Source organism: Iodobacter fluviatilis (assembly GCF_004194535.1).
Lineage (GTDB): Bacteria > Pseudomonadota > Gammaproteobacteria > Burkholderiales > Chitinibacteraceae > Iodobacter > Iodobacter fluviatilis_A.
In genome coordinates this window covers 3,513,917-3,571,587 of sequence record NZ_CP025781.1, presented here as the reverse complement: position 1 = coordinate 3,571,587, position 57,671 = coordinate 3,513,917, and the positions used below count along the sequence as shown (strand labels likewise).

The following is a 57,671-nucleotide window of genomic DNA, read 5'->3' as shown; positions in this document are numbered from 1 at the left end:
TGTTTCCCTCTTGACCATGGACGTTAGCACCCACAGTCTGTCTCCCATGCTCGCACTTGACGGTATTCAGAGTTTGCCATGGTTTGGTAAGTCGCGATGACCCCCTAGCCATAACAGTGCTTTACCCCCGTCAGTGATACATGAGGCACTACCTAAATAGTTTTCGAGGAGAACCAGCTATTTCCAAGTTTGTTTAGCCTTTCACCCCTATCCACAGCTCATCCCCTAATTTTGCAACATTAGTGGGTTCGGACCTCCACTGCGTTTTACCGCAGCTTCATCCTGGCCATGGATAGATCACTTGGTTTCGGGTCTACGCCCAGCAACTATGCGCCCTATTCGGACTCGGTTTCCCTACGCCTCCCCTACTCGGTTAAGCTTGCTACTGAACGTAAGTCGCTGACCCATTATACAAAAGGTACGCAGTCACCCCATTTTGCAAGGGCTCCCACTGTTTGTATGCATCCGGTTTCAGGTTCTATTTCACTCCCCTCCCGGGGTTCTTTTCGCCTTTCCCTCACGGTACTGGTTCACTATCGGTCGATGATGAGTATTTAGCCTTGGAGGATGGTCCCCCCATCTTCAAACAGGATTTCTCGTGTCCCGCCCTACTTGTCGCATGCTTAGTACCAACCAATCTCTTTCGTGTACGGGGCTATCACCCACTGTCGCCAGACTTTCCAGACTGTTCCACTAAAGTTTGATTTATCACATGCAGGCTCTTCCCATTTCGCTCGCCACTACTTTGGGAATCTCGGTTGATTTCTTTTCCTTCGGCTACTTAGATGTTTCAGTTCGCCGAGTTCGCTCTACATCACCTATGTATTCAGTGATGAGTGACCCAAAAGGGCCGGGTTTCCCCATTCGGATATCACGGGATCAATGCTTATTTGCCAGCTCCCCCGTGCTTTTCGCAGGCTAACGCGTCCTTCTTCGCCTATCATCGCCAAGGCATCCACCAGATGCACTTAGTCGCTTGATCCTATAACCTCAAACACGTGTTCAGTCGCTTGTAAAGCGGCTACGAAACCCGATGACTGCGTTAAAAAACGACTCGAAATCCTCATTTACATACGTAAACTCCGGTTCCTCGTCCTTTCTTGCCTTGCCCTCGACTTTCTCGCTCGCTTTCCAATGCGCTGAATCGCCGAAACGATCCACACATTCAAAGTATCTGATTTCGCTTTGTTTGCGACATCGATTATTCATTTCTGACTTCGAACAATCGATTTTGATACAATCTACCCTTATTTATTTCTAAATTTGAGTATTACTTCTTCTATTTTTTTAAAGATCAATGTACTGGCTTGCTGTGAAGCAATCAGAACTAATGTGACTTTTTAATCGCATGAGTTCTAAATCCTTCAATCACAATCCTTAAACTTACAGTCGATGAGTGTGAGTACTCAATCCAAAAGACTTTCTCTTGAAAGGAGGTGATCCAGCCGCAGGTTCCCCTACGGCTACCTTGTTACGACTTCACCCCAGTCATGAATCCCACCGTGGTAAGCGGCCTCCTTACGGTTAGCCTACCTACTTCTGGTGAAACCCATTCCCATGGTGTGACGGGCGGTGTGTACAAGGCCCGGGAACGTATTCACCGCGACATGCTGATCCGCGATTACTAGCGATTCCGACTTCATGGAGTCGAGTTGCAGACTCCAATCCGGACTACGATCGGTTTTATGAGATTAGCTCCACCTCGCGGCTTGGCAACCCTCTGTACCGACCATTGTATGACGTGTGAAGCCCTAGCCATAAGGGCCATGAGGACTTGACGTCATCCCCACCTTCCTCCGGTTTGTCACCGGCAGTCTCCTTAAAGTGCCCAACTAAATGGTAGCAACTAAGGACAAGGGTTGCGCTCGTTGCGGGACTTAACCCAACATCTCACGACACGAGCTGACGACAGCCATGCAGCACCTGTGTTCAAGTTCCTTGCGGCACTCCCCGATCTCTCAGGGATTCTTGACATGTCAAGGCTAGGTAAGGTTTTTCGCGTTGCATCGAATTAATCCACATCATCCACCGCTTGTGCGGGCCCCCGTCAATTCCTTTGAGTTTTAGCCTTGCGGCCGTACTCCCCAGGCGGTCTACTTCACGCGTTAGCTGCGTTACTAAGGAACGAATTCCCCAACAACTAGTAGACATCGTTTAGGGCGTGGACTACCAGGGTATCTAATCCTGTTTGCTCCCCACGCTTTCGTGCATGAGTGTCAGTATTAGCCCAGGGGGTTGCCTTCGCCATCGGTGTTCCTCCGCATCTCTACGCATTTCACTGCTACACGCGGAATTCCACCCCCCTCTGCCATACTCTAGTTGACCAGTTTGCAATGCAATTCCCAGGTTGAGCCCAGGGCTTTCACATCACACTTAATCAACCACCTGCGCACCCTTTACGCCCAGTAATTCCGATTAACGCTTGGACCCTACGTATTACCGCGGCTGCTGGCACGTAGTTAGCCGGTCCTTATTCTTCCGGTACTGTCATCCCCAATGGATATTAGCCACTAGGATTTCCTCCCGAACAAAAGCGCTTTACAACCCGAAGGCCTTCTTCACGCACGCGGCATTGCTGGATCAGGCTTGCGCCCATTGTCCAAGATTCCCCACTGCTGCCTCCCGTAGGAGTCTGGACCGTGTCTCAGTTCCAGTGTGGCGGATCGTCCTCTAAGACCCGCTACAGATCGTCGCCTTGGTGAGCCTTTACCTCACCAACTAGCTAATCTGATATCGGCCGCTCTAATAACGAGAGGTCTTGCGATCCCCCTCTTTCCCCCTCAGGGCGTATGCGGTATTAGCTATCCTTTCGGATAGTTATCCCCCATTACTAGGTACGTTCCGATATATTACTCACCCGTTCGCCACTCGTCAGCGGTGCAAGCACCCTGTTACCGTTCGACTTGCATGTGTAAAGCATGCCGCCAGCGTTCAATCTGAGCCAGGATCAAACTCTTTAGTTTAATCGCTAAGCTAGTACTTACTGGCTTACTTTATTCAGAGCAACCATCGCTGGTCACTCCTTACTAATGCAAGCACTTGTTCGCTTCCGAATCAAGCACTCACACTCATCGACTGTATTTTTTTAAAGATCATTCGCTACTGCTAGAGCACCGTGTTGCTGTGTGCGCTGCAGCGAGAGGCCGAAATATACGGGCCTTGCCGGACTAGGTCAACCACTATTACGCACTTAAAACCAACAAAACACCTAAGTCTTTGTTTTTTTAAAAAAATGAAACATCCAAAAGTTGGCATCTTGTAGAATAGCCATTTGCCCTCATCTGTACTTGTATTACAAAATGATGATTAAAGGACCCACAAAATGGCCCATGTTTTAATGTATAGCACTGGGGTCTGCCCTTACTGCGTGATGGCTGAGCGTTTATTAAGCAAAAAAGGCGTTACGGAGATTGAGAAAGTACGGATTGATCTAAATCCTGAGCGCCGTGATGAGATGATGACCCGTACTAATCGTCGCACTGTGCCGCAGATTTATATAGGCGAGCGCCATATTGGTGGTTTTGATGATTTAGCTGCGCTAGATCATGCTGGCGAGCTGGATGCTTTATTAGCTGCGTAATACAATCAAACCGAGACAGACGGTAGTAATCTACATACAAATCGTGCGATGATTTCGCCTCACGTTTTACCCCACCTATATAAATATAAGATAAGGATTTGCCATGAGCGAACAACAACAAGAGCTTCAGCCCGTTTTTGCTATTCAAAAACTTTATGTAAAAGACATTTCACTTGAATCCCCCAATTCACCACAAGCCTTTTTAGAACAAGCTGAGCCTGAATTTAATATTCAGTTCCGTAATCAAGCTCGCAGCTTTGACAATGGCTTTTTTGAAGTGTCACTGACTGTCACTGCACAAGCAACAGTGGAAGACCGCACGATTTTCTTAGTTGAAGTAACCCAAAACGGTTTATTTAATATTGAAAATGTTCCTGAAGGTGAAATGGATCCGCTATTAGGCATTGGCTGCCCAAGTATTCTGTTCCCTTACCTTCGCGAAGCGGTATCTGACTTAACAACGCGCGCTGGCTTTCCACCACTGATGTTGCAACCGATTAATTTTGAAGCAATCTACTTGCAACAACGTCAGCAAGCAGAAGAGCAGGCCGCGAATGCACAAACCACTCATTAAACTGAGTGTGATCGCTGCGTTGGTTTTATCGGCCAACGCGGCCTTTGCGCTTGAGTATCGTTCTGTGGCTCGCCATGGCACTGTGTTATCTGAAGCCCCAAGCAATGAAGCAAAAAAGCTTTTTCTAGTCAGCAAAGGCATGCCACTTGAGCTACTTGCTGAGCAAGGTGACTGGGCAAGGGTGCGGGATAAAGCGGGCGGCCTAGCTTGGCTGAAGAAAAGCGAGTTATCGGCTAAGCATACGGTGCAAGTTTTGCGCGAAGCCAATATCTATAAAATGGCTGATGCTAAATCACCGTTACTTTATCGAGCAGGTAAAGATCTACTCTTAGATTTACAAGACAACACCCGCACTGGCTGGCTAAAAGTTCGGCATCGTGACGGTGTTATTGGCTTTATTCGTATTGAGGAAGTGTGGGGCGTATGAAATTAGCAGTATTGGGTGCAGGCTCTTGGGGGACTGCACTGGCAATTCGTTTTGCCGATCAACACCAAGTAACGCTTTGGTCACGCGATGCGGACCAAGTGACTGAAATGCAAGCATCTGGTGCTAATTCTCGCTATTTAGCTAATGCAGCCTTCCCAAGCACCTTATCGGTAACGCATGATTTAAGCAGCGCCGTTAAAGAAGCCGAGATGGTACTGATTGTAACGCCGATGTCTGGTCTGCGCAGCTCGCTAAAAGCTTTGCATGGTATGGACTGCAAAGCTGCCGTACTCTGGGCATGTAAAGGCTTAGAAGCAGGCACGATGCTGTTGCCCCATCAAGTTGCAGCGCAAGAAATGTCTGATGATGTGCCACGCGGGATGTTATCTGGGCCGAGTTTTGCTCAAGAAGTTGCCCAAGGGTTACCTGCCGCCGTTACGATCGCCTCAAATAATGCGCAATTTGCCCGCCTCACCGTGACCGAGCTCAACACCTCAGTATTACGCCTCTATGCCAGCGATGATTTAATTGGTGTAGAAATTGGTGCAGCGGTTAAAAACGTCATTGCGATTGCAGCTGGAGTTTGTGATGGGTTAAAGCTAGGGCTAAATGCCCGTGCAGCCCTGCTCACCCGTGGCCTTGCTGAAATGGCTCGTTTTGCCAGTGCGCTAGGTGGCAAAACCGAGACCATGATGGGCTTAGCAGGAATTGGCGATTTAATGCTCACAGCCACTGGTGATTTATCCCGTAATCGCCGAGTAGGCTTGCTGCTGGCACAAGGCTTAAACCTTGACGATATTCTCAAGAATTTAGGCCATGTTGCAGAAGGCGTACCTACCGCACGTGAAGTACTGCGCCAAGCTGCGGAGCTGGGTATCGAAATGCCGATTACCGCCGCGGTCTGCAAGATGCTATTTGATAATATGCCAGTACACGATATCTTGGCTGATTTAATGGGCAGAAGCCCAAAGATGGAATCAGATATTTAATAGCTATTCGGTCATATCCATAAATATTTAATCCACGAAAAAACAAAAAACACGAACAGAGTAAATAATCTTGCGTGAGTTTTGTTCTTTTCCTGGATGAGATAAAGTATTTTCTTAGGCTAACTCGAACAGAAAAAAAACGAAGTCTGTAATCACAATCAACGCATGATTTGCAGCGCATCTGCATCAAAGCGCGCCAAAGTGGGCAAGACTAAATAACGGTCTGAGTCTGGCACGCCAAACCACTTGGCTAGGGGCCACGCTAACTGCTCAACCGATAGATCTGGAATATAACGCCCCTGCCCAACATCATCAGCACCGCCAATAATAGGCTCGGGTACTCGACCATAAATTTTACCGCCTGCAACAGCACCACCCATCACAAAATGATGACTCCCCCAGCCGTGGTCGGAGCCATCACCGTTGCTGCTTAATGTGCGGCCAAATTCAGACCCGGTAAAGGTAGTAACTTGATCTTGCAAGCCAAGCTCAATCATTGCGCTATCAAAGGCCATTAACGCATCATTCACCATTTTGAGCTGAGGAGGATGCTTTGCAAGCAAACTATCGTGCATATCAAACCCTCCCAACTGCACCATAAACACCTGACGGTTATTTCCTAATTGAGCACGGGTACTAATCAGCTTTGCCACCATTTTTAAGGAATCTGCCAAGCTATTGCCTGCGGGAAAACTGGTGCTTAAAGCTGGCGCAGCTTTGAGTGCGGCATCAAGCTGCACCGAGGTATTTAATCCTCGCTGCGTGACTTTAACGTACTCGTTTTCTAAGTAATTGGTTTTATTGGTACTCATCAAAACTTTTAATTCATTGATATAGCTAGGGCTAAATAAATTAGTTGAGCCCCACAGTAACTGCGGATTACCCGTAACGCCCACAGTAAAGCTACTCGCCTGCTTGCCGCTTAAATATAAGCCAATCCCCCCTACTGAAATACAGCTCAACGCGGCATTACTATTACCCGCAAGAAATAGATCTCCGATCCGCCCGCCCCAGCCGGAGCTTGCCCCTTCTGCCATAGAGGACATCCAAAAACTTTGCTGATCATTATGTGAAAACAATTTAGGTGGCAGCGCCACGCTACGGCTTAAATATTGTGCCTTGGTGGTGGGCTGGACCAGCGGCCCCATATTGGCAACAACGGCCAAGCGGCCTTGGCCAAACAAAGAGGCTAATCCCGCTAGCTGCGGGGCGAGTGCCATTTGCCTACCATCCGCCAGCAACCCTGGCAATGGCAAGAGCTTATCGCGTGGTGTGGCGATAGATTGACGAATCGTGGCATAGGCTTGATAGTTTTTTAAATCATAAGGGACCATGGTGTTTTGGTGATCATTGCCGCCAGAAAAAAACACGCAGACCAACGCCTTATAATCACTCGGCGCTGTTGCAGCAGCAGCCTCGCTCATTAACGATAAATTAAATGCCATCGGTGCAGCAGCACCAGAGGCGGCCAGCATACCTGCGCGACGTAAGAACTCGCGACGAGAGAGCGTATTATCCATCGGAGTTCCTTACTTTAAAACCAGATATTCTGGATTACTCAACACCATTAGCAACATGGCGACCACACGATTTTTCTTGAAGGATTCTACTTTGGCAGGATTTGTATCCACGATATTGATTTTGTTAATGCTACTCATAATGGCAGCCTTAAGCCCCTCACTGAGCTGACCGCAGGCAAATAAAAGGTTAAACCGCTCAAGCAATATGGCAGGCTGCTCCGCCAACATTTTTTCCTCAAGCAAAAACAACGACAAGCCCGTTTCCTTCTTGTCATTTGCGTTATTGCCATTAGCATCGTTATAAGTACGTAAGGTACTACTTTGCGGATCCATCAGTAGGCTGTACCAATAATTAACCTGCACCAGCGTTGATGTTTCAGAAACGATTTGCATCTCAGGTGCAACCAAGCCCTGCTTGGCCAGCTCGGACCCCGGAGGGGTATAACCTGGCCGAAAAAAATTAAACACGCTCACCGCCCCCAATGGACCTTGACCTAAGCGCCAGCTTGGATCAGTGGTGTTTCCCAATCGCCAAGCCCCGTCTGGGCTGCGGTAATCTAAGGTACGGATCAGCTGTACCAAACGAATCATGGGTTCTCTGTGTTTGCCTACCGCTTGCCCAGTTAAATCAGCAGCAAGCCTAGCTTCTGGATCAAGCAGCACAGCCTTGATGACGGCAGTTAAATCACCTCGAACAGATTGGCCATTATTATTAAACACACTGGCCACACGAAAGATATAAGCCGGAGAAGGATTGCTACATACAAAACGTTGAATCAGCTGCCTGCCAATAAATGGCCCCACATTGGGATGATTAAACAAGGTATCAAGGGCAATTTTGAGCGAGGCTGGACCTGCCGTACCTGCAGGGATAGACGTCCCCAGAAAGTTTTTTTCCAGCAACGAGTGGTTAGCAGCCGCATGGGTCATGGGCTGGTGAGAGACTTCATAATCAGGGCTTGGCACGTTAAATTGCAAGGGGGCTGTCCAACCTGTAAATACCCTAGCTAGATTGCTAACCGTATCCAAAGTATAGGTTTCGATAGGCTGGCCATTACTATCTTTTTTGAGCGAACCATCTAGGTTTAACTCATAAAGGCCAATGGTAAATAGCTGCATGACTTCACGCGCGTAGTTTTCGTCAGGGCGACGACCTTTATTGTCTTCTTTTAAATTACCCAAAGTGCCCAGCATTCTGCCCATTGCTATACTCAGCGTCACATCCTCTAACAACTGCCTAAAATTTCCGAAGGCGTTTTTTTGTAGCAGATCCATAAAATGCGCCATGACCAATGCCTTAACCGGCCCCGCCACATCTACGCCAGAGTAGCTAATCACAAATATTTCAGACAAAGCAAGAGTCATACGCTGCTGTAATGCATCTTTACCAGTAAAAATACTCTGCCAAAGAATATTGGGTAAGACTTGCCAATTTTGAAAAGCAGGCAAATCATTGCTTTTAAGCTGCATGCCGTAAGCCCAACGAGAAGGCGCAGGGGCTTCATTGATTTGTTGGGCCAACCAGCCCTCATACCCCATCGACTTCAGCCTATCAATGTCCTCGTATTTTCCACCAAACCCTGCCTGCGCCAAAAATCGTGACGCCTCAATATCACTCAGTGGATTGGGTACAGGGACAAGAGCGGGGCGACTTGGATCTGACTCAGAGCCACCGCAAGCGGCTAATGCTAAGCTCGCTGTAAGCGCAAGCCCTAGCTCAGCACTCAGCGGTTTTTCTGTTGCTTCAACTAAATCTGCTTCCACGGTATCTCTCACTTTTTTAAATATAAGTCTTTCCTTATGTTAACTCGTGATCAAAAAAATGCGCGATAAATATCTATGAACGGACACCTCAACATCATTTTAAATATTCCTTACGGCATTTATTTTCTAAAAACGATCAAAACCCTTTAAAACAATAAATAAAAGAAAAAACACTTCATTTCACAATATGCCACTCACTTTAATAACGTTTTCATGACAAAATTATTAATAAGCATTGACCGCTTTATCTGCCGCTCTTTGCACAAACACACTACCAAGCCTTATTAACATTGAATTAGCGCATAAAGCAGCCAGCTGGCCCACTAACAGCCAGCCTAATTTCAGTTACAATCAATACTCAATACTTACTCACAAATACTTTGGGCAGGAGTTTGCAATATGTCGATGTCTGATCGCGATGGGCTTATCTGGTATGACGGTAAATTAGTTGAATGGCGCAACGCAACCACACACGTTTTAACCCATACCCTGCATTACGGCATGGGCGTATTTGAAGGCGTACGCGCCTACGAAACCCCCAAGGGCACTGCGATCTTTCGCCTGCACGACCACACTGAGCGCTTGTTTAACTCGGCCAAAATTTTTCAAATGAACATCCCGTTCAGCTTTGAAGAACTGTTCGAAGCACAAAAAACGGTGGTGCGCGAAAACAAACTCTCCTCCTGCTACCTACGGCCACTCGCTTTTGTGGGCTCAGAAAAACTTGGCATTGCGGCCACCGGCAACAGCATCAATGTAATTGTGGCTGCGTGGCCTTGGGGCGCTTACCTTGGCACGGAAGGCTTAGAAAAAGGTATTCGCGTTAAGGTATCTAGCTTTACCCGCCACCATGTCAATGTATCAATGGTGCGTGCTAAAGCCAGTGGTTATTATGTAAATTCGATCTTGGCACACCAAGAAGCCGCAGCAGATGGTTACGACGAAGCCATGCTGCTCGACACTGAAGGCTATGTATCTGAAGGGGCTGGCGAGAATTTATTTATCGTCAAAAAAGGCAAACTGTATACCCCTGATGTTTCTAGCTGTTTGGACGGCATCACCCGCAGCACGGTGATTACGTTGGCAAAAGAAGAAGGCATTGAAGTCATCGAAAAACGCATCACCCGCGATGAAGTCTATACCGCAGATGAAGCCTTCTTTACCGGCACGGCTGCGGAAGTCACCCCGATTCGTGAGCTGGACAATCGCCCAATTGGCATTGGTAGCCGTGGACCAATTACTGAACGCCTGCAAAAACGCTATTTTGATTGTGTGAAGGGTTTAGACCCTAAGCACGAAGACTGGCTAACACTGGTTTAATATTGATGAGGGGGTGGAGTATCCATCCCCGTGAACTATGGTGATGTCATCACCAAGCATGAAAGAGAAAACCCATGGAACTCAAAGAAAACACCCAACGCGAAATCGAAGTACTGGCTAGCGATTTACCCCTACATTGCCCTATGCCAGATATGCTGAGTTGGAACTCCCATCCGCGCGTCTTTTTGCCAGTAGCCAAAAATGGCGAAGCACTTTGCCCATACTGTGGTACGCATTACCGCCTTAAAGCAGGTGAAGTCGTTAAAGGCCACTAAGCCCTTAAAGCGATATGGACGGGGCTCGCGTATTCGACACCCGTCATCCCCTTCCTAAAGCCTGCTAAGCAAGCCATGAACTCATCCTTGGCCTGCTCGTTTCACCTTCAGAGCATATGAAAAAAATCCTGATTATTGCCCCAGCATGGGTAGGCGACGCCATTATGGCGCAGCCTCTTTATCGTCGACTGCATCAGCGCTATCCCGGCCTTACTTTAGATGTACTGGCTCCAGCATGGACGCGCCCCTTGCACGCCCGCATGCCCGAAATCAATGAATCGTTTGATACGCCCTTCGGCCACGGCGAACTCAAGCTGGGTGTGCGCTGGAGCTTAGCGCGGCAAATGAAAAAACGCGGTTACGATCAAGTTATTGTGTTGCCAAACTCGCTTAAATCGGCGCTCCTACCCTTGTTTAGTGGCATCAAAACCCGTACTGGCTGGGTGGGCGAATCTCGTTACGGCTTACTCAATGACACACGGATGCTCGATCCGCTGGCTTTACCTAAGATGGTCGAACGCTTTGCCGCCTTAGCCGAAGACGCGAACCAGCCCCTGCAGCGCCCCGTGCCCTTCCCACACTTGGCGGTCAGCGAGCAAGAACGCAATGCCAGCAGCGCTAAGCTTGGCTTTGATACCCAAAAACCGATGATTGCACTGTGCCCTGGTGCTGAATACGGCCCCGCTAAACGCTGGCCAGGCAGCCATATGGCCGCACTTGCACAAACCTTAATTGACCGCGGTTTTCAAGTCTGTATCTTTGGCTCAAACAAAGACCGCGAGATTGCCGATGAGATTCTAGCCGGCGCACCCGAGGTGATTGATTACTGTGGCAAAACATCGCTTGCAGAAGCGATTGACATGATGTCCTTTGCCCAAGTGGTGGTCAGCAACGACTCTGGTTTAATGCATGTCGCTGCGGCGCTAGAGCGGCCGTTGGTTGCTCTTTATGGCTCCAGCTCGCCAGAATTTACCCCGCCCTTATCTAGCAACGCCACGATTGTGACCTTAGACTTAGAATGCAGCCCTTGTTTTGAAAGGATTTGCCCACTCAAGCATATGAACTGCCTGAATCAGCTGGAGCCGAACAGGGTATTAACAGCAGTGGATTCATTCCTGTCCTAAGCGTATGTTAATTGAACTACTCATTGCGCACTTAGGTACATCATGAACAAATATATTAGTAAAGTAGGCATCGCCTTGGCTTTGCTGATTTCTTCCAACGCTTGGGCTACCGATGGCGTTTCTGTGCAATTTGGACAAGCGGGATTTTATGGGCGCTTAGATATTGGCAACTATCCGCAGCCACAACTGATCTACCGTGAGCCTAGAATTATCCAGCGAGTCTCCGTCGTGCAGCCCCCTTTGTATTTAGTAGTACCACCTGGGCATGCAAAAAAATGGTCTAAGCACTGCGGCAGATACAACGCCTGTTCTAGGCCCGTCTATTTTGTGCAAGAAAGCTGGTACAACCATGAAGTCGTGCCTCGCTACCATGATGCACGTTATCGAGGCAAAGATGATCACGGCCACAAAGGCCACAAACAGCATGGTCATGGGCACGATCGAAAGTAAATCATTTCACGCAGATCATGTCGACAGTCACTGCAGCCATGATCTGTATCACTGTTTATTTTTACCCGCATCTTCACGCACCCGCGTTCTCCCCATAAAATGTGCCTGAATCAAGACGTTGCCCCACCTAAAATAATCATTCAACCGACCTTCAATACGGAATGCCCCATGGAACACAACCTAGACCTAGCCCCTATCGCCCGTGTCAACGGCACCGTTGCTCTGCCTGGCTCCAAAAGCATTTCCAACCGCACGCTCTTGCTTGCCGCTCTAGCCAAGGGCTCCACCACGGTTAAAGGCCTACTGGCTGCAGATGATATCCACTATATGTTGGAGGCACTGAAAGCCTTAGGGATTCAATGGGAGCAACAGGGTGATAGCCGCGATTTCATCGTGCATGGCGCAGCAGGCGTGTTTCCGGTTAAAGCGGCGGAACTCTTTTTAGGCAATGCTGGAACTGCTTTTCGTCCGCTCACTGCAGCCTTGGCACTCAGCCAAGGCCACTATACCTTGAGCGGCGTAGCCCGCATGCACGAGCGCCCAATAGGTGATTTAGTCAATGCGCTACGTGAAGCTGGGGCCTTAATTGAATGCACAGGTGTGGAAGGCTACCCGCCACTGGCCATTAAGCCTGCCAGCTACAACGGCCAAACGATTAAAGTAAAAGGAAATGTATCTAGCCAATTTTTAACTGCTTTACTGATGGCCCTACCCCTCACTGGTGAGGCGGTCACCATTGACGTCATTGGCGAGCTAATCTCTAAGCCCTATATCGACATCACTCTTAAACTAATGGCTAAATTTGGAGTGCAGGTTGAGCAAAATGGCTGGAGTCGCTTCACGATTGCCGCCAAGCAAAGCTACCAAAGCCCAGGCGAGATTGATGTAGAGGGTGATGCCTCATCTGCATCTTACTTTTTAGCCGCTGGGGCCATCGGTGGGGGTAAAGTACGCGTTACCGGCATGGGCGCAGATAGCATTCAAGGCGATAAACACTTTGCCGAAGCGCTGGCCTTAATGGGTGCAGAAATCACCTGGGGCAGCAATTATATTGAGGCGGCACCGCCGGCCAGCGGTCAATTGATGGGGATTGATGCAGATATGAACCATATCCCCGATGCCGCCATGACCCTAGCTATTGCTGCCCTTTTTGCCCAAGGCCCCACTACCTTAAGGAATATTGCTAGCTGGCGCGTCAAAGAAACCGACCGCCTAAGCGCCATGGCCACAGAGCTGCGTAAAGTTGGTGCAATAGTCGTTGAGGGAGAGGATTTTATTACCATTACCCCGCCAGATGCGCTGATTGCCAATGCAGAGATTGATACTTACGATGATCACCGCATGGCCATGTGTTTCTCGTTAGTGGCCGTGACGGGCGTGGCGGTGCGGATTAATGATCCACAATGTACCGCCAAGACTTTCCCAACTTACTTTACCGAACTAGCTAAGATCTCTGTCTAAAAAAACGCCCCCTTGCTTGGTTAAATATCCAAAGCACGGGGGGCAATCAATTTTAGCGATATTTGCCCATGATTTACGCCAGCTCTTGGCTACTTTCCCAAAGGGCAATCGCCCGATTCACCTCCACCACACTGACTTGCCCTGATTTAGAAACCCCACATTACCCTTTTGTTAAAAACTATTGAAAGTATTTGAAAATATATAAGCAAGCTTTAGCCTGAGTAGCCGTAAAAATGGCAGCGTCATCGCTGCCATTTTTTATACCATCGCTTAATACTTAATTAATGCTTTTTATGTACGACCGCTTTACGTTTAGTTGTGTGTTTTGCGCGAGCAGCTTTATGCTGCCCCTTTACAGACTGAGTGTGCCGCGAAGCGCTCCCCACCTTGCCTTTATGCTTCTTTGCCCCCGCTACCGAGCTTCGTTTCTTGGCCGAAGACCTATGTTTCTTACCCGCTCGATGTGATTTAGCTGACATTTTAGTGCTATTTGCCTGCCGTTCTACTGATCTAGACGCAGGTTTACTCACTGCCGTACGTTGAATCACGGGTGCCGCAGAAGGCACATCAAACGGCAAGGGAGCGTCTTCTGCATAAGCAGTAAAACTAATAAATAGAGCGCAGAACAGGGCAAAAACACGCATAAACATCTCAGCAGCAAGTAAATCAACGCTGCAGTATACCGGATTAAAACCCACTATTAACGCCGCCTTAGCCAAAATTAATTGTTCATAGATACCAAAATTATCATAATAGTAATACCACTTATCGCCTAATTAGCCCTAGACCATGCCATCCGCTTGCTAGAAAGCCTTGCCTTATCAATACTCAGCTTTGTGCTGTAATTTAGCGCATCATCCTTAAGCACCCCTAAATAGAAAATTACTAAATACATAATGAATTCGTCATTATTAACATAAAATTGTGCAAAATTAATGTTCCTTATCAAAACCCACTTTTTGCTAAAAAAGCTTCAATACTTATGCTTTAATCATTGACAGTGCAAGTACAAGTGCCAACACAACAAAACCTTACAAAATAATTAAAGATACCACTTAAAATAAACCAGATTGGCGTATAGCCAGCAAATTTTTAAACCTGAGCTTGCACTGAGGCTTAGCCTTAGCGATGCAGCTTAGCATTGCCTGGATGGAGCGAGACCCAATGCAAACCAAGCTACACCTCATGACCCTACTTGCCGCAATGCTGATCAGCGCATCCGTCATAGCCGCAGACTGGAGCGCCAGCAGTACCTACACTGCAGGCAATACGGCCACTTATAAAAGTCAAACATGGAAAGCCAGGACACAAGGCAATCTGCCAGGTGCAGCGCAATGGGGGCAGTGGGAATTAGCCAGTGATAGCACGCCTGTTCCAACACCTGTATTTAGTGAGACCGCTTGTAAAACAGACTGGGTATCCAGCAGTAGCTATATCGGTGGCAGCATCGTTGGCTATCTAGGCCACAATTACACCGCCAAATGGTGGGTTAATGCCGGTGAAGAGCCAGATAAAAGCAGTAATTGGAACGATAGTGGTGCATGCACCGGCTCATCAGGTGGCAGCACCACTCCTTATCCCCCTACCGGTGGCATTCCCACGATGGCGCAAGCTTTGGCACGTGAAGCCGACCTCACTAACAACGATTTTTTCCGCAAAGTAAAAGCATCAGTACGCACCGCCAGCAACACCATTGTGGATGCCGTTGCCCCAGGCAAAAGCGATAACCCGCTGAATGTAAAACGGGTTGAAAGTCTCGTGCCTGAGCAAAAGTTTCAATACTATTTCTCAGTGCGCCATCCTAGTTATACCTATCAGCGCTTCTTGCAAGCCATCGCCAAATTCCCAGGCATTTGCGATGACTACAGCGATGGCCGCAATGCAGACCAAATCTGCCGCCGCTCGCTAGCCACCATGTTTGCTCACTTTGCCCAAGAAACCGGCGGCCATAGCGTCACCCAATACGGCATCGATGAATGGCGTCAGGCGCTGGTGCATGTGCGTGAAATGGGTTGCAACGAAACCGGCACAGGCTGCGGCTACAACACCGAATGCACAGACCCAGTCTTTAACGGCGTATGGACCTGCGGTAAGAATGCGGACGGCAGCTTTAAAAAGTACTTTGGCCGTGGCGCTAAGCAGCTTTCTTACAACTACAACTATGGCCCGTTCTCGCAAGTGATGTTTAGTGGCGACCAAACCAAGCTACTTAATGAGCCAGATTTGATTGCTGAAAGCTGGTTGAATATGGCTTCTGCCACCTTCTTCTTTGTGTATCCACAGCCACCAAAACCATCGATGCTGCACGTGATCGACGGCACTTGGGTGCCGAATGCTCAGGATAAGGCGCGCGGCTTGAGTAATGACTTCCCAACCACGATTCAAATTATTAACGCCGAATGCCAAGATGCAACACTCAAACCAGCTGCTAAAAATCGCATCGACTACTACACCGAGTTTGCGCGTGATTTAGGCTGGGATATCAAGCAAGAATCAATGAACTGCACCAATATGCAGCGCTTCGAAAAAGGCAGCTCCGCCGCCTACCCTATTTTCTGGGAAAAAACTTGGAGTGCGGGGCAAGATAATCAGTGCCAACTGGTCGATTACCAAACGCCATACAACGCACTGATCGAAGGTAATTATGTGAAGTGTGTGGAAAAGAACTGGAATGTGAAGCTGAAATAAAGCACTTTTATTCAGTCATCACAGGCCAATAGCCTACGAAGCCCCCGCTGTAATAAAAGCGGGGGCTTTTTTTATTAAATTATTTCAGCTCCAAATCGATGATGTACAGGCTATGCCTAGCAATGTTCGCCGATTTGATTTTCAGCCACCTCACACTTGCTGGTGCGCGATATTCATGCACTGGCGAGTGTGAGGTGGGCTTTTACAAAGGCTTGTTGATAGTCACGGTGTTTTAGAGAAAATTGCAGATTCTTATCAATTTATCCACCCGCGCTTTCGCATTTATCCACAGGGGCTTGAGTGGCAGCACCCGACTCACTGCCGATACTCAGCTAGCTTTGTCATGAGTAGCAGGTAACAAAAGTGAAGCTGTCGCACAGTGTCCTATGCTGAGCTTCTGCACCTCGGCCAAAGCAGACAAAAAACGTCAACGAAACTGGGATCGACTCAGATCCTCTTAATACTGTTGCCAAACTGAATTCAAAGATGGATCGTATGGGTTTAATTGAGGGCATCTAGAAATTCCTGATCATGAGATACCACCATCAAAGCACCTTGAAATTGATTCAGCATTGTTTCTAACGCAGTAAGGCTTTCCAAATCCAGATGGTTACTTGGCTCATCCAGCAGCAAAAATTGCGGCAGGGGATCATTGATCAATTTGGCAAGTAGTGCAATTTTTAGCCCTTCTCCCCCACTTAAATGTCCAGTTTTGATTTGCGTTCGCTGAGCATCAATACCGATCTGAGCCAATCTAGTTCGGGCTTCTGTTTCACTCATGTTGGGATTGCTTGATTGTAAGCACTGCACTGGCGTTTGATCAGAATATTCCGAGCCTGCATGTTGATCCAGCCAGGCGATATTTAATTGAGTCAAAGCCAGCCCTGAGCTGGGTTTGATTTTCCCAGCAATCACCCTTAGCAGCGTTGACTTTCCACTGCCATTTTCGCCATGAACCTCTATTCGGCATGGACCGGGAAAAATTGCATTGAGTGGCACACTAAGACCAAATGGCAACACCAAATCCACTAACTGCAAAACTTGCGTTCCAGTTGCAATGGTGCTTTCAGGCGGCAAGAGCAGATGGTGAATAACCGGCGCACAGCGACCTTGCGCCGAAGCAATTCGCGCCAGTGAATCTGCGCGTCTCGCCTGTTGTTGCTCCAACATCTTTCCGGTCGTATTTTGGCTACGCTCCTGATGCGCACCAAGAATAATCTTGGCCTGATTACCTTCTTTCGCTTTTCGGCCCCCTGTGAACAGCGCCTTTGCTGGCGCTCAAGCTGCACAATCATCGCTTTGTGTTCGCGTTTCGCTTGAGTGCGCTCGGCGTATAAATCAACTTGCAATGCTTGCTGCTGCATCGAATTGATCTGCAAAAAATCACTGTAACCACCACCATAGCTAGCGATACCATCGGTGCGCAACTCTACAATTTCGTCGACCAACTCCAGCAATTCACGATCGTGGCTAATCAGCAGCAATCCTTTTTTGCTCGCTTTAATCCGGTTGGCTAGCTCCTGTTTTTGCCTACGATCAAGGTGGTTACTAGGCTCATCTAAAATCAGGTAGTCATGATTTGAATTAAATGCACCAAGCAGCATCACGCGCTGACGCTCACCCCCGCTAAGCTGCGCTGTCGGGGTACGGCTATTTAAATACCCCAAGCCGATTTGCTCGAGCTGAAAAGCAAACTCTTTTTCGCAATCCCAATGATGGCCGACAATCTGGTAATCCCGCTCATCAATGCTGCCATTGGAAACTCGTTCCAGTGCGCGCAATATGGGCTCAACACCTGCCAATACCGCAACCGTTGTTTGCTGCGCAGGGTCAACTAACTGACGCATGTAATAGATCGACGTTTTGTGATGGATGGCGCCAGAAGTAGGTAATACTTCGCCAGCCATCATCACTCCAAGTAGTGATTTGCCAATGCCATTATTTCCAACCAACCCTGTGCGTTGTGCTGAAAATGAATAATTCAAATTTGAGAAAAGACGACGCCCATCAGGCAAGATGTGAGAAAGCTGATTTAAATTTAGATATGTAGACATACGAATACTCCTGTTAGCAAGGCTTGGAAACCCAATAGTTCGGGGTATTTCAAGGCCGTGCGTTGCACGGCAGTATCAATGGCGCATGTCGAAAATTCCTTGAGAATATTTGAATATCTTATTCAATAATAATGACTTGTAACTACGTAAATAGTACCTCATTAAAAATGGATGGAGTTCTACATTCACTTTTTCAGGCCATATGGAAAAACTACAGAGCTCGTCTGAGTTAGGGTAACTGTCTGCTTTGGCCGAAGTGATGAAGTTTGCGTAAAAACTCTGAGTGTCGGCAATAGGTGCTACTGCAGACGTTCAGTTAAGACAAAAAGTCTGTTGTTGACCGATAGCGGCCTGTCGCTCAGTCTAACCCAGTCGTTTCAACCGAGCATTAACTCTCGTTTAATGGTGACTAAATTAAATTACCTCCGGCAAAGCCGGAGGTTTATTGCTGGGGCGCCTCGAAAGCGCTGGTAAATCAGGAGCCGCCTAAAGGCGGCTAGAGGCCTAGCTTCATTTGATCGTAACGATCATCCTCTTTTTCCTGATTACGAATGTAGGATCGAAGAGCCTGTAAATCTTTCTGTGTAAATGCCTTTGGAATTATTGGTGGCCGTTCAGCCGGTCACCAAATTCTATAACGAAACGATTCAGCGCCATCTGCCAGTTTTGAATCGGCATCGTCCATTTCTTTGAAGCCTGTTCGATCGCAAGGTAAATCACTTTCTTGGCCGATTCATCGCTGGAAAATACTTTGCGCCGCTTCGTCGCCGAACGAATCACGCTGTTGAGTGACTCGATGGCATTGGTCGTATAAATCGCTTTGCGAATTTCTGGTGGGTACTCGAAGATCGTGCGCAAATTGACCCAGTTCGCCGTCCACGACTTGGCAATCAAAGGATAGTTGGCTTGCCAAGTCTGCGTAAAGCGATCCAACTCCAGCAACGCTTGCTCTTCAGTGGCGGATTCCGTGGTGGATTGGTAAATCCGTTTCAGATCGGCTGTGACGGCTTTGTAGTCCTTCCAAGACACATATTTAAGGCTGTTGCGCAGCAGATGCACGATACAAAGCTGAACGCGCGTCTGGGGAAACTCCACCGCAATGGCATCGGGAAATCCTTTGAGGCCATCAACGCACGCAATCAAAATATCCTGTACCCCGCGTGCTTTGAGCTCAGTCAGCACGGAGAGCCAGAATTTAGCACCTTCATTCTCGGACATCCACAACCCCAGTAATTCCTTGTGGCCGTCCATATTCACGCCCAATGCCAAGTAAATTGCCTTGTTGATGACGCGCAGATTGTCACGAATTTTGATGACGATGCAGTCGAGGTAAACGATGGGATAAATGGCATCGAGCGGGCGCGATTGCCATTGGGTGATTTGCTCTAGTACGCGATCGGTGACGCGGGAAATCAAGGTGGCCGACACCTCTGCATCGACCATTTCCTTGAAGGCCGCCACAATTTCGCGCGTGCTCAGCGCTTTGGCGTACAGCGTGAGAATTTGATCATCCATCTGCGTCAGGCAGGTTTGACCCTTCTTGAGGAATTGTGGCTCGAATGAGCCATCGCGGTCGCGCTGCGTATGGATGTCCACCTCACCATGCTGGCTTTTAAGGCGCTTTGGCGTGCTGCCATTGCGCGAGTTGCCACGTTCACCCACCGTGCTAGCATGTTTCTCGTAACCAAGATGGTCAGTTAATTCCGCATTCAGAGCGGTTTCGACGGTGAGTTTGAGTAGCTCACGCGAGAGCGCATTTAAATCCGCTTCAGTTTTGATGTCTTTAGCGAGTTCAGCGGCAAGAGCCTGTCATTTTTGACGATCCATTGTGATGCCTGACATGAATTTTCTCCGGAAAGAGATTAATCGGCCAAGGGCATTTACACAATTTTAGTTACAGGCTCCATACTTTGTGCTGTTCGGCCTTAGCCGACATCAAAGTATTGATTGCACGACTATTCAAACATTGGCTCTGTATCACATAGCCTACAAGCCCAGCTCACTTAAACTCGGGTGATCATCAGGTCGATTACCTTGTGGCCAATGAAATAGTCGCTCGGATTCTGCTATCGCTAAATCATTGATACTGGCTAAGCGATGATGCATCAAACCTTGCGCATCAAATTCCCAGTTTTCATTCCCATAAGAGCGATACCACTGTCCAAGGTGGTCGAGCCATTCATACGCAAACCGCACTGCGATTCGATTGTTATCATGCGCCCAGAGTTCCTTAATCAGACGATATTCGACTTCGCGCTCCCACTTGCGTGAGAGAAATTCAATGACTTGTTCGCGGCCGTGTAGAAACTCATGGCGATTGCGCCAAATGGTATCGGGCGTATAAGCCAATGCGACACGTTGTGGGTCGAGTGAATTCCAGCCATTTTCAGCCATGCGTACTTTTTGCACCGCCGTTTCACGGGTGAATGGCGGTAATGGTGGACGTACTTCGAGGTTCATCGTGCATCCTTTATTGAGATTAATAACTTTCGATGCCATCCATACCGACGTAAGCACGCAAGCTTTGAATTTGCTTCATCCATGCCACAACGGCCGGATAGGCGTGTAGGTCAACTTTACCTTCGCTGGCCAGTGCGATGTAGGGGTAGATGGCAAGATCCGCGATGGTGATGTGCGGTGCCGCCAACCATAGTGATAACATTAAGTGTTGATTTAGCATTGTGAGCAGTTGCGTCGTGATTGATTCAGCTTCGCTTGCATTAATGGCACGGCCCCATTTGTAATACAAACGCAGTGCATTGGGACCGCGAGTGACTTCATTGGCAGCGGTAGCAAGCCATGCGACAACTTGTGCTAAGGCTGTAGGCTCAGTGGGCAACCAAAAATCTGCTTGTTCCGCGCCATATTGCCGCGCTAAATACACCAAAATCGCTTGGCTATCTCGCAGTATCACATCACCATCGACTAAGACCGGTACTTGTCCGAGTGGATTCATCGCCAAATATTGGGCTGATTTATGCTCGCGCACAGCCCCGTTTACCATAATGGATTCATAGGGTATATCTAGCAAAGACAGCATCAATCGGACTTTGTGGCAATTGCCCGATGCAGCAAATTCGTAGAGTTTGATCATGCTTTTTCCTTCACTGAAAGAGTCGTCATTACAAGTTGAGTTCAAGTCGTGCCGATTTGGCACGCGACACACAAATACACATCAGTCTGGTGCGCTCGTTCTGATTCAGTACATTATCGCGATGCTCCACTTCGCCACTAAGCACTTTAACCGCGCAGGTCCCGCAGTTGCCGACGCCACAATCAGACAGGGTATCAATGCCCGCCGCCTGCATCGCAGCCAACACCGACTGATCAGCAGCAATTGGAATAATGCGCTGCGAGCGGCGCAGAACGACTTCAAATGCGGTGTTTTCACCGTGAGGTGCTGAGGTGAAGCGTTCAAAGTGAATTCGCTCCGTGGCAATTTGTAATTGCTTGGCAATACCTTGTACGGCGCTAATTAAACCGGTGGGTCCACACACATACACTGGGGATGCATTTGCTGCCATTTTCAACACGTGTTCAATATCGAGAACTTGGTCTTCGTCTTGAAAATACACCGTGATTTGCCCTGCTAAATCGCGTTGCAAGCGATCGCCATACGCCATGTCACGGCGGCTACGAGCGGCATAATGCAGATGAAACGCTTTGCTTTGCGCTTTAAGCGTTTGCGCCATCGCTTTGATTGGCGTAATGCCAATGCCACCCGCAATCAGCACCGTCGGCGCGTCACTATCAACCAAGAAAAAGTCGTTCTGCGGCAAGCCGCAATGCAGCATCATGCCAAGTTGATAATGTTGATGCACAAAGCTCGAGCCACCATCGCCATCATCCTGTCGCAACACGGCGATTTCGTAAATATCACGGCGCGCTGGATTCGACGCTATCGAATAATTGCGCACGCTGGCTTGACCATTTTTCAGAGTGACTGGCACATTGATGTGCGAGCCTGCCGCCACTACTGGCAAATCTGCGCCAGCCGGATGGCGCAATTCAAACGCGCGCACTTGAGGCGTGAGTTGGCGAATGCCGCTAATCACCAGTTCTAGTGCTCCTTTACCTAATGCCGTGATTGGCGCAGTTGCTATCGGTTTAGCCTGCAACGCTTTCAGTTCGGCTTGTAATGGCGCAATCAGTTGTTCAATGTCGGCATCGGTATAGCGCGGCGTGATGTGCTGTGGGCAATTCCAATCCCACGCCTCGACGGCAATCACCATCGCGCGTTCGATCCGAGCACGGTAGCTTGGATCTTCCAGCGCGGCGATCAATTCGGGGTTTTCCAACTCATGAACGATGCGCACCCGCCCCCAGATTTTGAGGCGACGACGATTGGCATAGTCCATCAGGATGATCGAAACTTTATCGTTAGCATTCAGATTGCCCACCGACAAATATTGCACATTTCCACGAAAATCGGCAAAGCCCAGCGTATTGGAATCGAGCACTTTAAGAAAACCCGCAGGGCCTCCGCGATGTTGAACATACGGCCAGCCATTTTCACCGACGGTCGCCATATAAAAACTATCACGCGCTTCGATAAACTCAGCTTCGCGTTCAGTCATATCACTGCGCGTATCTTCGGCCAACTCAAAGCCTCGGTTGCTATCACGACTGTGATAACGGGTTTGTGCCGCTTTGACGCTGTCGGTAAATGTAATGGTGGAAAAAGCGCGGGGCATGATGCACTCCCTTAGAGCTGAGTAAATATACAACTGGTTTGGTTTATACGCTGCCCCTGCAAAATTAACGCATAGTCCGTGGCGATTTTGCAGGCTTATTTATTTCTAAACCAAAGTAACTTTAGGAAAGTCAATTTCAATTCGCGAGGCTTTGCCCAAAATATTCGTCAGGATATTCATGCCAACATGAGTAATGATTTCAACAATATCGGCGTCAGAAAAGCCGGCATTGCGCGCTTCGATCAGTTCGGCGGTTGTAATGTCACCATTGTGCTCGGCCAGTGAACGGGCCAGTTTAACGGCAATGGCCGCTTTCGCATCTTGGCTGGTGCCGGCGCGATTGGCGGCGATTTCATCATCATTCAAACCGGCTTTGCTACCAATCGCTGCGTGGGCTGATAGGCAATATTCGCAAGCATTCTGCTGGGCTAAAGCCAACGCTATCCGTTCCCGTGTTTGCAAATCCAAACTGCCACCGTTGGCGATACCGTGCAGGCCAAGGAATGAACTCAGTGCAACCGGTGAATTAGCAAACACTTTTAAGAAGTTCGGCACAATGCCTAGTTGGGCGTGAATTGCGTCAAACAAAGTTTGTTGTTCAGCAGTGGCCGTTTCAGGTGTAACGACGTTAATGCGGCTCATGACATTTATTCCTGTTTAGTTGAAGTGGTTCGCTGTGTTGCCAGCGAATGAGTGCATTGTGCCAAGCACCAGTTGAAAGAAGAATGCTCATACATCACAATAGATTGTTGCTAAATTTGGAATAAAAGCCATGGATCGATTTCATCAAATGAGCGTGTATGTGGCGGTGGCAGAAACGGAGAGTTTTGCTGCTGGTGCGCGCAAACTCGGCATGTCCCCACCGGCAGTGACGCGGGCTGTGGCAGCGCTAGAAGAAGAATTGGGCGTGAAATTGCTCAATCGAACCACGCGCTATGTGCGCGCAACGGATGCGGGTCTGCGTTATTTGGACGATGCGCGGCGCATTTTGGCTGAAGTACAAGAGGCAGATGAAGTCGCCGCTGGCGTGAATGCGGAGCCACGCGGGCATTTGGTGGTGACGGCACCTGTGCTGTTTGGTCAACTATTTGTGATGCCCAGTGTGGTCGGCTTCTTGCAGCGCTATCCCGATGTGGATGTGTCTGCGTTGTTTCTGGATCGAGTCGTGAATATGCTACAAGAAGGCGTTGATGTGGGTATACGCATCGGCGCATTGCCAGATAGCTCAATGCGGGCGATACGGGTTGGACAAGTTCGCAGGATCTTGTGTGCATCCCCTGATTATTTAGCGCAATTTGGCATTCCCAATACGCCGAACGATTTGCTCCAGCACCAAATTGTTGCTGCTAGGAATGTGAGTCCAACCATCGAATGGAAATTTGGCGATGATGAGACTAGCAAGGCCATTCGCATCAAGCCGCGCCTGACGGTGACGAGTAATGATGGTGCGATTGCCGCAGTACGTCACGGCGCAGGGATTACTCGATTATTGTCATATCAAGTGGCCGGCTTATTGCAGACTGGCGAATTAAAAACCATGCTGGGCGAGTTTGAGGCCAAGCCGTTACCGATTCATATTGTGCATCGTGAGGGTCGGCATGGTTCAGTCAAGATTCGCACCTTTGTTGATTTTATGGCGCAAGCCTTGAAAGAAAATAGCGCACTGAATTGACAACATCTCATCAATTGCCCACGCCTGAAAAAACCACCAGATCCTAGTGGCTTTTTCATTTCGAACATTAAACCTTCGCGTAAGCCGTTACAACCGGAAAATCAATTTCTGTTTGTGCTACTGAGTTCACATAGTTGGTCAATGTATTGAGTGACACATGCAAGACGATTTCAATGATTTCGGCATCGTTAAACCCTGCAGCTTTCACTGCATTGACTGCCTCAGTAGATACATGACCACGCTCTAGGGCCACACTGGCAGCAAAACGAACTGCTGCATCTGCTTTCAGATCCATTGATTGGCCGCGACGATTGGCCGCAATCTCGGCGGTGTCGAGTTTAGCCACATTGCTGGCCAAATAAGTATGCGCCGATAAGCAATAATCGCAGCGGTTAATTTCAGCGATCGCCAAGGCAATTCGCTCACCGGTTTTTGTGCCTAAGCTGCCTTTGCCCAAAGCACCATTCAGGCTTAGGTAGCCTTCTAAAGCGGCAGGGCTGTTGCCGACTAATTTCATTAAATTTGGCACGACGCCTAGTTGATGTTTGACTGCATCTAGCAAAGGCAAAGAAGCAACAGGAGATTGTTCGATAGTTGGGATAGCTAGGCGGCTCATAATGTATTCCTCCAAGTGGTGTGGGCTCTGCTCGCTGTGGAAAGAGTGAATGCAGTATGCTGCCAATCAAAATTCTGAAGAATACTCAAGCAGTGCAATTGATTATTTCAATTTTTGAATCAATTATGTTGGTAAGTTTTTACAGCCGGTGAGACTGGGTGAAAGATTAATGCACTAAATTCGAGACAAATGGTAATCCCCCCATTTTTAAGCTCACTTAAAAGTAGAGGCTAGGCATGTAATGCCAGTTTTTGTTTCGGGGTGATGCCGCCCAATCCCATGTGCGGACGCTCGTTATTGTAAGTCCAAAGCCATTGCGTTGCGGTTTCTTGTACTTCAGCAAGACTTTCAAAGTCATCGCAGGCCAGCCATTCATAACGCACAGTCCGATTATAACGCTCAATATATGCATTTTGCTACGGGTTACCGGGCTGAATATAGGCCAATTCAATCGATTGTTGCTCTGCCCAATTTTTTAATAGGTGACTAATATATTCAGGGCCATTATCGGACCTGATTCGTTTTGGCTTGCCGCGCCATTCAATAATTTGATTCAGGCTGCGTATGACGCGCTCTGCTGGCAAAGAGAAATCGACTTCAATGCCCAATCCTTCCCGATTAAAATCATCAATCACATTAAATAAGCGAATGCTGCGGCCATCGGCTAATTGACCGTGCATAAAATCCATCGACCATGTTTCATTTTTTGCCGCTGGCACTGCTAATGGCGCTGGCGTTTCGCGTTCTAAGCGCTTTTTAGGCTTAATCCGCAGATTTAACTCTAAATCGCAGTAAATTCTGTAGACGCGTTTATGATTCCAGTGCTTTTTCCTGACGTTGCGCAGATGCAAAAAGCAGAGGCCAAAGCCCCAGCTTCGATTCGTTTCTGTGAGCTGAATCAGCGATTCCGCAATTTTTGCGTTTTCTGCATCCAACTTACGAATATAGCGATAGCAAGTCGTGCTAATTGCAAAACTGGCGCAAGCCACGCGAATAGAAACGGCCTTGCTTTCAACGGCCCAGTGAGCCATCTCGCGGCGCTGAGATGGCTTCACCACTTTTTTGACATGGCCTCCTTGATGATATCCGCTTGCATCTGGGCTTCGATATACATCTTTTTAAGGCGCTTATTTTCGTCCTCCAGCTCTTTCATCCGCGTCATCATGGAAACGTCCATGCCGCCAAACTTAGCGCGCCATTTGTAGAAAGAGGCAGAACTCATGCCGTGCTCGCGGCACAGATCGGGGACGGTTGAACCGGCTTCCGCTTGCTTTAAAATCGCCATAATCTGGCTGTCAGAATAACGTGCTGCTTTCATGTAGAGCTCCTCAAAGACTACGAGAAAATTCTACTTAAAAATGAGCTGGTTTTGTGGGGGGATTACCATGGCTTGCTTAGCAGCATATCTTCCAGCTAAAAATTCAGCTTGTCTTTTTTTGACGGCCTGAGCCAGCTCACAAGGAAAGTAGATCGACAACTCTTTGAAGAGTTCTTTTAGAAAATGCTTTTTGTCAAAATCACACGAAAATATCAAAATCTCAGGATTTTCAATAAGCCAGCAGCATTCATTAGAAATGAAACTATTTATCACACCGTGACAAAATGCCTTATCAGTAACGTTACTGATAGACATAGGCTGCTCTTTAATGAAGGGAAGTAAAGTGCTATTAATAATAGTTACCCATATTGATGCCTTTCTATTGGCTAAGTTCACATTTATCAATATGCTGTATTTCATTACAAGTCAAAACAAGATTTACCACAAAATCAACTTGCGCTATCACTGCACTTTGATGTTCATTAATAAAAAAATGACCTCCTGGTATAAGTATTATCTGGGTTCCACGTTGAGAAAGTTCCGTCCACGCTAGAAGTTCAAGGTGCGTAACATCAATATCATCCTCCCCACCCAATACCAGAATAGGGCTTACTATCGGTATTTTTTTTGCCCTATAATCGTGGGCGACTTTAAAGTCAGCACGAAGAGCAGGAATAAAAAAATCAATCAATTCACTATTAGATAACACTTCTTTAGGCGTGCCATTGAGCTCGCCTAATTTTTGAAGAAACTCTGCTTTAGGGAGGTGGTGAATACTTTCACGGCGGGACTCTAAATGAGGGGCTCTACTGCCTGAAGCGATAAAATACTGTGGCGCTGTGATACCTAAAGATTGTAGATTCACTGCTAATTCAAAAGCAACTCGACTACCTAGGCTATGTCCAAAGAAAATATATGGGACATGAGCAAAGATAGATTTCTGCCCCAGTAATTCACTTATAATTGACTCCATCTGTTCATGTGAAGGTTCGCTCACTCTAGAGGCTCGCCCAGGGAGAGTAATTAATACCAATTCTACGTCGTCATTAAGGCAATGAACCCAAGGAATATAAGTGGTGAACGAGCCGCCAGCAAAAGGAAAGCAAAATACACGAAGCTTTGGCGCTATTCTAGGTTTTGGTATAGTAAATATTTTAGCTTTTACCACAGTAAGTACTCGGGTAATCCCCCCATTTTTAAGCTCACTTAAAAGTAGAGGCTAGGCATGTAATGCCAGTTTTTGTTTCGGGGTGATGCCGCCCAATCCCATATGCGAGCGTTCGTTATTGTATGTCCAAAGCCATTGTGTCGCAGTTTCTTGTACTTCAGCAAGGCTTTCAAAATCATCGCAAGTTAGCCATTCATAACGCACAGTTCGATTATAACGCTCGATGTATGCATTTTGCTGCGGGTTACCGGGCTGAATATAGGCCAATTCAATCGATTGTTGCTCTGCCCAATTTTTTAATAGGTGACTAATATATTCAGGGCCATTATCGGACCTGATTCGTTTTGGCTTGCCGCGCCATTCAATGATTTGATTCAAGCTGCATATTACGCGTTCTGCTGGCAAAGAGAAATCGACTTCAATGCCTAATCCTTCCCGATTAAAATCATCGATCACATTGAATAAGCGAATGCTGCGGCCATCGGCTAATTGATCGTGCATAAAATCCATCGACCACGTTTCATTTTTTGCTGCCGGTACTGCTAATGGCTCTGGTGTTTCGCGTTCTAAGCGCTTTTTAGGCTTAGTCCGTAGATTTAACTCTAAATCGCAGTAAATCCTGTAGACGCGTTTATGATTCCAGCGCTTTTTCTTTACATTTCGCAGATGCAAAAAGCAGAAGCCAAAGCCCCAGTTTCGATTGGTTTCAGTGAGTTGAATCAGCGAATCCGCAATTTTTGCGTTTTCCACATCTAGCTTACGAACATAGCGATAGAAAGTCGTGCTAATTGCAAAACTGGCGCAAGCCACGCGAATAGAAACGGCCTTGCTTTCAACGGCCCAGTTATAAGATTGCACCCACCTTCAACTAATTTACGTTTTTTGCAAGATTTAACTTTTCTCGCCAGTAAGTGCTGCCATTGCTCTCTTTTCACAAGCGTGTAAATTGTATTACAAGACAGATAGTTAGACACAGTTTCAATGTTCATCCGTCCAGCTATCTGCTCGGGGCTTAATCCAAGTACAAGTAAAGGCCGGATAACCTCTTTTAGGATAGCGGAACATTTATGGTATTTGGCCGCATCTCGGCGTCTCAAATGGACTTGTTGATGAGACATCTCGGCACAATATTTATCGTCAGGACATAGTGCTAACTCTCGAGAAATCGTTTTATTACTGCGTCCAAGCTCAGTGGCCATTTTCCTTGCTGAAAACCCGAGTGTACAAAACGCTTCAATCTGGTATCTTTCTTTGATTGTCAGTTGCTTATACTGGTTGCCCATTGGGTACCTTGGTGGATTGTGTGAGAACCTGAAGCTTATAAGCAACTGACTCTCTTATCTATACCAAAGTGTGTCGGTTATCCTTGAGATCTAAGCATTAGATCTCACCATCAGCACGTTCGGTGTTTTTCAAGATAATTGTCACTCTTTGCTTATATATTAAGCTGCGTTTCATACGGAGGGAGGACGTATTTATACAGCATTTAATAATAGGATATGAAGGTGTTGCCTTACATGTGCTCGAAGAGCATGTTTCTGCAGAATTCAACCCCTATTTGAGGTATGACGATGTGGGTTTTCATTCTGCTGAGGGCCAGATGATAAAGGTTCTAGGCAGGACTACCGCATGAGAGGGTGTTTTTTATACAAGGTGGCATGTATGTCCAATACTTCATATTACAGCCATGAAATTGGTTATTGACTGAACTTGGTATGATTGTTATTTGCACGCATTTAGGTTGAAAAACGTTCATGCACTCGCCCTGAGGTTCTAGGTCTCTAAATTATCAAAAATTAAAATTGAAATATTTAAATTGTAATCTATGTGAATCATGACCCTTTATCTATCAGTTATCAGCTCAGTTAAATAATATAGGATATTAATCTTGACTAACAAGAACGGTAAGGCCTCACTTAATAAAATTACGACTTTAGTCGATACCCTGCTTGCCCATAAGAGTAGCAAACAGCAATTAATATACTGCAACAATAGTAATGATGAAGTCACTTCTGATTACCGACAACTCTATAGCCAGTCATTGCAATTATTATCACACCTTAATCATCTAGGTTTACGAAAAGGGGATCAGTTAGTTTTCCAGTTAGAAGGCCTTCAACATTTTACGACAACCTTTTGGGCGTGCATTCTGGGGGGGATAATCCCTGTGCCAATTTCTGTTGGCACCAAAGATGACAGTTTAAAAAAAGTGTTTTCCGTATGGGCACTTCTTAATAATCCCACCTTATGTTTTGACTCTCCCATATTATTGGAAAATCTTGAAAAATATTCTCAGCGTACAGGCTCACAAAGCGACTTTGCTAAAATAAGAGATAAAGCACTTGATCTGTCTTTGCTACCTTCGAATTCCGATAAAAATCTTGCTAGCCTTATCTGCGATGTCAACCCCGATGATACCGCTTTTATTCAATTCTCCTCAGGCTCTACTGGTCAACCTAAAGGTGTGGTATTAACCCACAAGAATTTGGTAGCCAATATCAAAGCTCTTGCAAACTGTTCAGAGATAACAATCAACGATGTCATGATCAGCTGGATGCCATTAACCCATGACATGGGACTGATTGCGGTTCATTTAACCGCGACCTTACTGGCCATCAAACAAGTGCTGATTGATACCCGCACATTTATCAGAAGACCTTTATTATGGCTGGATAAAACATCACAGCATCAAGGCACTATATTATTTACTCCTAATTACGGTTTAAACGTACTATTACTGTCAATGAAAAAGCGTCAACCGGACTGGGATCTATCAAGTGTCAGGATCATACTTAATGGTGCCGAACCTATTTCTCTCACCTTAGCTGAGCAATTTCTTGCCACTATGGCCCCTTATGGATTAGCTCACAATAGCATGTATCCAGTATACGGGCTTGCAGAAGCCAGTGTTGCAGTCTCGGTCCCGAAACCAGGCGCCCCAATAAAAGCGCACTACCTTGATCGCACTAAGCTTAATTTTCAACAAGAAATTGTTCATGTGATGCCTGATAACCCTGATGCCATTACCTTTATTGAGGTAGGCACTGCGATTGATGAATGCGCGATCAAAATTGCCGATGCTACTGGCAAGGATATACCTGACAACCACATAGGGTTAATCCACATAAAAGGAGCAAATGTTACCTCCGGCTATTTTCATAACCAGGAGGAAACACGCAGAGTACTACACCCAGATGGCTGGCTTAACACTGGTGATTTAGGCTTTATCAACAACCAGCAGCTAACCATCACGGGTCGCGCCAAAGATTTGATTATTATCAATGGCCAAAATATTTATGCCCATGACATTGAGCAAATGTGTGCTCGCATACCTGAAATACAATTGCGTAATATTGTTGCCTGCAGCGTTTGCTTAAATAAAAACAATATAGAACAACTGGTTATATTTATACGTTATAAACAAAATCTTGATGAGTTTACAAACGTAGCCGACAAGCTTAGACGTTATCTACAAACCAGTATGGGCCTGAGTATTCATGCCTTGGTACCCATTAACGACATACCAAAAACCACTAGTGGCAAGGTTCAGCGCTTCCAACTTCAGCAAAATTTCATTAATGGTGATTATCAGCCCATACTTAATGAGATAAAACAACTGCAACAAACCCAGTCAAATACACAATTGCCACCAATGAGTGACGAAACACTCCACTATTATTTACACACAACACTAACAAAATTACTCGGTTATCAGGTAACAAATTATCATGATAAATTAGCAGATCATGGTGTTGATTCGCTAAAAGTGGTTGAGTTTCATGCCGTACTGCAAGAGACATTAGCCATCGAGATACCTGTATCAAGCTTCTTCGATTACCCAACCTTCACACAACTCGAAAACTTTCTATTAGAACAAGTCAAAGCTCAAACGAAGCCACCCGAAAGCTTGCAACTTCCAGATACCAAATCAATCCGCCAAGAAAAAGAGGCCATTGCAATTATCGGTTTTGCAGGTCAATTCCCAGGAAGTCAGCAATCAAACGAAACTTTTTATAATAATCTCTATGAAGGTAAAGACCTTTGTTCAGAGATACCCAGCGACCGCTGGTGCAATAAATCATATTATGATCAAGCAAATACCCCTGGAAGTATAAAAACCCAAAAAGGTTATTTTCTTGATCAGGTTAATGAGTTTGATGCCAGTTTTTTCGGTATCACACCCGTTGAGGCCAAAGTAATGGACCCTCAGCAACGTTTACTGCTCACCGTTAGTCAGCATGCCATTGATAATGCTGGTATTAGAAATGAAAGCCTTAATGGTTCAAAAACTGCAGTTTACATTGCTATGGCAAACAGTGATTTTGCTCATCAGTCCTTCGAACAAAATCGCAGTTCAACGTTAAAAGAACATAGCTTAACCGGCAACATCGCCAGTATCGCTTCAGGTCGTATTTCTTATTATTATGGATTAACGGGCCCCTGCCTTACCTTAGATACAGCTTGCTCCTCATCTTTAGTGGCTGTTGATCTTGCCTGTACCAGCTTACTAACAGGGAAAGCTGATCAGGCACTGGTTGGTGGCGTCAATTTAATACTAACGCCACAAGGTTATATTAGCCTTAGTAGGGTTAATGCACTTTCTGATGATGGAAAATGTAAAGTTTTCGATGACAGTGCCAATGGTTACGGCCGTGGTGAAGGTTGCGCAATGCTAGTGCTTAAACGTCTATCGGATGCACAGCGAGATGGCGATTCTATTCGCGCGATTATTGCTGGATCTTCAGTCAATCACGACGGAAAAAGCAGTGGTCTGACAGTACCTAATGGATTAGCACAACAGCAAGTTATCTGTGATGCCATGGCTCAAGCAAAGGTGGGTATTCATGATATTCACTATCTTGAGGCCCATGGAACTGGCACTAAGCTCGGCGATCCTCAGGAGCTTAATGCCTTAAGCAACATTTTTGAACAGCGTGCCGCTAACAATCCCTTGCCCGTAGGATCTATAAAATCCAATATTGGCCACTTGGAAGCGGTTGCGGGTATCGCTGGAGTAATTAAACTTATTTTGTCTATGGAGCACGGCATTGTTCCGAAAAACTTACATCTAAACCAATATAATCGGCTGGTGCCCTGGGACAAAATCCCCCTTAAGCCATTAAGTGAGCACCACACTCTGGACAATACCCAAAAAATAACTTGTGGTATCAGCTCTTTTGGTCTGTCGGGTACCAACTCACATCTTATTCTACAAAACAATCCTATATCTGAAGCGATTGATATTGAAGATGATAAAGCCGGAATATTGATACTAACAGCCAAAACTCTAACGAGTTTACATCATTGTAAAAATCAATATATCGATTTTTTAAACCATAGCCAGCATAGCGCTAAGGACATTACGACGGTCAGCCAGCGTAACCAGCAAGATTACCCCTACCGCTTGGCGGTAGTAGGTAGGGATAAAGCATCACTTTTAGCGCAATTAATCCATGACACTTACCACTCTGTGCCAACAGAAAACCCAGGAAATATCGCTTTTATTTTTACAGGACAAGGATCGCAATACTTCAATATGGCGAAAGCGCTTCATCAACATTTTTCGGTTTTCAATATAGCCTTAGCTGAATGTGCCCAGTTATTTTCCCCTTACCTCAATAAGTCTATTGAAGACGTATTATATCAAGACGGATCTGAATTAATTGATAATACTTTATATGCACAACCTATCATTTTTTCTATAGGTTATGCCCTGATAAAATTATTCGAAGATTTCGGCATTAAACCCCAGTTCGTATTAGGACACAGCATAGGACAATATACCGCAGCCTTAGCTGCTGGGGTATTAACCCTCACAGACGCAGTTCATTTAGTCGCTAATCGGGCGCTATTAATGAGCAAGGTCAAACTCCAGGGCGCCATGGTCGCTGTTGCCGCGCCAATTTCGATTATTCAGGACCTAGTCACAAAACAAGGTAATAGCGTTGCGATTGCAGCAATTAATAGCCCTGTTGATGTAACTTTGAGTGGCAGTATCGCAGAGATCAATCTTATCATTGAGGCAATGATAGACTTGGGGCTCCCTTATCGAGAATTGAAGGTCTCTCACGCCTTCCATTCACCCTTAATGCAATCCGTACTAGAGCCTTTTAGTCACATTCTCGATGAAGTGACACTGCATCCTCCGAAATTACCGATCGTCAGTGATTTGACTGGCTTTCTGACGACTCCGGGTAAACACAGTGAAATCACTCATAAAGATTATTGGCTCACTCATATTTGCGATACCATCACTTTTAGTGCCGGACTCGACACCCTATCCAAACATGGCTGTCATGCTTTTGTCGAAATAGGAGGCACTGCAACGCTATCTGCTTTCGCCGCGAAAACCTTAAAATCACACTCAGACTTGCTTAATCTTGCCAGCCAACGGGGAGCGCTTAAGCCATCACTGGATACTTTTTATCAGACTTTAGCTGATTTATATGTCCATCATTATCCTGTGAACTGGAAGGCCATGGTGTCTCATCCATTAGGCAAAATTATTGATCTTCCCTATTATGGATTTGAGAAAACAACGTTCCCGATACATGCCGATGTCCTAGAGAGCACCTCGACGCAACCTATAACGTCACGGGAAAATACCCAACCTCTGAAACCGATATCATTACCTTCTGTGGGGATCATAAATTCTCTAGCTCGATTGATTGAAGGTATTTCAGGCATCAAACTCGACCAGCAAAAACAATATCTGAACTTTCTCAATTTAGGACTAGACTCCCTCATGCTAGCCAGATTAAAAAATGAGGTTTTTGAAGAGTTTAGCATTGACATTCCTTTGGCCTATTTTTATGACCAATGCAGCAGTGGAGAAAAGCTGCACCACTATTTGTCTGAACGGATCACCCTGCAACCAGAACCATTTAAGAATCAACAACCGCAACCAGATGAACCACAGCAAGTCTCATTATCGAATCCAGTCACCTCAAATGATGACATTGCGAATTTATTGGGCCAGCAGCTTCAAACCGTACAGGCGATATGCCAAGCGCAACTGAATTATCTCGGCAAGGATAACATTACAAATTCAGAGCCATCCAAAGCAATATCGCCGTCACCAAGGACGGCTTATCCTGAAACCAATTTCAGGTTAACTAAATTTAGTGAGGATAACCTCTCAGATACACAGCAAGCCTTCGTTAACCAGTTAATTAGCGCATATTGCATCAAAACCGCAAAGTCCAAGGCCTTTAGTCAGACTCACAAAGGTGATTTTGCTCATTATCTGACAAGTCTTAATTTTCGTAAAACACTCAAAGAAATTCTTTATCCCCTTGTGTCAAATGAAGCCAAGGGAGCCTATTTATGGGATATTGATAATAACAAGTATATTGATTTGGCCATCGGTTATGGTGTCCATTTCTTTGGTCACAAACCACAATTTGTTATCGATGCGGTCAAACAGCAAATGGACAAAGGCTTTGTATTGAGCCCGCATTCATCATTATTAGGCGAAGTCACCCAGCTGCTCAAAGAAATAACCGGTGTTGACCGCGTATCCTATTGTAACACTGGGTCAGAAGCTGTAATGCTAGCACTGCGTATCGCCAGAACCCAGACTGGTCGGACTAAGATAGTCAAATTTTCTGGTTCCTATCACGGTATTTATGATGCCATTCTGGCAGAAAATGATGAACAAGGCAGCTATCCAACCACCCCAGGAATAACTCTGGGCTCAGTGCAGGATACGATAGTTCTCACTTATGGGGATCCCAAAGCACTGGAAATCATTGAGCAGTTGGGAACCGAACTCGCTGCCGTTTTGGTCGAGCCGGTACAGAGTCGCAATCCAGCGCTGCAACCCAAGACGTTTCTAGCACAGCTCAGAGCCCTAACTACAGCATCGGATACCGTGCTTATTTTCGATGAGATAATTACTGGGTTTAGACTTCAATCCGGTGGCGCCCAGGCATTTTTTGATATTCAAGCCGACTTAGTCACCTACGGAAAAATCATTGGCGGCGGCTTACCCATAGGTATTGTCGCCGGAAAACGACGCTTTATGGATGTGATCGATGGGGGGCTCTGGCAGTATCAGGACGATTCAATTCCTCAAACTACCGCGACTTTTATCGCAGGAACTTTTGCAAATCATCCAATGGCACTGGCAGCTGCAAAATCAGTACTATTAGAAATAAAAACTAAGGGAGCGCTTTTATACCAGCAAACTAATGCCCTTACATTGTCACTGGTGACTCGACTTAATGATTATTTTGCTGCAAACCAAGTGCCAATTGAAGTCAAGTGCTGTGGCCCCATATTCCGCTTTGAATCTTTTGGGCGCTATGCTCTGGCGTTGCAACCCATTGAAATGGATCTATTCTTTTACCTGATGATGACCAAAGGCATTTACACCTGGGAGCGTCGGATCTGTTTTATGTCCACTTGCCACACTCGAGTAGATATCGACAATATTATCACTGCCGTCATCGATAGTATTAACGAACTTAGACAGGGTGGATTTACCTTTACCACCACAACTTCGCCCTTACCCCCGAAGGAGTCGCTGCGTAAATCCAGTCAGCAGCACTCTTTAATGAGCTCTGCACAAAAACGTCTGTTTACACTCAATAGCCTTGAAGGAGCAGAGCAAGCTTATCACCTATCGTATATTGCAAAAATTAATGGCCCCATTGATGCTAACAGGGCACAACAGGCGTTAACATTATTATCTCAGCGTCATCAGAGTCTCAGGACAACCTTTGAGCTGTTAGAGGGTGAGTTTATCCGCGTGGTTCACCCTGAACTCCCCCCCACCTTGAACAGGCAACAGCAGAAACCTTAGCTCAGTCTAGTGCCAATTTTTTCAGGCCTTTTGATCTAAAAAATGACGCCATGCTAAGGGCTAAACTAGTCAACCTAGCGCCCAATGAACATGTCTTTATGCTGGATATCCACCACATTGCTGCCGATGGTTATTCCGCTAACATTCTATTTCAAGAGTTTATCAGTGCTTACAGCAACAATGGCGATAAGACGCTAGCGTCTCCAAGTCAGTTTGAAGATTTTGTCAACTGGGAAACGGACTACTTGACCTCAACTAAATTCCAGTTAGACCGACAGTATTGGCAAAATAACTTTGCCAATTATCAACAGACCACACAGTTACCACTGGATCATCAACGACCCACACAGCAAACCTTCAACGGTCATACCCACTCATTTTCTTTATCACCAGCAAAAACGGCGCAATTAACCGCGCTGGCTAAACAATTAAATGTGTCTCTATATATGTTACTGCTGAGCGGTTGCCACCTACTGATCAGCAGACTTACGGGCAATAATGAAACTATCATTGGTGCTCCGGTAGCATTGCGTCAACCCAAAGGCTTTAATCACATAGTGGGTATGCTGACCAATACCGTGGTGTACAAACATCACCTCGACAACCACCATACCTTTGAAGATTTAGTACACAGTGTCAAAGAAAATTGTCTAGGAGTGTATGCCCATCAAGAATATCCTTTTGATCAGCTAGTTGCACAACACTTTGAACAATCAGGCATGCGCCGTGATAGAAGCCGTAATCCATTATTTGATGTCAGTTTTGTGTTTGAACAAGCAGACGATCGAGTGCTGGCCATCCCTGAGCTTGAATTTATCCCACAAACATTAGCTCAAAAAGGGAGTGTTTATGACTTTTCCTTTGAGGTTATCGTACAGCAACAACAACTGAGTATTAATTTTCATTACAATCAAAATCTGTTTAATTTAGCGACCATTGCCAGTTGGGGAGACTTAACCCTGTTGTTACTGGACAACGTATTACAATCACCCAAGCAAAAACTTGAGCATATTCTGCCAATCCCCGTAGATATTCCTGCTGAACTCGAAGCTGAACAGCAGCTTGATTGGTCTGAAAGCGCTCACTTAATTGAGCGTTTCAATGCTGTAGCAAAACTTTACCCCAACCATGTTGCGGTAAAATATCAAGATAAGACAATCAGCTATAAGCAGCTAGACCAGAAAAGCAACCAATTGGCCCATATGCTTAAAGAGCAATATAATATTTGCCCCAAAGAGCGCATTGCCGTTCAAGTTGAGTCAGGTGATTTTCTGATCTCAGCGTTAATTGCGGTATTAAAACTCGGTTGCTGTTATATCCCCATTGATCCTGATGCTCCAAGGGAAAAGGTTAATTACATCATTAAAGATAGCGCGGCTAAAGTGCTACTCACTGAATCCCATATCTATCAGCAAGACTTTTATTCACGCTGCGATCTAAACCGAGTAGATTACGCCGTATTCAGTCAGCAGCCACTTGTAACGGCAATAACAGCTGATACGTTGGCCTATATTATTTATACCTCAGGTACCACTGGCCGACCCAAGGGCGTTAAAATAAGGCATAGCTCACTGATGAACTATTGTCGCTGGCTTACTGGAAAATACGCCATAAACCATATGGATAGTAGTGTTTTACTGTCTTCATATGCTTTTGACTTAGGCTATACCTCTATGTGGGGTTGCTTACTGTCTGGCGCCTCTTTGCATCTACTCGATAAGGGGGCTCGGCAGGATATTCGCTTCGTACTGCATTATATTGCGCAGCAACACCTGACTTTTATCAAAATGACCCCTTCATTGTTTCAAGTCTTGGTCAATCACCATGACTTCACCCCCGCACTAGGGTTAACACTTCGATTAATGATACTCGGCGGTGAAAAGCTCAGAGCTGATGATGTCGCCAATTACTTGCAATGCTTCAAAGAAACCGTGTTTGTTAATCATTATGGTCCGACAGAAGCCACTATCGGTTGTATCACACGTGAGTTTAATGCCGCAACGTTTGAGCAATACCGTCACAACATGAGTATTGGTCAGCCCATAGCTAACTGTAAGGTTTATATACTCGATCACAACAATACTGTGGTAGCCGATGGTGAACATGGTGAAATTTGTATTGAAGGAGATTGCCTAGCTCAGGGTTACTTAAACCATGATGTTCTTGAGCAAGCTAAATTTATCACTCTGCCCCTCTCACCAGACAAACGTGTCTATAAAACAGGGGATTGCGGCGTTATTATTAATCATGAGGTACACATTCATGGCCGCTTTGATGATCAGGTAAAAATCAGGGGATACAGGGTAGAGCTTGGAGAGGTCATCAATGTACTTGAGCAACACCCCAAAGTACAACGCGCGGCAGTGATCAACAAACAAAATAAGAGTGGTAATGAATTAGTTGCCTACTACCAAAGCAGTGAACCTGTGACAGTGACAGATCTCAGAAAGTTCATGTCCGAGCATTTACCCGCCTATACATGTCCCAGCCATTATCTTGAAGTCGTGCATTTTCCAACGAATGCCAACGGTAAACTCGACATAAACAAACTGCTTAACAGCCACGAGAAAACACCCATCAGCATCACGACTACAACAGATAAATTATCCGCATCTCAGCAAGTCATTTTTGATGTTTGGCAACAACATTTACAAATACCATCGATGGGCTTAACCGATGACTTCTTTGCGCTCGGGGGGCATAGCCTCAAAGCCATGCTCATTAGTGCTGCGCTATCACAGAAGTTTTCAACTCCAGTATCCATCAATGAAATATTTGCACACCCAAATATCGCCGCCCTCGATTTATGGCTGACGACCAATGAGCAATCATTGATTGAGATTTCACCCATAAAGCCGCAAGCGTTCTATGCCTTATCGAGTGCACAAAAAAGGTTGTGGTTAGTCTCTCAGGTCAAAGAACAAAGTGTTGCCTATAATGTCCATGCCGCATTTTTACTTGAAGGTGAACTCTGCATCCCATCCTTCAAACAAGCCTTTTCTCAGTTGATCTGTCGACATGAATCGTTACGTACTAATTTTATTTTTACCCAAGGTGAACCTAAACAACACATACATTCAGCTATCGAACTGCCATTAACCTTGCTCGAACCCGCAGCAATCACCATTAACTCCCCTGCACTTAACCAACTGTATTTGGAGTTAGCACAACATCATTTTAACTTAGAAACCGATGCTCTATTTCAGATCACTGTAGTTAAACTAAGCACTGAAAAACCAGCCCAAGTATTAATGTTTAATGCCCATCATATTATTTGTGATGGCTGGTCAAACAGCATTATTTTAAAAGAATTATCCGAACTCTATACTTGCTATCGCCGGCAACAAGCACCGACTCTTCAGCCTTTAGTCATTCAATATAAAGATTATGCAGCTTGGCACAACAAGGTGCTTAACACAGCTCAAGCACTGAACGATAAAGCCTTCTGGCAAACACAACTGGCAGGGGTCAATCGCCCCATGTTATTACCTAATGCCAGCAACACTGAACGGTATAGCGGACATTGGTACCGGAGCATCCTAGATGAAGCTCTAGCCAGTGCAATGCAAGACTACTGCCGACATAATAGTATCAGTCTCTACACCTTCTTTGCTTCGGTAACCAGTGTACTACTCAGTCATTATTGTGCCACTGATGAGATTATTTATGCCACACCCATCGCAGATCGCCAATTGCCACAGTTACAGTCACAAGTCGGATTTTACTTAAACACCTTTTTATTGAGACAAGCGCTAACCCCCGAGCTCAGTTTCGCTGACTTGCTTAATAACACAAAGACTCAATTGCACAACATAATGCAACACCAGCTCTATCCCGTTGAGCAAGTACTAGAAGAGCTTGATCTAATAGAAGGAACGATTGGCGATTTTTATCGCATCATCCTAAATGTGATGGAATATGAAAGTTACTCACATTACCAATTAGATGGATTGCGCTTTAACAAGATCCTCGAAACGGCCACCACTAGCCGAGCAGATCTGAATATTATGCTGGTCAAGGGTGACGCCCTCGAACTGGTGATCGAATATAACAATCAGCTGCTAGATGAAGCTGGCATCACGACCATGAAGGATCAGTTGATCCAGTTAATTTCACAAATACTGGAACAGCCTCAACGCACACTCAGAGAATTAAAACAAAGCTTGCTCAGTACAAGAGAACAACAAGCCCAAGCTGAATTTTTAGATGCCGCTCTCGCCATAGACGAAGAATTTTAAGGAAGAAATATGTGCGGGATTACAGGGATTTTTATGCAAGATGTTCAAGCCGGCCAACATGCTGATATTGAACTATTAAAAAGAATGACTCAAAGCATTGTTCATAGAGGACCTGACGATCTGGGGTTGTATGCCAGCGAGCAAGCCTGCTTTGGTTTCAGACGTTTGTCTTTTCTTGATTTGAAGCTGGGTAACCAACCTATTTTTAACGAGGATGAAAGTATTGCTTGTGTCGTCAATGGTGAGATTTTTAATTATCAGGAACTTAGAAATGATTTAATTAAACGCGGGCATCGCTTTCGCTCGCAAATGGATTGCGAGGTGATACCGCACTTATATGAAGAATATGGCATTAATTTTCTTAACAGACTTAACGGCCAGTTTGCTATTGCTTTACACGACGTTAAGCAGCAAAAACTTATCCTGGCCAGAGATCATGTTGGTATTGCTCCACTTTATTATCATTATAAAGATAATACATTGTTATTTGGTTCTGAAATAAAAACCCTTTTAAACAGTGTTGACGTCAGTCGTAGCATTGATTTAATCAGCCTAGATCAAATTGTCACCTTTCCAGGTATGGTTAGCCCAAGAACCATTTTTAATGACGTTAAATGCTTGCCGCCCGGTCATGTCATGACAGTAGATAAGCAAGGTATGCAGATTGAGCAATATTGGGATCTTGATTACCCTGAGCATAACCCTAATATCCAACCTCACACAGATGCATATTACGTTGAAAAACTAGATTATTTACTACGTCAGGCAATAAAAACACGTTTGCATGCTGATGTTCCTGTGGGTTTTTATTTGAGTGGTGGCCTAGACTCATCACTTATCGCCACACTGGCCCACGATATGGACCCCCAGCAAGTATTCAACTCATTCGCCATTGGTTTTGGCCGTGCGGATATTGACGAACGCCAATATCAACAACAAGTGGTTAACCAAATACATTCAAACCATCATGAACAGATTTTTGATTATGAGCAAATTAACCAACGCTTGACTCAGGCTGTTATCGCAGCCGAATCCCCCTTAAAAGAGTCCTATAATACCTGCTCGCTAGCGTTATCACAGATGGTTCAACAACAAGGAATAAAAGCAGTATTAACTGGTGAAGGTGCTGACGAACTGTTTGCGGGATATGTGGGTTATCGTCTGGCCCAGCAATCACGCGGACAAGAAGAATCCTTTGACCTTGAGTTTATGCTGGAACAACAAGCCAGAAAAACGCTATGGGGAGATGAAAACTTTTTCTACGAAAAGGACTATCACGAGTTTCATACTCTCAAGAGCTCACTTTATTCGGCTGATACCAACGCCGCTTTGCTTGGGCAACACTGTACTTCCCAGCCCATAATTAACCCTGCACGGATAGCCAATCGTCATCCCACTCATCAGCGCTCTTATGTTGATTTTAAACTACGTATCGCCGATCACTTATTAGCCGATCATGGCGACAGAGTCACATTTGCTAATTCGGTGGAAGCCAGATATCCATTTCTTGATATTGATTTAATTAATTTTGTACGCACGATACCACCAGAGTTGATGCTAAAAAACGGCAATGAAAAATACCTGCTCAAACAACTCGCAACCAAAACGGTGCCAGAATCCATTATACGACGCAAGAAATTTTCTTTTGTGGCCCCTGGTAGCCCTTTTCTTCTGCAAAATAAACCCGAATGGATTATGGACATGCTCAGTAGAGCCACCATTACTCGCCAAGGGATTTTTAATCCCGATACCGTAGAAAGACTGACTAATAGTGCCCTCAGGGGGGGGCATGACATCAATCAAACTTTCGAAACTGACTTTTTAATGGTGGTTATTACCACAGGTATCTTACTTCGCGAGTTTGTTGAGTCATAAGCAGTGTAGTGGCCAATATTTTCAGTCCATCATATTTTTATTTCAGGTAGGTAATCATGACTAAGTATTTTGTTCACAAAAAATTCGCTGAAACGGCAAGTTTATTTCCAAATGAAACCGCCATTGCTGAAAGTCAGCGCCAGATAAGTTATCAACAACTCAACACTTATGCCAATAATCTAGCTTATCACATTAGTGATACTACCCATCAAATAGGCAAACCCGTTGGCTTGTTCTTACCCAAAAGTATTGAATACATTTTAGGGGTATTAGCTGTTCTCAAAAGCGATCAAGCCTTTTTACCCTTATCCCAAGAGCAGCCTGATGCACGCCTTGGTGATATTTTACGCAAGGCACAACCTAGCCTAATAATGACCACTAAGGAGTTGGCGCTTTCGCTGAAGAAAACACTCGCCGCACTGGATTTGCAACACATAACCATCAAGATATTTAACTACGGTAATACCGGTGAACTTGAATTGACTCACCTAGACTCAGGCGCATTACTACACAAACCATACCCAGATACTGATCCACGAATGTCTGCGACCCCTGAGGACAGTAACTATATTATGTTTACCTCTGGTACCACAGGAGATCCCAAGGCCATCGTCGGTTGCCATAAAAGCCTCAGTCACTTTATTCATTGGGAAATGAAAGAGTTTGCGTTATCGAGCCACCTACGGATTGCTCAACTAGCTCCCATTACGTTTGATGTCAGCTTACGAGATATTTTTGTGCCACTGCTCAGCGGTGGGGTTTGCTGCATTCCTGAGCCTGAAGTGCAATTTGATGCCAGACGCCTGTTGCTGTGGATTAGTAATAGCCATATCAATTTAATCCATTGCGTTCCTTCTATTTTTCGCTTGTTAATGACAGAGCTTGAAGCTGATAACAATACTCAGGAATACAATAAACAAAAATTAAGCCATTTAAAGCATATATTGCTAGCAGGCGAGCCTCTATTTGGTCGAGATGCTAACCGCTGGATAACATTGGTTGGCAACGATATCGAATTAGTCAATCTTTATGGTCCTTCCGAAACGACCTTAGCTAAATTGTTCTATCGCCTTAAAGGCCCAGTTGAACAAGCAAACCAAATGATCCCCATCGGGAACCCTATTGCTAATACAGCAGTGTTGATCATCGCCAATAATACCTTATGTAGAGTAGGTGATATCGGTGAGATTTATATTAAAACCCCTTTTCGCAGCAAAGGTTACCTTAATGATCAACCATTGACAGATTTAAGCTTTATTCAAAATCCACTCAACCCAGATAATGAAGATATTATTTATAAAACGGGTGATTTAGGCAGATACCTAGAAAATCACAGCGTCGAAGTCCTCGGCCGCCTCGATCGCCAGGTTAAACTCAACGGGATACGTGTTGAGCTTAATGACATTGAAGGTCACATCCATAACTTACCCGAAATCGATCAGTGTTTTATTAATCTCTACAAAGATGAAGATCAATCTAGCAAACTAGTATGCTACTACACTTGCCATCAAGATATTTCTATCACTGAGATCAAAAGCTTACTCGCTGACAAACTCAGTGCCAATCTCATTCCTAACATGATGATAAAATTAAACAGCTTCCCTTTAATGCTCAACGGCAAAGTCGATAAAAAAGCACTACCCAATCCAGCAACGTATTTCAATGACTTTAACATTAAAGAAGAACAAGACCTAAGCCCTACCGAGTTAATACTCAGTGAGATTTGGCGCACCAGCCTTGGGGCGGCTAGCCTCAGTAAGTCTCATCATTTCTTTGATTTAGGGGGCACTTCATTAACTGTCATGAAAGTACTGGGTGAAATGTATCGTCAACTAAATATCGAGATCTCTATTCAGGATTTTTACCAGCATGACACAATTTCAGCGCTTGCCGATCATATTGATAAGCTTCCAGTATTAACCGGTGTAGATTATCAAGCCATCACATTGGCGCCCAAACAACACTATTACCCCCTGAGCAGGCAGCAACAAAGTCTCTGGCTCAGTGAGACACTAGCGGATCAGCCTGGGCATTTTACGATTCCCGGTGCCTGCCAATTAACAGGTGATTTAAATCGCCAGGCATTTAATCAAGCCATTGATGCTTTAATCAGTCGCCACGATAATTTACGTGTCGTCATTGATGAAGAAGAAAATGGCATCCCTAGACAGCGCATTAAGGGAGATTTTCATTACCCACTCGACATTATTGACTTATCTACTTGTCCCGACGCAGCAAAGCAGGCTAGAACAATAATGCTCAACGACAGTCAGCAGGCTTTTAACTTGGCTGAAGCGCCATTATTTCGCTTAAAGCTCTTTATGCTAGATAAGCAAAATCATTATTTCTATTTTTGCTTCCACCATCTGATTTTTGATGCTTGGTCTATGGGACTCTTTGGTCAGGAACTCATGTCAGCCTATCAAATACTAGCAACTGGAGGAGAATATAAGCCTGCACCTCTGGCGATCCAATACCAGGATTTTTGTCACTGGCAAACATTGGAGCAACAACAGGAAAAACAAATAGCTCAAAAAAACTATTGGTTAAACCTATTTGCACATTCCACTCCGATACTGGAACTGCCGACTGATTTCCCCCGCCCACAGCAAAAACATTTTCGTGGTGCTCAATTAGACTTCACTATCGACAGCGGCATGACCAAGCAACTTAAGCGATTGAGTATTAATCAAAATAGCAGTTTATTCTCACTGTTAATGTCGATATATCAAGTTCTACTAGCTAAATATACCAATGAGCAAGATATTGTCGTCGGCTTCCCCACTGCTGGGCGAGATCATCCGGATTTGAATCCGTTAATGGGTATGTTTGTCAATACATTACCTTTGAGGAGTCAATGTGATGACAAACTGAGCTTTAATGAATTTTTAAGACAGACTACAAACAATATCAATGATGCACTCGACCATCAATCCTATGGACTAGAAGATTTAGTTAACGCTTTGGATCTTCCAAGGGATATGAGCCGAGCTCCACTATTCGATACTATATTCATGCTACAAAATTTTGAACAAATTAAGCAAAAAAATAAACAACTCATCTTGTCCGAACTGCCAACTCTACAACATACGCCCTGGTATGATTTAACCTTTAAATGGATAGAATCAGAGGGTCTTTTACACTGTAATATTATTTATGACGAAGAGCTATTTACGTCAGCAACTGTCTCTCGCTTAGGCCAGCACTTTACCACTATTGTCAGGATGGTTTTAGCACAGCCAGATATCAAACTGGCTAATATTTCACTATTAACCGCTGCTGAGCAACTGCAACTCATTGATGATTTGCGTCCAAATGATAGCCCGATCAATGAGCCTAATATCGTCGGTTGTTTTGAAAATCAAGCAAAAATAGCCCCAAGCACTATTGCACTGTCTTTTTTCGAACAAAAAATAAGTTATGAAAGCCTTAACCGTCAAGCTAACCAGCTTGCTAGATATATGCAAACATTAGGCGTCAAACCAGGTGATGTCATTGGCTGTCATATGCCAAGGTCTCCCTTAATGATCACCAGTGCATTAGCTATTTTAAAATTAGGGGCCATTTATTTACCACTAGAAATAAGTTATCCCCAAGCACGAAAGGAATACATTATTGCTGATAGCGGTATTAGTTTTGTGTTGAGCAACACTAACAAGGAAGATGACAATTTAAGTCACATTTTTAAGGATATTTGTTGGATAAACGCCGATGCTCCCCAGATTATCAATTTTGATAGTAACAACCTCCCGCTAATTCCCGCCACTAATGACTTAGCCTATATTATCTATACTTCTGGTTCGACGGGGAAACCTAAGGGTACGTTAGGGCATCACCTAGGGGTCGTGAATCTTGCACAGCATTTTAAAGTTTATCTTAACCTCACCGCGAATGATCGCTTTTTACAGTTTGCCAATTGTTCATTCGATGCTTCAATTTTTGAAATATTTATTACGTTATTAAGCGGCAGTACTTTGGTACTCATCACCGAGGAGATAATATTAGATACTCATGATTTTGAAGACTATTTGAATCAACAGCAAGTCACAGTAACTGTACTCCCCCCACTTATGTCCGACAACTGACCCCTGAGCACCTGAATAGTCTGAAAACATTATTGACTGCCGGATCGACGACTGATCACACTCTGGTAGAAAAATGGTTGGATAAGGTCAGGTATATTAATGCTTATGGCCCGACTGAAACCACCGTCTGTGCCAGTGTTTTTGAAGTGTCAGCCTCTGCTTGGGCAGACTTAAAGCAAAATAACAAACCGATCCCTATTGGTAAAGCAATCAGTAACCTCCGCTTAGATGTATTGGATCCTCACCTGCAGCAATTACCTGCGGGTATTTCCGGTGAATTGTACATTTCAGGGTTAGGTGTCTCTCATGGTTATCTCAATCAGACGGGATTAACCAAGCAATATTTTACCCCAAACCCACATATGCCTGAATTACCTATGTATAAAACCGGCGATCTTGCCCGTAGGCTCGCCGACGGTAATATTGAATTTCTCGGAAGGAAGGATGACCAAGTTAAAATTCGCGGTTACCGAATAGAACCCATGGAAATTGAACATCAATTACTACAGCTTGAGCAGATCGCAGATGCCCGAGTTTTGGTCAATGGTAAGGCCAGCCAACAATACCTGAGTGCTTATTATATTGGGGTTGCTGATGATGAAAGTATTATCCGCCAAGCACTATCAAGCACACTCCCCAAGTACATGATTCCTTCCACTTTTACGGCCTTACGCACGTTTCCCATGACTCCCAATAATAAAGTGGACAGCAGCGCCTTACGTAAAATGTCAGAACAACAAAAAGGAGGCATAATTAGTCTACCAAATAGCAAGGACATTGAAGCTAGCATAGCGAGTATCTGGAAAAGAATCCTTAATATAAACCACATTAATCAAACACAAAGCTTCATTGAACTTGGCGGCGATTCGATAAAAGCGATTCAAACCGTTGCTGAATTAAAGAAATTGGGGTTAAAGATAAAAGCTAACCATATCTTGCAATATCCAACCATAGAGCAGCTAAGTCAACACGTCACTTATGCATTGCAAGAAGACAATATCCAAGTTCAAGGGCAAGTACCACTAACCCCTATACAACAGTGGTTTTTTAATCATTATCAAGGGGATAAGAACAAATTTTTCCAACACGCACTCTTATCCTTTACTGATAAGATTCACCAAGCAACCCTGCAACAAGCAATGCAAGAGGTCATGAAGCAACATGATAGTTTACGCTCATCATTTGTTTATGACATAGACTCAAAGCAATGGCGGCAAGAGGTATTAACCCCAAACATATCTATTGATTTTCATTGCATTCATCTGGAAAAAATTGACCATACATTAATGGCTATTCATATGAACGCACTAGCCAACCAAAGCTGGCTCAATAAATCCCCACTGTTGCAAGGCATTATTTTCAAAGCAGAAACTAGCGATGACCATGTATTTCTTCTTGCTCATCACTTGATCGTCGATACTGTTTCATGGTGGATTTTACTCGATGATATTGAAAAATCCTATCAACAGCTACTCGCCGGAAAAAAAGTAGACCTAGGCAGTAAAACCAGTTCATTGCAGCAATGGTCACAACAACTTCATAAATTTAGCAAGAGTGAAACATTGCAGCAAGAACGAGAATTATGGTGCCAGACAGATCAAGCCCTGAACTCTGCCTTTCGCTTTGCACCAAGCAAAGAGCAGACTGATACAGACAACATAAGCCTTGTACTGAGCCAATCACAAACCAAGGCACTATTGAGACAAAATATCCACCAAGGCATAGCTGTACACGAACTACTGTTAACCCTACACGCTAGGGCCATGGCTAATATATTTGGTGCAAACCAGTATTCCGTTTTCATTGAAAACCATGGCCGAGAGGAATGTTTTGACACTCTAGATGTCAGTCGGACAGTGGGTTGGTTTACCAGCATTTATCCTTTGGTGTTGGCGCAAAATAAGCCCTGCCCCTTATTACTAGATATAGCCAAAACAAAAAATATATTACAACAAGCCCCTAATAAAGGCTTAGGCTATGGTGTACTCAACTATCTACCCAGTAATAAGAGCATAACTGAAACGTATAGCAACATAATGCCACAAGCCAGTTTCAATTATTACGGTACCTTTGACCGACAAAGTCAGCGGAGCCGAATCGTCGATGTTGCTAAATTTGATTTACCCGCTCTACGTCCGCCATTGCAACATGTTATGGACATTTCTGGTTCAATTAGAGGAGGTCAACTTCATATCGAACTCCATTATAACAACAATCGCCTAGCGACGGATCTAGCTCAGCAGTGGCTTGCTCATATCAACAAGGAGTTGATAGATTATATTCACCTAAAATACGATAAAAACATGCCTAAAGTAGACCAGGCGTTTGAACAAAAACTACAAACTGGCATAGACAAAATTCTTACACAATATGAAATACCTGGATTAGTACTCGGTGCGCGCTTTCCTAACGGAGAAACTGTCATCTGCTGCCGGGGTATCTCCAATACCCAAACACAAGCTAAGTTAACTAAAAATCATCAATTCAGGATCGGTAGCTTATCAAAAACTTTTGTCGCTACTCTTATCCTACAGTTTGTTGATGAGGGGAAGATCTCACTAACCCAAGCAGTCGGAGATATCTTAAGTCCTAGCTTGATCAACAACTCAGGCATAGATAAAAAGATCACTGTCAGACAATTACTTAACCACACCTCTGGGCTAGAGGATTATATTAATAATGGTGAGTTTAAAGACATTTGTCTAAATCAACCTGAAAAAATATGGGAACCTGAAGAACTGCTCCGCTATTTTAATACTTCAGTGACCCCACCTCTTCTTGAAACTCATTCACAATGGCGATATTCCAGCAGCGGTTATATTTTACTCGGGCTTATTATCGAAAAAGTCACCGGAGAAAAATTTGAACAGCTGCTTTTTAACCGTATCACTGCGCCACTTGGTTTACAAAACACTCATTTTGCAGATAATAATGCATGTCAGAAAAGCCTAGCATCAGGGCATGACAAGCAGCTAAATCCTTTACCCAATAAAGACACCAGCTTCACTTGGGCGGCCGGAGGATTAATTTCTACTGTTGAAGATCTGCTCACCTGGCAGGCAGCCATCAACGATGGGCGACTCTTGAGTCAAGAGATGCAAAAGCAGCGCTTGGATTTTATAGACTTACCCGCGCACGTGAGTTTGGATCAACATATCCAGGCTGGTTTGGGAATTTTCAACATTGAGGGGCATCTAGGGCACGTAGGAGATATGCTTGGACACGAAGCTGCCATATTAGCTCATGATGATGTTCAGCTGGTTGTTTTACTTAATGGTGAAACCAAACACCCAGCTATGGTATTTGGCGGATCGATATTTGAAGCTATTTTCGAGCTGATTTAGTCAGCTCATCACGTTAAGCACTCCTATTCTTAATTTCAAAAACCCGACCTATGGTCGGGTTGGAGCACGCAATTGAACACATCATTATCGGATAAGGACGCTCGCCGTAATTTTAAATATATGTGGTTGGGCCAGTTCATCAGTCAGTTTGGTAGCCAAATTACATCAATAGTACTCATTTTTTGGTTAAAAGAGCAGGTAGGCTTGGCTTCAGTTATGGGACTATCAGCGATGTTATTTTCTCTTTTTATCGCCATTTTTTCTCCGCTAGGAGGAGCCCTTGCCGATATTTATTGCCGTAAGACCATCATAATATCCAGTGATTTACTCGCCGGGACAGCATCTATTTTATTGCCACTAGCTTTCTATTTCTTTCCTGATCAGCTCTATTTGCTTATTACATTAGTACTCTTGATGCAACTAGTGTTAGGTGCTGTTTTAGGTTTATATGATCCTGCTTACTCTGCATTACTGAGCAATGTGGTTGCAAAAGAGCAGCTTCCTCTTGCCAATTCCATCAAAAATGCCACTATTCAAGGCGCAGTATTAATTGGTCAGGGCATAGGATTATTACTCTATAGTCAATTTGGGATTATCTCTATCTTAATAGCTAATAGCCTGTCATTTTATCTTTCCGCCTTGAGTGAATCGCGAATAAAACTTCCTCAGCAGGAAGCTAAGCCCGTAAAAGCAACACACACTTTATCAGATTCAAAAAAAATCATCGCAGGCATGAAGCAAGGGTTGATGTATATCAGCGAAAAAAAATCTCTGAAATCTTTATTGTTACTCATTGGCGGGATCAACTTTCTTATTGGTCCTTTTGTTATCCTACTGCCTTTTTATGTTGAACAAATCTTATCCGTTCCAGACTATTGGTATGGATATTTAATCGCAGCTTTTGGTGGCGGAGGGTTAATCGGCTACCTATCTTTGCCTTTTTTTAAGTCCAGAGTACAAGACTGGTCTGCTTTGGGCCGTAACAGTTATCTATTTTTTGGTTTCTTACTTATTTCGCTCGGAGTAAGTAAAAATATTTATTTATCCTTAATATTATTCATTGCTTGTGGCAGCTGTTTTGGACTAATCAATACCATGATAGAAACAGCCATATTAACCAACACCCCAGATGATAAACGTGGTCGAGTAATGAGTATTTACCGCGTTATTACTCGCCTATCCTTACCTTTAGGTATGGTTATTTCAGGAGGGTTGGTCGATTTTTATCACTTTACTATTGAGAACATTTTTATCGCTTGTGGAATTGCGGTGCTGATACTGTCTATACAGCAATTTATCCAGCAAAAGCTCAAAGAGGTACTAGCGTTATAATCGGTTCTGTCGCAAAGTTGACGAAGTAAACTAAAGTGTTGATGATATTCGAATATTGATTTGGAGTATCCACTGCATGACATTTAACTTCTCTGGGCGACATTATCTATCGGATATCATCATGCAGCCCCTTCGCTATTATCTGGCCTACAAACTCAGTTACCGTGAAATTGAGGACGGTAATTGTCAAAGTAGTTGAGATGTTTTTACGATTTAAACTACCTGTAATTCCTCGCTTGTTTTAGGCTCAATGACCCGATCCGGATTGAGTTGCACTTCGTTTTGCCAGCTCCAGTTCCGAGTCGTGTTACGCCACCGTTCCGGGTGCGCTTGGCGGGCGGCTTGGTAGACGGCATGGCGTTTTTCTAACAGCGCTTTGTCCTGCCCATGATGCCGTTGTGATGGCGTGACGAATTGAATGCCGCTGTGTCGGTGCGTATGGCTGTACCAATCCACAAACCGCCTCACCCATTGCCTTGCTTCATCCAGACTGGCAATGCCTTTGTGCGGCCAGGCGGGCCAGTATTTCAACGTGCGAAACAATGACTCCGCATAGGGTAATCCCCCCATTTTTAAGCTCACTTAGAAGTAGAGGCTAGGTATGTAATGCCAGTTTTTGTTTCGGGGTGATGCCGCCCAATCCCATATGCGAGCGTTCGTTATTGTATGTCCAAAGCCATTGTGTCGCAGTTTCTTGTACTTCAGCAAGGCTTTCAAAATCATCGCAAGTTAGCCATTCATAACGCACAGTTCGATTATAACGCTCGATATATGCATTTTGCTGCGGGTTACTGGGCTGAATATAGGCCAATTCAATCGATTTTTGCTCTGCCCAATTTTTTAATAGGTGACTAATATATTCAGGGCCATTATCGGACCTGATTCGTTTTGGCTTGCCGCGCCATTCAATAATTTGATTCAGGCTGCGTATGACGCGCTCTGCTGGCAAAGAGAAATCGACTTCAATGCCCAATCCTTCCCGATTAAAATCATCAATCACATTAAATAAGCGAATGCTGCGGCCATCGGCTAATTGACCGTGCATAAAATCCATCGACCATGTTTCATTTTTTGCCGCTGGCACTGCTAATGGCGCTGGCGTTTCGCGTTCTAAGCGCTTTTTAGGCTTAATCCGCAGATTTAACTCTAAATCGCAGTAAATCCTGTAGACCTGTTTATGATTCCAGTGCTTTTTCTTTACGTTTCGCAGATGCAAAAAACAAAGGCCAAAGCCCCAGTTGCGATGTGTTTCCGTGAGTTGAACCAATGAGTCAGCGATTTGGGCATTTTCTGCATCCAGCTTACGAACATAGCGATAGCAAGTCGTGCTAATCGCAAAGCTGGCGCAAGCTGCACGAATAGAAACGGCCTTGGTTTCAACGGCCCATTGAGCCATCTCACGACGCTGAGATGGCTTCACCACTTTTTTGACATGGCCTCCTTGATGATATCCGCTTGCATCTGGGCTTCGATATACATCTTTTTAAGGCGCTTATTTTCGTCCTCCAGCTCTTTCATCCGCGTCATCATCGAGACGTCCATGCCGCCAAACTTAGCGCGCCATTTGTAGAAAGAGGCAGAACTCATGCCGTGCTCGCGGCACAGATCGGGGACGGTTGAACCGGCTTCCGCTTGCTTTAAAATCGCCATAATCTGGCTGTCAGAATAACGTGCTGCTTTCATGTAGAGCTCCTCAAAGACTACGAGAAAATTCTACTTAAAAATGAGCTGGTTTTGTGGGGGGATTACCGATGATCTGCCTGCAAACTAAGTTTGAATTGATAGCGTTTCTAGGCACTACGTATTTACACTGGCACAGATAGTTTACTAATAAGCAAAAAACTATTGCGCTCAATCTAGTCCACTTGGTTGCGATAGAGTCGGCTCAGTTAGGTGAATTGACAATTTTTGGCCTGATTTTTTCTCAGATAGGGAAACACCGCCTATCGTGTCAATGGCTTTTTGAAAGCCAATATTGGCGGGTAAATGGCTGGCAATTTGCGCCTGCCATTCTTCGCCCAAAGCGCCATCAATATTGCCGATTTTCTTTTCCATCTTGCTGATGCTGACTTTTCTAGCATCCAGTTCGGTTTGCCACAACGCCATACCGCAGCCAATATCACCGCCAATTAAGGCAGGATAAATGTGCTCTGCCGAAAAAAATGCCGCACCAACTGGATAGCCGCGACCGGGATGCAAATCCGGCATGCCGGAGACATATTCCATGCCGAGTAACTTGGCGGTGTTTTGAAGTTGTTGGATCGCATCGCCTTCGATCCAGATGTCTGTAGCCGCGATTAAGTTGACGCGCTCAGACAAAGTTTGAACGTAATTGCCCATGATAAATCCATATCAGATTTTAAAAATGCTTGATGTGGCAGGCCGAGGCCTTGGGCAATGCGAGGGATTTAGAGCAGAGAAGACTCGATCAACCTAGGCACGGACTGCGGAGAATGTAGTGGTGTTTTGCATGGTTTGTTCTCCTTTTACAGTACGGTTGATGAGATAAGTGGATCGCATCGTACACCTGATTCGATACAAGTTGAAAGACAATTCATGTTGTAGCTTGTAATCGTATGTGCAATGCAACAGATAACTCCCCTTTCAATTTTGTGGCCTTGAGAGGCCGCTAAGGCCGAGTAGCTCAGGCACGAAACTAAAATGATTAAGGCCGCTACCTGATGGTTAGCGGCCTTTCATTTTTTCTGCTTCGGCACTGACACATCGGCCTAAGCGGACATTTCTGTGTGAGTTTTGGAGTTGTCTAGCTTGGCTCGAGAAGTCCATCTTGCACACACCCCTTGATGGGCACGATAAACATGATTATATTTAGCAAAAAGCTAGTAATGTGATCTTGCCCTGTGGGCAGTCGCACCATATTTGGGAGATATAGGAACAATATGGCAGTCCTGAAGAGGGACACATTGTTGATGAGAATTCAATGATGCTTGCGCACATATGATTTAAGATCTTGTGCAGCTCTGCTTGAGCTATCGCTCAGCAGCGCCAGCCTGTAAGCAAGGCGATCCGTAGCAGGTACGGATAAAATACAAATTCGGGTTACCCGATTTGAAGTAGTGCGATGGCATTTTGCCACCGCTACCAGTCCCTAAGAAGGACACCTCGCCGCAACACCGAGGAAAACGCAGTTTTGCCAAGCAAAATGCAGCACTTATCTCGTAATGAGCATAGTGACAGTCCCTGAGAAGGACACTCCACAACGCTTGCGTTGCATATTGGTGGGGTAATCGTGCAGTGCCGTCAGGTCTGTGCAGGAGACGTAGTGTGACTTCACATCGTTTCTTCGCTCTGAAAAAGGACGACTAGCTGCTTTTCAACGATTACTTTACGAGAACGAATATGCATATCTGCTACATCGATGAAGCTGGTTGCCCAGGCTATTTGCCAGCAAACAACACCGAAATCCAACCCGTCCTCATCATCGCTGGCCTTGCTTTACCAAAAGAGGCTTTAGATTCGATTAGTCGGCAATTTATCAAAATCAAGCAACAGTATTTGTATGGCGAAACTAGGCCAAATTCTCGTCATCAAGACGCACTCAACGAGCTAAAAGGCGCAGATCTAAGGCGGGCAATTCGCGAAAGGCTTAAGCCAGAAGCGGATAAAGCACATAAGCTAGCCCACCAACTATTGGAAACCTTGATCGCCCACGGCGCAGAACTGTATGGCCAAGTCATCATCAAAGTACCAGATGATAAGTTTAATGGTACTCAGCTCTACGCTGAAGCGATGATGCGAATCGCTAAGAACTATCATCAACTCCTAGATAAAGAATTGAGCAATGGCCTGATCGTGGCGGATATTATTATCTCTTCATTGTTGATGCCTTTGGCTCTCGCAAAATTCGGCGAACAAGTCCCAGAGAGCAAGCACAAGAAAGAAGAAGATTTACAGAATTTCAAACGTTATGAAAAAAGGCTGAAAACGCTTTGCCGTAGCGGCTCTAGCCTTGTCGCGGTACAAAGCAATCACCCCGACCTAGCGATTAAATTTTTGTAAAATAAGGCAGATACTGACTAGCACGCCTCCTAAGTGGACTAAGCAAAAGTAAGTCACAAGGATTTCTGTTGTCACTCATGAGTGGCTGCTTTGGCCGAGGAGCTAGCGCTCGCGACACAATTTGAGCGTCTGCAATCAAGGTCATTGCAGGCGTCATTTAGCCCAAAATTGTTGCGCCTCAGCGTCTGTTGTTGGCCGATAGCGGCCTGTCGCTCAGTCTAACCCAGTCGTTTCAACCGAGCATTAACTCTCGTTTTATGGTGGCGAAATTGGTAAGCGGAGAGGCGACGTTCGATGAGTTTGGGTGGATAAATCTAGTAAGATTTTACAAAAACAAAGTAAGCTAAATAAATGTGCCTTATTACACCGCTGTAATTAAGTGGCTTGTTTCTGCATACAAAAAATTAGATGCTCCCCCACCAATTGATAAGGCGATGCGATGAAAGTTAAAATATTTTGTATGCTTGCTCTGGTTTCAACGGGCCTGATGGCCAGTGAGGCGAGAATGCCTGAAGACATGCTGCGAGGCAAAAATTCGCAGTATCAGGATGGTTTTCGAGATGGCTTTCGTGAAGCGATGAGGATGATGAATAGCGGTAGCAGTAGTGGTCAGGGAAATTACAGCCGCAAAATTCAAATATCAAAAGCGAGCTATGGTTCTGCGCGTGGGCGCTGTGATTTTACCGACAGGCTGGGCCGTTCTGCCAATGACAAATCGTCTTATCACTTCAAAGCCGGTAATCAATGGTGTGGCGATCCTTCAGATGGTTACCAAAAAATGGCAACAATTGAATATTCTTGCCGTGGCAATATGAAAAGAGCCTATGTGCGGGAAGGCCAATCTGAAACGCTACGCTGTAACTAATCAAAAAGGCACCTCAATGATTTGAGGCACCTTTTCTCAAAAATTAACGATAGATGTGACTGAAGGCGGTCTCAGCGAAGCTCATCAACTACCACTGATAGCGCAGCGATGATAAGACGGTGCGGCCACGGCCAAAGTAGCAATAATTGCTGCTATAGCACGATGCAACATTGTCTTTATCCAAGATATTATTCGCACTGAGCTACACGGATGCGCCTTTAAAGCGGCTATCAATCAAATTGCCGAGCTGTAAATTAAGTGAAAAATCGAGCAAGGTAACGGCGGGTACTTTTAGGGTATTACGGGTATCAGCCCAAGTGCTGCCGATATAGTGAGCAATGTGACAAGTCATGAGCATCGCTGCGCGATGACCATTTAGTCGCTGTTACAAGGGTAGTGTTGTACCGTTTGGCCAAGGCATAGGCCGATAGATTCAAAGCCTGCATTTCGGCACGAACACGCAGTGTTGTTCTGGCTTGAGGATGGATTTTAGTCACGGCTATGCCTTGTGTGAAAGTCACTGGATCAGGTCATGCATGATGTCTCTGGCTTGGAACAGAAGCCAACTGCGAATAGGGATATGATGACCCAGGACCCGACCGCTAGTGAAATGGGGCACAAAACAACTCGCAAAAAAATAGATCTGCAAAAAAGTATTTGACGCCAAGAAATATTAAGCAATACAATACCTACCAACTAGTCGGAAGCAAAGCACTTCAGAGAGGACAACATTACTTATAATGGAGCACTTCTGAAGCAGAATTATCTATCTAATTAGATAACTCAGACGTTCTTATCGTTTCTTTTGCATACCAACTAGTTGGTATATTTACATACGTACTACTGAAAATACGCGCTGTGAGTGGTTTAGCCATAATGGCAATGCCCGCTTAATTGAGGGTCATTTTAGATCCTCAATAATCATCTCTTAAAACCCAAAGGAAATATTATGAAAGCAACTGGAAACAAACAAAAACGCGTTCTACTGGTAATGAGCTCAGTTGACGAAATGGGTGTCAGCGGTAAGCACACCGGCACTTGGTTCACTGAAGTCGCTGCACCATATTACATCCTGACTGAAGCAGGCTATGAAGTCGTCCTCGCTTCACCACACGGTGGTGAGGCTCCAATTGATTTGCTAAGCCATAAAGTGCCATTCACAACTGAATACACAGAACAATTCCTGAAGGATCCGGTTGCTCTGTATGCGGCAAGAAACACCCGTAAGCTACGCAATATTGACTACGACGGCTTTGATGCCTTGTTTGTACCTGGTGGTTATGGCTTGCTGTGGGATCTGGCTTCTGATTCTCATCTACTGAAGATGATCAAGGAATTCCATACAGGGCAGCGCCCTATCGCCATGGTTTGCCACGCGCCGGCTATTTTGCGAGATGTGAAGAAGGATAACG

At 45.2% G+C, this 57,671-nt stretch carries 34 protein-coding genes, 2 rRNA genes and 7 pseudogenes (2 of these 43 running past the window's edge); 22 read left to right on the top strand and 21 right to left on the bottom strand.

Annotated features, from left to right (window positions below; all coding sequences use genetic code 11):
- Window positions 1-982: ribosomal RNA gene (locus C1H71_RS15810) — 23S ribosomal RNA — on the bottom strand (it extends 1,909 nt beyond the left edge of the window).
- A 447-nt stretch (window positions 983-1,429) separates the two neighbouring features.
- Window positions 1,430-2,963 (bottom strand): 16S ribosomal RNA (locus tag C1H71_RS15805).
- Together the 16S and 23S rRNA genes form the textbook arrangement of a ribosomal RNA operon.
- Before the next feature lie 359 nt (window positions 2,964-3,322).
- Between C1H71_RS15805 and grxC the strand changes: the two genes are divergently transcribed.
- The 4 genes from grxC (at window position 3,323) to C1H71_RS15785 (ending at window position 5,570) form a co-directional block, all read left to right on the top strand.
- Window positions 3,323-3,580: a glutaredoxin 3 gene (grxC, locus tag C1H71_RS15800; RefSeq protein ID WP_130107407.1), complete on the top strand. Its 258-nt coding sequence runs from the start codon at window positions 3,323-3,325 to the stop codon at window positions 3,578-3,580.
- 103 nt (window positions 3,581-3,683) lie between these two features.
- Entirely contained in the window at window positions 3,684-4,154 is a 471-nt protein-coding gene (gene secB, locus C1H71_RS15795) for a protein-export chaperone SecB (protein ID WP_130107406.1), read from the top strand.
- Entirely contained in the window at window positions 4,135-4,581 is a 447-nt protein-coding gene (locus tag C1H71_RS15790) for an SH3 domain-containing protein (protein WP_130107405.1), read from the top strand. The genes secB and C1H71_RS15790 overlap by 20 nt, the downstream gene beginning before the upstream one ends.
- Window positions 4,578-5,570, top strand: coding sequence for an NAD(P)H-dependent glycerol-3-phosphate dehydrogenase (locus C1H71_RS15785; RefSeq protein ID WP_130107404.1), 993 nt, complete (start codon window positions 4,578-4,580; stop codon window positions 5,568-5,570). Before C1H71_RS15790 ends, C1H71_RS15785 begins: the two co-directional genes overlap by 4 nt.
- 158 nt (window positions 5,571-5,728) lie before the next feature.
- On the opposite strand, the gene C1H71_RS15780 is transcribed toward C1H71_RS15785, so the two are convergent.
- Together C1H71_RS15780 and C1H71_RS15775 are read right to left on the bottom strand one after the other, a co-directional pair.
- Window positions 5,729-7,090: a DUF1501 domain-containing protein gene (locus tag C1H71_RS15780; protein WP_130107403.1), complete on the bottom strand. Its 1,362-nt coding sequence runs from the start codon at window positions 7,088-7,090 to the stop codon at window positions 5,729-5,731.
- A 9-nt stretch (window positions 7,091-7,099) separates the two neighbouring features.
- A complete protein-coding gene (locus C1H71_RS15775) occupies window positions 7,100-8,854 on the bottom strand; it encodes a DUF1800 domain-containing protein (protein WP_188053352.1) in 1,755 nt (584 codons plus the stop codon).
- Window positions 8,855-9,253: 399 nt separating this feature from the next.
- Here C1H71_RS15775 and C1H71_RS15770 point away from each other — a divergent pair, with 399 nt between their 5' ends.
- From C1H71_RS15770 to C1H71_RS15745, 6 genes are all read left to right on the top strand, one after another.
- Window positions 9,254-10,174 carry a branched-chain amino acid transaminase gene (locus tag C1H71_RS15770; protein WP_130107401.1) on the top strand — a complete coding sequence of 307 codons (921 nt, stop codon included), beginning with the start codon at window positions 9,254-9,256 and terminating at the stop codon, window positions 10,172-10,174.
- 74 nt (window positions 10,175-10,248) lie between these two features.
- A complete protein-coding gene (locus C1H71_RS15765) occupies window positions 10,249-10,449 on the top strand; it encodes a zinc-finger domain-containing protein (RefSeq protein WP_130107400.1) in 201 nt (66 codons plus the stop codon).
- A 116-nt stretch (window positions 10,450-10,565) separates the two neighbouring features.
- Entirely contained in the window at window positions 10,566-11,573 is a 1,008-nt protein-coding gene (gene waaF, locus C1H71_RS15760; protein WP_130107399.1) for a lipopolysaccharide heptosyltransferase II, read from the top strand.
- A gap of 42 nt (window positions 11,574-11,615) precedes the next feature.
- Complete coding sequence (locus tag C1H71_RS15755; protein ID WP_130107398.1) at window positions 11,616-12,023, top strand: hypothetical protein; 408 nt, start codon at window positions 11,616-11,618, stop codon at window positions 12,021-12,023.
- A 168-nt stretch (window positions 12,024-12,191) separates the two neighbouring features.
- Window positions 12,192-13,484 carry a 3-phosphoshikimate 1-carboxyvinyltransferase gene (aroA, locus tag C1H71_RS15750; RefSeq protein WP_130107397.1) on the top strand — a complete coding sequence of 431 codons (1,293 nt, stop codon included), beginning with the start codon at window positions 12,192-12,194 and terminating at the stop codon, window positions 13,482-13,484.
- A gap of 1,164 nt (window positions 13,485-14,648) precedes the next feature.
- Window positions 14,649-16,172, top strand: coding sequence for a glycoside hydrolase family 19 protein (locus C1H71_RS15745; protein WP_262488311.1), 1,524 nt, complete (start codon window positions 14,649-14,651; stop codon window positions 16,170-16,172).
- A gap of 501 nt (window positions 16,173-16,673) precedes the next feature.
- Here the strand turns inward: C1H71_RS15745 and C1H71_RS21100 are convergent.
- The 7 genes and pseudogenes from C1H71_RS21100 to C1H71_RS15715 form a co-directional block, all read right to left on the bottom strand.
- Entirely contained in the window at window positions 16,674-17,201 is a 528-nt protein-coding gene (locus C1H71_RS21100; protein ID WP_262488465.1) for an ATP-binding cassette domain-containing protein, read from the bottom strand.
- The gene (locus C1H71_RS15740) at window positions 17,201-18,226 is read right to left on the bottom strand and encodes an ATP-binding cassette domain-containing protein (protein WP_223145895.1); all 1,026 of its coding nucleotides are present in this window, start codon (window positions 18,224-18,226) and stop codon (window positions 17,201-17,203) included. The genes C1H71_RS21100 and C1H71_RS15740 overlap by 1 nt, the downstream gene beginning before the upstream one ends.
- Window positions 18,227-18,826: 600 nt before the next feature.
- Window positions 18,827-20,035: pseudogene (locus C1H71_RS15735) on the bottom strand (IS256 family transposase); the annotation flags it as partial.
- Between the two features lie 177 nt (window positions 20,036-20,212).
- A complete protein-coding gene (locus tag C1H71_RS15730) occupies window positions 20,213-20,686 on the bottom strand; it encodes a nuclear transport factor 2 family protein (RefSeq protein ID WP_130107395.1) in 474 nt (157 codons plus the stop codon).
- Window positions 20,687-20,705: 19 nt separating this feature from the next.
- A complete protein-coding gene (locus tag C1H71_RS15725) occupies window positions 20,706-21,320 on the bottom strand; it encodes a glutathione S-transferase family protein (protein ID WP_130107394.1) in 615 nt (204 codons plus the stop codon).
- A gap of 28 nt (window positions 21,321-21,348) precedes the next feature.
- The gene (locus C1H71_RS15720; protein ID WP_130107393.1) at window positions 21,349-22,920 is read right to left on the bottom strand and encodes a pyridoxamine 5'-phosphate oxidase family protein; all 1,572 of its coding nucleotides are present in this window, start codon (window positions 22,918-22,920) and stop codon (window positions 21,349-21,351) included.
- 105 nt (window positions 22,921-23,025) lie between these two features.
- Complete coding sequence (locus C1H71_RS15715) at window positions 23,026-23,562, bottom strand: carboxymuconolactone decarboxylase family protein (protein WP_130107392.1); 537 nt, start codon at window positions 23,560-23,562, stop codon at window positions 23,026-23,028.
- Window positions 23,563-23,692: 130 nt separating this feature from the next.
- Between C1H71_RS15715 and C1H71_RS15710 the strand changes: the two genes are divergently transcribed.
- Window positions 23,693-24,592, top strand: coding sequence for a LysR family transcriptional regulator (locus tag C1H71_RS15710; protein WP_130107391.1), 900 nt, complete (start codon window positions 23,693-23,695; stop codon window positions 24,590-24,592).
- A gap of 67 nt (window positions 24,593-24,659) precedes the next feature.
- Here C1H71_RS15710 and C1H71_RS15705 read toward each other — a convergent pair whose 3' ends face one another.
- From C1H71_RS15705 to C1H71_RS22015, 6 genes and pseudogenes are all read right to left on the bottom strand, one after another.
- On the bottom strand, window positions 24,660-25,208 hold the full coding sequence (locus C1H71_RS15705) for a carboxymuconolactone decarboxylase family protein (protein ID WP_130107390.1): 549 nt from the start codon (window positions 25,206-25,208) through the stop codon (window positions 24,660-24,662).
- A gap of 230 nt (window positions 25,209-25,438) precedes the next feature.
- Window positions 25,439-26,526: pseudogene (locus tag C1H71_RS15700) on the bottom strand (IS3 family transposase).
- Window positions 26,527-26,556: 30 nt separating this feature from the next.
- On the bottom strand, window positions 26,557-26,841 hold the full coding sequence (locus tag C1H71_RS15695; RefSeq protein ID WP_130107389.1) for a hypothetical protein: 285 nt from the start codon (window positions 26,839-26,841) through the stop codon (window positions 26,557-26,559).
- A 64-nt stretch (window positions 26,842-26,905) separates the two neighbouring features.
- Window positions 26,906-27,694 carry a thioesterase II family protein gene (locus C1H71_RS15690; RefSeq protein ID WP_130107388.1) on the bottom strand — a complete coding sequence of 263 codons (789 nt, stop codon included), beginning with the start codon at window positions 27,692-27,694 and terminating at the stop codon, window positions 26,906-26,908.
- Between the two features lie 51 nt (window positions 27,695-27,745).
- A pseudogene (locus C1H71_RS15685) lies at window positions 27,746-28,534 on the bottom strand (IS3 family transposase); the annotation flags it as partial.
- Window positions 28,447-28,977 (bottom strand): helix-turn-helix domain-containing protein, encoded by a 531-nt coding sequence (locus C1H71_RS22015; RefSeq protein ID WP_130107387.1) that lies wholly within the window; start codon window positions 28,975-28,977, stop codon window positions 28,447-28,449. The pseudogene C1H71_RS15685 and the gene C1H71_RS22015, both read right to left, overlap by 88 nt.
- Window positions 28,978-29,582: 605 nt before the next feature.
- Here C1H71_RS22015 and C1H71_RS15675 point away from each other — a divergent pair.
- The 8 genes and pseudogenes from C1H71_RS15675 to C1H71_RS15645 all read left to right on the top strand — a co-directional run.
- A complete protein-coding gene (locus tag C1H71_RS15675; protein ID WP_130107386.1) occupies window positions 29,583-36,500 on the top strand; it encodes a type I polyketide synthase in 6,918 nt (2,305 codons plus the stop codon).
- Between the two features lie 20 nt (window positions 36,501-36,520).
- Window positions 36,521-39,022: pseudogene (locus C1H71_RS21585) on the top strand (non-ribosomal peptide synthetase); the annotation flags it as partial.
- On the top strand, window positions 39,005-40,738 hold the full coding sequence (locus tag C1H71_RS21580) for a condensation domain-containing protein (protein WP_262488464.1): 1,734 nt from the start codon (window positions 39,005-39,007) through the stop codon (window positions 40,736-40,738). The pseudogene C1H71_RS21585 and the gene C1H71_RS21580, both read left to right, overlap by 18 nt.
- A 9-nt stretch (window positions 40,739-40,747) precedes the next feature.
- On the top strand, window positions 40,748-42,613 hold the full coding sequence (asnB, locus tag C1H71_RS15665; protein ID WP_130107384.1) for an asparagine synthase (glutamine-hydrolyzing): 1,866 nt from the start codon (window positions 40,748-40,750) through the stop codon (window positions 42,611-42,613).
- Window positions 42,614-42,669: 56 nt separating this feature from the next.
- Window positions 42,670-48,966, top strand: a pseudogene (locus C1H71_RS22010) (condensation domain-containing protein); the annotation flags it as partial.
- A 35-nt stretch (window positions 48,967-49,001) separates the two neighbouring features.
- Window positions 49,002-50,042 carry a serine hydrolase domain-containing protein gene (locus tag C1H71_RS22005; RefSeq protein ID WP_374704460.1) on the top strand — a complete coding sequence of 347 codons (1,041 nt, stop codon included), beginning with the start codon at window positions 49,002-49,004 and terminating at the stop codon, window positions 50,040-50,042.
- A 72-nt stretch (window positions 50,043-50,114) separates the two neighbouring features.
- Window positions 50,115-51,374 (top strand): MFS transporter, encoded by a 1,260-nt coding sequence (locus tag C1H71_RS15650; RefSeq protein WP_130107381.1) that lies wholly within the window; start codon window positions 50,115-50,117, stop codon window positions 51,372-51,374.
- Between the two features lie 76 nt (window positions 51,375-51,450).
- Window positions 51,451-51,552, top strand: a pseudogene (locus C1H71_RS15645) (IS6 family transposase); the annotation flags it as partial.
- 35 nt (window positions 51,553-51,587) lie between these two features.
- Here C1H71_RS15645 and C1H71_RS15640 read toward each other — a convergent pair.
- The 3 genes and pseudogenes from C1H71_RS15640 to C1H71_RS15630 all read right to left on the bottom strand — a co-directional run.
- Window positions 51,588-51,932, bottom strand: a pseudogene (locus tag C1H71_RS15640) (integrase core domain-containing protein); the annotation flags it as partial.
- A gap of 37 nt (window positions 51,933-51,969) precedes the next feature.
- Window positions 51,970-53,057 (bottom strand): IS3 family transposase gene (locus tag C1H71_RS15635; protein ID WP_130107380.1). Its coding sequence is split into 2 segments (ribosomal slippage): window positions 51,970-52,805 and window positions 52,805-53,057, totalling 1,089 coding nucleotides; the frame shifts between segments, so codons are not numbered across the junction.
- A gap of 168 nt (window positions 53,058-53,225) precedes the next feature.
- Window positions 53,226-53,714: an RtcB family protein gene (locus C1H71_RS15630; protein ID WP_130107379.1), complete on the bottom strand. Its 489-nt coding sequence runs from the start codon at window positions 53,712-53,714 to the stop codon at window positions 53,226-53,228.
- 1,020 nt (window positions 53,715-54,734) lie between these two features.
- On the opposite strand from C1H71_RS15630, the gene C1H71_RS15625 reads away from it, so the two are divergent.
- Window positions 54,735-55,394 (top strand): DUF3800 domain-containing protein, encoded by a 660-nt coding sequence (locus C1H71_RS15625; protein WP_130107378.1) that lies wholly within the window; start codon window positions 54,735-54,737, stop codon window positions 55,392-55,394.
- 439 nt (window positions 55,395-55,833) lie between these two features.
- Window positions 55,834-56,259, top strand: coding sequence for a hypothetical protein (locus C1H71_RS15620; RefSeq protein WP_130107377.1), 426 nt, complete (start codon window positions 55,834-55,836; stop codon window positions 56,257-56,259).
- Window positions 56,260-56,461: 202 nt separating this feature from the next.
- Here C1H71_RS15620 and C1H71_RS20760 read toward each other — a convergent pair whose 3' ends face one another.
- Entirely contained in the window at window positions 56,462-56,611 is a 150-nt protein-coding gene (locus tag C1H71_RS20760; protein WP_188053348.1) for a hypothetical protein, read from the bottom strand.
- A gap of 597 nt (window positions 56,612-57,208) precedes the next feature.
- On the opposite strand from C1H71_RS20760, the gene C1H71_RS15615 reads away from it, so the two are divergent.
- Window positions 57,209-57,671: the 5' portion of a type 1 glutamine amidotransferase domain-containing protein gene (locus C1H71_RS15615; protein WP_130107376.1), read on the top strand. It continues 242 nt past the right edge of the window; 463 of the gene's 705 nt are visible here — the first part of the coding sequence; its start codon is at window positions 57,209-57,211; the stop codon falls past the right edge of the window.

Excerpts from the sequence above, each read along its gene's own strand:
- grxC (WP_130107407.1), top strand. The coding sequence starts at position 3,323 with ATGGCCCATGTTTTAATGTATAGCACTGGGGTCTGCCCTTACTGCGTG.
- secB (WP_130107406.1), top strand. The coding sequence starts at position 3,684 with ATGAGCGAACAACAACAAGAGCTTCAGCCCGTTTTTGCTATTCAAAAA.
- C1H71_RS15790 (WP_130107405.1), top strand. The coding sequence starts at position 4,135 with ATGCACAAACCACTCATTAAACTGAGTGTGATCGCTGCGTTGGTTTTA.
- C1H71_RS15785 (WP_130107404.1), top strand. The coding sequence starts at position 4,578 with ATGAAATTAGCAGTATTGGGTGCAGGCTCTTGGGGGACTGCACTGGCA.
- C1H71_RS15780 (WP_130107403.1), bottom strand. The coding sequence starts at position 7,090 with ATGGATAATACGCTCTCTCGTCGCGAGTTCTTACGTCGCGCAGGTATG.
- C1H71_RS15770 (WP_130107401.1), top strand. The coding sequence starts at position 9,254 with ATGTCGATGTCTGATCGCGATGGGCTTATCTGGTATGACGGTAAATTA.
- C1H71_RS15765 (WP_130107400.1), top strand. The coding sequence starts at position 10,249 with ATGGAACTCAAAGAAAACACCCAACGCGAAATCGAAGTACTGGCTAGC.
- waaF (WP_130107399.1), top strand. The coding sequence starts at position 10,566 with ATGAAAAAAATCCTGATTATTGCCCCAGCATGGGTAGGCGACGCCATT.
- C1H71_RS15755 (WP_130107398.1), top strand. The coding sequence starts at position 11,616 with ATGAACAAATATATTAGTAAAGTAGGCATCGCCTTGGCTTTGCTGATT.
- aroA (WP_130107397.1), top strand. The coding sequence starts at position 12,192 with ATGGAACACAACCTAGACCTAGCCCCTATCGCCCGTGTCAACGGCACC.
- C1H71_RS15745 (WP_262488311.1), top strand. The coding sequence starts at position 14,649 with ATGCAAACCAAGCTACACCTCATGACCCTACTTGCCGCAATGCTGATC.
- C1H71_RS15740 (WP_223145895.1), bottom strand. The coding sequence starts at position 18,226 with ATGTCTACATATCTAAATTTAAATCAGCTTTCTCACATCTTGCCTGAT.
- C1H71_RS15730 (WP_130107395.1), bottom strand. The coding sequence starts at position 20,686 with ATGAACCTCGAAGTACGTCCACCATTACCGCCATTCACCCGTGAAACG.
- C1H71_RS15725 (WP_130107394.1), bottom strand. The coding sequence starts at position 21,320 with ATGATCAAACTCTACGAATTTGCTGCATCGGGCAATTGCCACAAAGTC.
- C1H71_RS15720 (WP_130107393.1), bottom strand. The coding sequence starts at position 22,920 with ATGCCCCGCGCTTTTTCCACCATTACATTTACCGACAGCGTCAAAGCG.
- C1H71_RS15715 (WP_130107392.1), bottom strand. The coding sequence starts at position 23,562 with ATGAGCCGCATTAACGTCGTTACACCTGAAACGGCCACTGCTGAACAA.
- C1H71_RS15710 (WP_130107391.1), top strand. The coding sequence starts at position 23,693 with ATGGATCGATTTCATCAAATGAGCGTGTATGTGGCGGTGGCAGAAACG.
- C1H71_RS15705 (WP_130107390.1), bottom strand. The coding sequence starts at position 25,208 with ATGAGCCGCCTAGCTATCCCAACTATCGAACAATCTCCTGTTGCTTCT.
- C1H71_RS15695 (WP_130107389.1), bottom strand. The coding sequence starts at position 26,841 with ATGTCTATCAGTAACGTTACTGATAAGGCATTTTGTCACGGTGTGATA.
- C1H71_RS22015 (WP_130107387.1), bottom strand. The coding sequence starts at position 28,977 with ATGGGCAACCAGTATAAGCAACTGACAATCAAAGAAAGATACCAGATT.
- asnB (WP_130107384.1), top strand. The coding sequence starts at position 40,748 with ATGTGCGGGATTACAGGGATTTTTATGCAAGATGTTCAAGCCGGCCAA.
- C1H71_RS22005 (WP_374704460.1), top strand. The coding sequence starts at position 49,002 with ATGCCTAAAGTAGACCAGGCGTTTGAACAAAAACTACAAACTGGCATA.
- C1H71_RS15630 (WP_130107379.1), bottom strand. The coding sequence starts at position 53,714 with ATGGGCAATTACGTTCAAACTTTGTCTGAGCGCGTCAACTTAATCGCG.
- C1H71_RS15625 (WP_130107378.1), top strand. The coding sequence starts at position 54,735 with ATGCATATCTGCTACATCGATGAAGCTGGTTGCCCAGGCTATTTGCCA.
- C1H71_RS15620 (WP_130107377.1), top strand. The coding sequence starts at position 55,834 with ATGAAAGTTAAAATATTTTGTATGCTTGCTCTGGTTTCAACGGGCCTG.
- C1H71_RS20760 (WP_188053348.1), bottom strand. The coding sequence starts at position 56,611 with ATGACTTGTCACATTGCTCACTATATCGGCAGCACTTGGGCTGATACC.